Origin of the sequence: Sphingobacterium faecium, assembly GCF_003054045.1 — a bacterium.
Taxonomy (GTDB): Bacteria; Bacteroidota; Bacteroidia; order Sphingobacteriales; family Sphingobacteriaceae; genus Sphingobacterium; species Sphingobacterium faecium.
The window spans coordinates 1-57671 of sequence record NZ_QBKH01000002.1; the positions used below are offsets into that span (position 1 = coordinate 1).

Annotated in this window: 49 protein-coding genes and 2 rRNA genes (1 of these 51 running past the window's edge); 32 read left to right on the plus strand and 19 right to left on the minus strand. The window is 35.3% G+C overall.

Annotated elements, in window-relative coordinates; all coding sequences use genetic code 11:
- The 5 genes from rrf (C8N37_RS04450) to C8N37_RS04470 all read left to right on the plus strand — a co-directional run.
- Window positions 1-87 (plus strand): 5S ribosomal RNA (gene rrf / locus C8N37_RS04450); the annotation flags it as partial.
- An 82-nt stretch (window positions 88-169) separates the two neighbouring features.
- A 5S ribosomal RNA gene (gene rrf, locus C8N37_RS04455) occupies window positions 170-281 on the plus strand.
- Between the two features lie 208 nt (window positions 282-489).
- Complete coding sequence (locus C8N37_RS04460) at window positions 490-1551, plus strand: efflux RND transporter periplasmic adaptor subunit (RefSeq protein WP_108157795.1); 1062 nt, start codon at window positions 490-492, stop codon at window positions 1549-1551.
- Window positions 1552-1560: 9 nt separating this feature from the next.
- A complete protein-coding gene (locus C8N37_RS04465) occupies window positions 1561-4638 on the plus strand; it encodes an efflux RND transporter permease subunit (protein WP_108157796.1) in 3078 nt (1025 codons plus the stop codon).
- Window position 4639: 1 nt separating this feature from the next.
- Complete coding sequence (locus C8N37_RS04470) at window positions 4640-5944, plus strand: TolC family protein (protein ID WP_211322200.1); 1305 nt, start codon at window positions 4640-4642, stop codon at window positions 5942-5944.
- A 37-nt stretch (window positions 5945-5981) separates the two neighbouring features.
- Here C8N37_RS04470 and C8N37_RS04475 read toward each other — a convergent pair whose 3' ends face one another.
- The 4 genes from C8N37_RS04475 to C8N37_RS04490 all read right to left on the minus strand — a co-directional run bounded on the left by C8N37_RS04475 (window position 5982) and on the right by C8N37_RS04490 (window position 9074).
- Window positions 5982-6371: an SRPBCC domain-containing protein gene (locus C8N37_RS04475; RefSeq protein WP_108157797.1), complete on the minus strand. Its 390-nt coding sequence runs from the start codon at window positions 6369-6371 to the stop codon at window positions 5982-5984.
- A gap of 216 nt (window positions 6372-6587) precedes the next feature.
- The gene (gene coaBC / locus C8N37_RS04480) at window positions 6588-7799 is read right to left on the minus strand and encodes a bifunctional phosphopantothenoylcysteine decarboxylase/phosphopantothenate--cysteine ligase CoaBC (RefSeq protein ID WP_108158395.1); all 1212 of its coding nucleotides are present in this window, start codon (window positions 7797-7799) and stop codon (window positions 6588-6590) included.
- A 20-nt stretch (window positions 7800-7819) separates the two neighbouring features.
- Window positions 7820-8149, minus strand: a complete 330-nt coding sequence (locus C8N37_RS04485; RefSeq protein WP_045754029.1) for a DNA-directed RNA polymerase subunit omega — start codon at window positions 8147-8149, stop codon at window positions 7820-7822.
- Window positions 8133-9074 carry an outer membrane protein assembly factor BamD gene (locus C8N37_RS04490; protein ID WP_108157798.1) on the minus strand — a complete coding sequence of 314 codons (942 nt, stop codon included), beginning with the start codon at window positions 9072-9074 and terminating at the stop codon, window positions 8133-8135. Before C8N37_RS04490 ends, C8N37_RS04485 begins: the two co-directional genes overlap by 17 nt.
- Window positions 9075-9301: 227 nt before the next feature.
- Between C8N37_RS04490 and C8N37_RS04495 the strand changes: the two genes are divergently transcribed.
- Complete coding sequence (locus tag C8N37_RS04495; protein ID WP_108157799.1) at window positions 9302-9583, plus strand: NifU family protein; 282 nt, start codon at window positions 9302-9304, stop codon at window positions 9581-9583.
- Window positions 9584-9645: 62 nt separating this feature from the next.
- The gene (locus tag C8N37_RS04500; protein ID WP_108157800.1) at window positions 9646-10293 is read left to right on the plus strand and encodes a hypothetical protein; all 648 of its coding nucleotides are present in this window, start codon (window positions 9646-9648) and stop codon (window positions 10291-10293) included.
- Here the strand turns inward: C8N37_RS04500 and C8N37_RS04505 are convergent.
- The 11 genes from C8N37_RS04505 to polA all read right to left on the minus strand — a co-directional run bounded on the left by C8N37_RS04505 (window position 10290) and on the right by polA (window position 23682).
- Entirely contained in the window at window positions 10290-11519 is a 1230-nt protein-coding gene (locus tag C8N37_RS04505) for an ABC transporter permease (protein WP_108157801.1), read from the minus strand. The two genes, C8N37_RS04500 and C8N37_RS04505, sit on opposite strands and share 4 nt — an antisense overlap.
- Before the next feature lie 5 nt (window positions 11520-11524).
- Window positions 11525-12166, minus strand: coding sequence for an MBL fold metallo-hydrolase (locus tag C8N37_RS04510; RefSeq protein ID WP_108157802.1), 642 nt, complete (start codon window positions 12164-12166; stop codon window positions 11525-11527).
- 71 nt (window positions 12167-12237) lie between these two features.
- Window positions 12238-12984, minus strand: a complete 747-nt coding sequence (locus C8N37_RS04515; protein WP_108157803.1) for a shikimate dehydrogenase family protein — start codon at window positions 12982-12984, stop codon at window positions 12238-12240.
- Window positions 12985-14391, minus strand: coding sequence for a tetratricopeptide repeat protein (locus C8N37_RS04520; protein WP_108158396.1), 1407 nt, complete (start codon window positions 14389-14391; stop codon window positions 12985-12987). It lies immediately after the preceding gene.
- A gap of 179 nt (window positions 14392-14570) precedes the next feature.
- On the minus strand, window positions 14571-15947 hold the full coding sequence (locus C8N37_RS04525) for an OmpA family protein (RefSeq protein WP_108157804.1): 1377 nt from the start codon (window positions 15945-15947) through the stop codon (window positions 14571-14573).
- A gap of 249 nt (window positions 15948-16196) precedes the next feature.
- Window positions 16197-17207, minus strand: coding sequence for an inorganic phosphate transporter (locus C8N37_RS04535; RefSeq protein WP_108157806.1), 1011 nt, complete (start codon window positions 17205-17207; stop codon window positions 16197-16199).
- A 32-nt stretch (window positions 17208-17239) separates the two neighbouring features.
- Window positions 17240-17887: a DUF47 domain-containing protein gene (locus C8N37_RS04540; protein ID WP_021190730.1), complete on the minus strand. Its 648-nt coding sequence runs from the start codon at window positions 17885-17887 to the stop codon at window positions 17240-17242.
- Window positions 17888-17976: 89 nt separating this feature from the next.
- Window positions 17977-19011, minus strand: coding sequence for a sensor histidine kinase (locus tag C8N37_RS04545; protein ID WP_108157807.1), 1035 nt, complete (start codon window positions 19009-19011; stop codon window positions 17977-17979).
- A gap of 69 nt (window positions 19012-19080) precedes the next feature.
- Window positions 19081-19734 (minus strand): phosphatidylserine decarboxylase family protein, encoded by a 654-nt coding sequence (locus tag C8N37_RS04550; RefSeq protein WP_108157808.1) that lies wholly within the window; start codon window positions 19732-19734, stop codon window positions 19081-19083.
- A 37-nt stretch (window positions 19735-19771) separates the two neighbouring features.
- Complete coding sequence (locus tag C8N37_RS04555; protein ID WP_108157809.1) at window positions 19772-20875, minus strand: toxin-antitoxin system YwqK family antitoxin; 1104 nt, start codon at window positions 20873-20875, stop codon at window positions 19772-19774.
- Window positions 20876-20895: 20 nt separating this feature from the next.
- Window positions 20896-23682 carry a DNA polymerase I gene (gene polA, locus C8N37_RS04560; protein WP_108158397.1) on the minus strand — a complete coding sequence of 929 codons (2787 nt, stop codon included), beginning with the start codon at window positions 23680-23682 and terminating at the stop codon, window positions 20896-20898.
- A 109-nt stretch (window positions 23683-23791) separates the two neighbouring features.
- Here polA and rsgA point away from each other — a divergent pair, with 109 nt between their 5' ends.
- Complete coding sequence (gene rsgA, locus C8N37_RS04565) at window positions 23792-24712, plus strand: ribosome small subunit-dependent GTPase A (protein ID WP_108157810.1); 921 nt, start codon at window positions 23792-23794, stop codon at window positions 24710-24712.
- 2 nt (window positions 24713-24714) lie between these two features.
- On the opposite strand, the gene C8N37_RS04570 is transcribed toward rsgA, so the two are convergent.
- Together C8N37_RS04570 and C8N37_RS04575 are read right to left on the minus strand one after the other, a co-directional pair.
- Window positions 24715-27126: a hypothetical protein gene (locus tag C8N37_RS04570; protein ID WP_108157811.1), complete on the minus strand. Its 2412-nt coding sequence runs from the start codon at window positions 27124-27126 to the stop codon at window positions 24715-24717.
- Window positions 27092-28144, minus strand: a complete 1053-nt coding sequence (locus tag C8N37_RS04575; protein WP_244914340.1) for a hypothetical protein — start codon at window positions 28142-28144, stop codon at window positions 27092-27094. Before C8N37_RS04575 ends, C8N37_RS04570 begins: the two co-directional genes overlap by 35 nt.
- Before the next feature lie 114 nt (window positions 28145-28258).
- Between C8N37_RS04575 and C8N37_RS04580 the strand changes: the two genes are divergently transcribed.
- The 4 genes from C8N37_RS04580 to C8N37_RS04595 all read left to right on the plus strand — a co-directional run bounded on the left by C8N37_RS04580 (window position 28259) and on the right by C8N37_RS04595 (window position 35230).
- Window positions 28259-30070 carry a hypothetical protein gene (locus tag C8N37_RS04580; protein WP_108157812.1) on the plus strand — a complete coding sequence of 604 codons (1812 nt, stop codon included), beginning with the start codon at window positions 28259-28261 and terminating at the stop codon, window positions 30068-30070.
- A gap of 152 nt (window positions 30071-30222) precedes the next feature.
- Window positions 30223-31956, plus strand: coding sequence for a TrkH family potassium uptake protein (locus tag C8N37_RS04585; protein WP_244914341.1), 1734 nt, complete (start codon window positions 30223-30225; stop codon window positions 31954-31956).
- Between the two features lie 10 nt (window positions 31957-31966).
- The gene (locus tag C8N37_RS04590; protein WP_108157813.1) at window positions 31967-32653 is read left to right on the plus strand and encodes a potassium channel family protein; all 687 of its coding nucleotides are present in this window, start codon (window positions 31967-31969) and stop codon (window positions 32651-32653) included.
- A gap of 93 nt (window positions 32654-32746) precedes the next feature.
- The gene (locus C8N37_RS04595; RefSeq protein ID WP_108157814.1) at window positions 32747-35230 is read left to right on the plus strand and encodes a YfhO family protein; all 2484 of its coding nucleotides are present in this window, start codon (window positions 32747-32749) and stop codon (window positions 35228-35230) included.
- Between the two features lie 36 nt (window positions 35231-35266).
- Here C8N37_RS04595 and C8N37_RS04600 read toward each other — a convergent pair whose 3' ends face one another.
- Complete coding sequence (locus C8N37_RS04600) at window positions 35267-35863, minus strand: ribonuclease HII (RefSeq protein WP_108157815.1); 597 nt, start codon at window positions 35861-35863, stop codon at window positions 35267-35269.
- Window positions 35864-36343: 480 nt separating this feature from the next.
- Between C8N37_RS04600 and C8N37_RS04605 the strand changes: the two genes are divergently transcribed.
- The 4 genes from C8N37_RS04605 (at window position 36344) to fabD (ending at window position 42161) form a co-directional block, all read left to right on the plus strand.
- On the plus strand, window positions 36344-39208 hold the full coding sequence (locus C8N37_RS04605; protein WP_244914342.1) for an outer membrane beta-barrel protein: 2865 nt from the start codon (window positions 36344-36346) through the stop codon (window positions 39206-39208).
- 163 nt (window positions 39209-39371) lie between these two features.
- A complete protein-coding gene (locus tag C8N37_RS04610) occupies window positions 39372-39824 on the plus strand; it encodes a GNAT family N-acetyltransferase (RefSeq protein WP_108157816.1) in 453 nt (150 codons plus the stop codon).
- Window positions 39825-39846: 22 nt separating this feature from the next.
- Entirely contained in the window at window positions 39847-41076 is a 1230-nt protein-coding gene (locus C8N37_RS04615) for a M16 family metallopeptidase (RefSeq protein ID WP_108157817.1), read from the plus strand.
- Between the two features lie 194 nt (window positions 41077-41270).
- Window positions 41271-42161 carry an ACP S-malonyltransferase gene (gene fabD, locus C8N37_RS04620; RefSeq protein WP_108157818.1) on the plus strand — a complete coding sequence of 297 codons (891 nt, stop codon included), beginning with the start codon at window positions 41271-41273 and terminating at the stop codon, window positions 42159-42161.
- An 80-nt stretch (window positions 42162-42241) separates the two neighbouring features.
- Here fabD and metK read toward each other — a convergent pair whose 3' ends face one another.
- On the minus strand, window positions 42242-43495 hold the full coding sequence (gene metK, locus C8N37_RS04625) for a methionine adenosyltransferase (RefSeq protein ID WP_108157819.1): 1254 nt from the start codon (window positions 43493-43495) through the stop codon (window positions 42242-42244).
- A gap of 309 nt (window positions 43496-43804) precedes the next feature.
- Here metK and C8N37_RS04630 point away from each other — a divergent pair, with 309 nt between their 5' ends.
- From C8N37_RS04630 to nuoH, 16 genes are all read left to right on the plus strand, one after another.
- A complete protein-coding gene (locus tag C8N37_RS04630; RefSeq protein WP_108157820.1) occupies window positions 43805-44683 on the plus strand; it encodes a diacylglycerol/lipid kinase family protein in 879 nt (292 codons plus the stop codon).
- 8 nt (window positions 44684-44691) lie between these two features.
- On the plus strand, window positions 44692-45042 hold the full coding sequence (locus tag C8N37_RS04635) for a translation initiation factor (protein WP_108157821.1): 351 nt from the start codon (window positions 44692-44694) through the stop codon (window positions 45040-45042).
- Window positions 45043-45507: 465 nt separating this feature from the next.
- Entirely contained in the window at window positions 45508-46338 is an 831-nt protein-coding gene (locus C8N37_RS04640) for a MotA/TolQ/ExbB proton channel family protein (RefSeq protein ID WP_094771701.1), read from the plus strand.
- 99 nt (window positions 46339-46437) lie between these two features.
- Window positions 46438-47097: an ExbD/TolR family protein gene (locus tag C8N37_RS04645; protein WP_108157822.1), complete on the plus strand. Its 660-nt coding sequence runs from the start codon at window positions 46438-46440 to the stop codon at window positions 47095-47097.
- 24 nt (window positions 47098-47121) lie between these two features.
- On the plus strand, window positions 47122-47673 hold the full coding sequence (locus tag C8N37_RS04650) for an ExbD/TolR family protein (RefSeq protein ID WP_108157823.1): 552 nt from the start codon (window positions 47122-47124) through the stop codon (window positions 47671-47673).
- A 36-nt stretch (window positions 47674-47709) separates the two neighbouring features.
- Window positions 47710-48597: an energy transducer TonB gene (locus tag C8N37_RS04655; RefSeq protein WP_108157824.1), complete on the plus strand. Its 888-nt coding sequence runs from the start codon at window positions 47710-47712 to the stop codon at window positions 48595-48597.
- A gap of 289 nt (window positions 48598-48886) precedes the next feature.
- A complete protein-coding gene (locus C8N37_RS04665; RefSeq protein WP_108157825.1) occupies window positions 48887-49822 on the plus strand; it encodes a PstS family phosphate ABC transporter substrate-binding protein in 936 nt (311 codons plus the stop codon).
- A gap of 26 nt (window positions 49823-49848) precedes the next feature.
- The gene (locus C8N37_RS04670) at window positions 49849-51567 is read left to right on the plus strand and encodes a tetratricopeptide repeat protein (RefSeq protein ID WP_108157826.1); all 1719 of its coding nucleotides are present in this window, start codon (window positions 49849-49851) and stop codon (window positions 51565-51567) included.
- A gap of 105 nt (window positions 51568-51672) precedes the next feature.
- Window positions 51673-52050 (plus strand): NADH-quinone oxidoreductase subunit A, encoded by a 378-nt coding sequence (locus C8N37_RS04675; protein WP_108157827.1) that lies wholly within the window; start codon window positions 51673-51675, stop codon window positions 52048-52050.
- A gap of 102 nt (window positions 52051-52152) precedes the next feature.
- The gene (locus tag C8N37_RS04680; RefSeq protein WP_108157828.1) at window positions 52153-52704 is read left to right on the plus strand and encodes an NADH-quinone oxidoreductase subunit B; all 552 of its coding nucleotides are present in this window, start codon (window positions 52153-52155) and stop codon (window positions 52702-52704) included.
- Complete coding sequence (locus C8N37_RS04685) at window positions 52697-53200, plus strand: NADH-quinone oxidoreductase subunit C (protein ID WP_108157829.1); 504 nt, start codon at window positions 52697-52699, stop codon at window positions 53198-53200. Before C8N37_RS04680 ends, C8N37_RS04685 begins: the two co-directional genes overlap by 8 nt.
- A 20-nt stretch (window positions 53201-53220) precedes the next feature.
- Window positions 53221-54456: an NADH-quinone oxidoreductase subunit D gene (locus C8N37_RS04690; RefSeq protein WP_186812803.1), complete on the plus strand. Its 1236-nt coding sequence runs from the start codon at window positions 53221-53223 to the stop codon at window positions 54454-54456.
- Complete coding sequence (locus C8N37_RS04695) at window positions 54449-54967, plus strand: NADH-quinone oxidoreductase subunit NuoE family protein (RefSeq protein WP_108157830.1); 519 nt, start codon at window positions 54449-54451, stop codon at window positions 54965-54967. The genes C8N37_RS04690 and C8N37_RS04695 overlap by 8 nt, the downstream gene beginning before the upstream one ends.
- Window position 54968: 1 nt before the next feature.
- Window positions 54969-56324, plus strand: coding sequence for an NADH-quinone oxidoreductase subunit NuoF (gene nuoF / locus C8N37_RS04700; protein ID WP_108157831.1), 1356 nt, complete (start codon window positions 54969-54971; stop codon window positions 56322-56324).
- 25 nt (window positions 56325-56349) lie between these two features.
- Window positions 56350-57363: a 2Fe-2S iron-sulfur cluster-binding protein gene (locus C8N37_RS04705; RefSeq protein ID WP_108157832.1), complete on the plus strand. Its 1014-nt coding sequence runs from the start codon at window positions 56350-56352 to the stop codon at window positions 57361-57363.
- Window position 57364: 1 nt separating this feature from the next.
- A protein-coding gene (gene nuoH, locus C8N37_RS04710; RefSeq protein ID WP_108157833.1) for an NADH-quinone oxidoreductase subunit NuoH crosses the window boundary here: on the plus strand, window positions 57365-57671 show its beginning. 734 nt of this gene lie beyond the right edge of the window; the window shows 307 of its 1041 coding nt (coding positions 1-307); its start codon is at window positions 57365-57367; its stop codon lies off the right edge, out of view.

Here is a 57671-nt window from a genome sequence, read left to right on the forward strand (position 1 = left end):
ACCTCTTCCCATTCCGAACAGAGCAGTCAAGCCCGCCAGAGCCGATGGTATTGCCGTAACAGGTGGGAGAGTAGGTCGGTGCCTTTTTTTATACAAATAGCCTTTATTAAAAGGCTATTTGCTTTTAAAATCTGATTTGTTTATATCAACGTTGTTGATTCAAAATATTTTAGGTGTCTATATCGGCGGTGTCTACCTCTTCCCATTCCGAACAGAGCAGTCAAGCCCGCCAGAGCCGATGGTATTGCCGTAACAGGTGGGAGAGTAGGTCGATGCCTTTTTTTATACAGACCACTAGAATTTATTCTAGTGGTTTTTTGCTTTATAATACTTTTCAAAATTGTAATCTCAACCATATCTTTTATGATAATGATATTTATTCTGCTATTATCATAACAATATTACGAAAATCTACTTTTTTAGTCGTTTAATTTTTATAAACTTGAATATTGAAATGCATTTACGCATTTTGACATGCTATACTCGATTATGAAAATTAAATATATTGTCATTGCGCTATTAGTACTTGTATTTGGATACTTGATTTGGCAAAGGATTGCGGCAAATAAGGAGAAGAATGCTGCTCCTGCTCCTGCTGGAAAAGGAAAGAATGCCGCTATGGCTGTTTATGGAACAGTTATCTTTGCTGAATCGTTTGCTGATAATCTTAATCTTACAGGAACAATAGAACCGGATGAACAGGTTGAGATTCGCTCGGAAGTTTCGGGTTTAATCGATCAATTGAATTTTTCTGAGGGTAGTCGTGTCAATAAGGGTGCTGTGTTGGTCAAGATTGTAGCGGCTGATTTATTGGCACAATTGGACCAAGCTAAAACGAGAACGCAGTTGACATCTGAAAATGAAAGAAGAGCAAAATTGTTATTGCAGAAAGAAGCGATCAGCCAAGAGGAGTATGATATTGCTAGTGCTGACTATCGAACAGCAAAATCTCAAATATCTTTTATTGAAGCTCAATTGTCTAAGACCTATATTCGTGCTCCTTTTTCTGGTACTATCGGTCTTCGATCGGTATCTAAAGGGGCGTATATCACACCAACATCTCCGATTGCAAAATTAGTTAAATCTGATCGTATTAAACTTTCTTTTGCTATTCCAGAGAAGTATGTGAATAGAGTTTCGGTAGGTCAGCGAATTTCTTTTAAAATTCCGGAATCTAAGGAAACTTTTGAGGCGAAGATTTTTGCAATAGATCCAGCGGTTGATTTAACGACTAGAACTTTATTGATTAAGGCTATGGCTGATAATACACATAATAAATTTGTACCTGGTGTATTTGTAAACGTGATATTACCTTTAGAAAGTATTGACGATGCCTTAATGGTTCCATCTGAAGCCTTGATCCCAATACAGAATGGCAAAAAAGTTTTTATAGTAAAGGAAGGAAATGCGAGAGAAGTTATTGTCGAAACAGGAGGAAGAACAAAAGATAAGGTAAATGTATTGTCCGGTTTGACAAATGGTGATACTGTTTTAACAACAGGGGTCATGTCACTGAAGAATGATGTTAAAGTGAAGGTTACATTACGTTAATCGTGTTTTATGAGTTTGTCTACAACAAGTATTAAGCGCCCTGTATTAACAATTGTATTGAATTTGATGTTAATCTTATTTGGTATAATTGGTTATACTTATCTGGGTGTTCGTGAATTTCCTTCTATTGACCCGGCTCAGATATCTGTGAGAACAAGTTATGCAGGAGCAAATGCTGATATTATCGAATCACAGATAACAGAACCATTAGAAAAAGCAATTAATTCTATTGATGGTATTCGAAATATTTCATCTTCGAGTAATCAAGGAACTAGTAATATAACGGTCGAGTTTAATCTAGGTAAAAATTTAGAGGAAGCGGCTAATGATGTGCGCGACAAAGTTTCTCAGGCGGTTAGAAGCTTACCGCAAGATATCGATGCTCCTCCTGTCGTATCAAAGGCTGATGCCGATTCGGAACCCATCATTACGATGACGGTTCAAAGTTCTGAAAAGAATATTTTGGAATTATCGGATTATGCTGAGAATACCATTTCACAGAGGCTTCAAACAATTCCAGGTGTAAGTTCTGTACAGATATGGGGGCAAAAGAAATACGCTATGCGATTATGGTTGGATCCCGTAAAATTAAATTCGTATGGCGTCACCGTATTGGATGTGAGATCTGCTCTAAACCTTCAAAATGTTGAGCTGCCTTCAGGAAAATTGACAGGCTCTAATACGGAATTGACAGTAAAGACTATTGGAAATTTAGCTTCAGAGGATGAATTCAATGATATCATCATAAAATCTACAGGAAATAGTATCATTCGTCTAAGCGATGTCGGAAAGGCTGCTCTGGAAGCTGAAAATTTTGAAACGAAAATGTCGGATTCGGGACTACCCATGTTGAGTATGGCGGTCATTCCACAGCCAGGTACCAATTACTTAGAAATTGCGAAGAATTTCTATAAAGAATTTGATCAATTGAAAAAGGATCTCCCTGAGGATATTGTAATGAAAATAGCACTTGATAATACATTATTTGTCAAGCGTGCTGTTCTGGAAGTGGCTGAAACACTATTGATTTCTGTTGTCTTAGTTGTATTAATTATCTTTTTATTCTTTCGAAATTGGTCTATTGCATTTAGACCACTAATTGATATTCCGGTATCCTTAATTGCGACATTTTTTGTGATGTACCTTTGTGGATTTTCCATCAACGTATTAACATTATTGGCGATTGTACTGGCAACAGGTCTAGTGGTAGATGATGGAATCGTAGTAACAGAGAATATATTTAAAAAGGTAGAAGAGGGAATGTCTCCTATTCAAGCAGCAATAAAAGGATCCAATGAAATTTTCTTTGCTGTTATATCCATTTCAATTACACTTGCAGCTGTGTTTTTACCAGTAGTATTTTTAGAAGGATTTGTAGGACGGCTCTTTCGAGAGTTTGGGATAGTTATTGGTGCTGCAGTACTTATTTCGGCTTTTGTGTCTTTAACATTGACACCGATGTTAAATGCTTATCTGATGAAAGGTGGTGAACAGAAAAAGACTAAGTTTTACGAAAAGACGGAACCTTATTTTGTAGCATTAACGGAGGGGTATGCCAATTCTTTAGTCAAGTTCTTGAAAAAGCAATGGTTAAGTTATCCCATCATATTGGCTTGTTTTGCTCTTATCTATCTGTTTTTTAATTTATTACCTAAGGAGACAGCACCTTATGATGACCGTAGTTACTTAACTATGCGTGTTACTGCTCCAGAAGGTGTATCTTATGATTACATGGACCGTTTTATGACTGAATTAACAATTTTGGTTAATGATTCTGTTCCTGAGAAAGATGTTAGTTTAGTCATTACTTCTCCTGGATTTGGTTCGGCTTCCTCTAACAGTGGTATTATACGTCTTGGTTTAGTGCAGCAAGAAGATCGGAACAGAACTCAAGCTGAAATCGCTCGTGATTTATCCCGACTGACACGCTCTTCTTCGGAAGCTAAAGTGTCGATCATGGAACAACCAACGATTTCAGTAAATAGAAGAGGGGGACTACCTGTACAATATATTATACAGGCGCCAAATTTTCAAAAGTTGGAAGAAAAGATTCCTGAATTTATGGACGCGGTGAATGATGATCCCACTTTTTCAATCACGGATGTCAATTTAAAATTTAATAAACCCGAAGTGTATGTGAATATAGATCGCGAAAAGGCATTGAGTTTAGGTGTTTCTATTTTGGACGTTGCACAGACGCTGCAAATGTCTCTTTCAGGACAACGATTTGGTTATTTTATGATGAATGGGCGACAATATCAAGTGATAGGTCAGTTTGATAAAAAAGATACAAGTACACCGTTAGATCTTGCTTCCATATTTGTTAAGAATAAAGAAGGTCAATTAATTCAGTTGGATAATATTGTAAAGATTGAGGAGCAGAGCAGTCCGCCGCAGTTGTACCATAATAATCGTTATATGTCTGCTACTGTCTCTGCCGGTTTAGCACCAGGAAAGAGTTTAGGTGAGGGAATAGAAGCGATGGATCGTATTAAATCGAAAGTGCTAGATGAAACTTTTACAACAGATTTAGGTGGTGAATCAAGAGATTTTAGGGAGAGTGGCTCTAATACTATGTTTGCTTTTGGTTTAGCCCTTTTATTGATATATTTAATTCTGGCTGCACAATTTGAAAGTTTTATAGATCCTTTTGTTATTATTATTACTGTACCACTTGCTGTTGCTGGCGCACTATTTTCGCTGTGGTTATTTGGACAATCTTGGAATATCTTTAGTCAGATTGGAACAATTATGTTAATTGGATTGGTAACAAAAAATGGTATTTTAATTGTGGAATTTGCAAATCAGTTACGTGAGGAAGGTAAATCTAAATATGAGGCTATTATTGAGGCTTCTGCTGGACGATTGCGTCCGATCTTGATGACTTCATTAGCAATTGCACTTGGGGCCTTACCGATCGCGTTATCTCTTGGTGCGGCTTCTACAAGTCGTATAGGAATGGGAGTTGTGATCGTAGGAGGAACATTGTTTTCGCTTGTATTGACTTTATTTGTTATTCCTGCGATCTATTTAATGTGGTCTAGAATAAAGAAGCATAATCCTGAACTGTCGAATATTGAAGATTAATATGAATAAGATTTATTATTTATTAGCCCTGTTGTTGATCCCAATGAGCACTGCTTTTTCGCAAGATGTACTGACTGCTCAAGAGGCAGTAACTATCGCTATGGAAAATAATTTCGATATATTGCTTACAAAAAAGGATGTAATCATAGCGAAAGAAAATGCGACATATGGAAATGCTGGTATCTTACCCAACCTTACTGCGAATTTTACTCAAAGTAATAGTAACCAAAATTCAAAACAAACACAAATTACGGGTGAAGTTAGAGAATTGGAAAATGCCAAGAACAACAGTATGAATTATGGGGTCAGTCTAGGCTGGACTATTTTTGATGGATTTGGGATGTTTGCGCGATATGAGAAATTAAATCAACTGAAATCAAGGGGTGATCTGGAGTTAAAATCTATTATTTTAACAACGGTCGGTGATGTGTTGAATATGTATTATACAATCGTTTTAGAAGAGAATCTATTGCATACCATAGATTCTTCTATAGCTATTTCTAACGATCGTTTAAAAACAGCTGAAAATCGTTTTCAAATTGGAAAAGCATCTAAATTGGAGGTTTTAAACGTTCAGGTGAACTTGAATGAAGATCAATCTCTGCGATTTAGAAAAATGGAAACAATTGCTAATTTGAAAACAGAATTAAACCGTTTGCTGGCAAGGGACTTAACGATTGATTTTGACGTTGAAGATCAATTTCAATTTAATGAAAATTTGGAAATCAATGCTTTATTAGAAGAGGCTACTAACCAAAATATCGAACTTCAATTGATTAAATTGGATAAACGTTTGGCAGAATTGGAGCAAAAGGATGTACGATCAAAACGATTACCTGTTGTTCGGCTCAATTCTGGATATAATTTTTCTTCATCAGAATCGAGTTTAGGTTTTGTTGCTCAATCTAACGCTAGAGGCTTAACTTATGGTGTAACGGCATCCTTGAATATTTTTGATGGGTTTAATCAGCGAAGGAGTGAACGCGTCGCTAAACAAATGGTGGAAAAAGCTTCTTTACAAATTGAAAGATCGAAAGAACTCATTAATGCCACTATTTTGAAAGCATATCAAAGTTATATGACTAATATCAGTTTGACTAAATTGGAAGAGCGAAATGAGAGAATTGCGAAGCAAAATCTGAATATAACTTTAGATAAATATAAAATAGGTACGATAAGTGCCGTTGAATTTAGAGATGCTCAGGAAAACTATGTCAATGCAGTGAGCAGGCTAAAGGAAGCTAATTACCAAGCTAAGTTGTCTGAAGTAGGTCTTAAAGAACTTGTTGGTAACTTAGACTTCTAAGCTTTTATAAATGAACTAAGAGCCTTAAAAAGGCTGCTTAGCGTCCATCTTCCGTATAGAAGTCTAATAGAGAACTCATATAAGGGTCATCCCAGCCATCAACGATATCGGCATAATCTTCTTCTGGTATGTTGGTATGGTTAATTTCAATCGAAGTACCCTTTTTGTGGTCATGTAGTTTAATCGTCACTATAGATTCAGATTCCTGCTCGCCAAAATACCATTGTTGAACAATTTTCTTATTCGGATCTAATTCGAGAAATTTTCCTGTAATGGCACCATCCCACATGGAGAATTCACCACCAACAACTGGATTGATTTCTACTAAGTCACCTGTCCAAAGGCGTATGGTAATGTCGGTCGTCAAGGCCAGGTAGATCTCTTCTGGCTCTGCAGGTATAATGTAATATTTTTTAAAATCTTTCATATCAACAAAAATACATTTATTATGATGGAGAGTATCAATCTATTTTAATCTTTTCTTTAGTTACTGAGAATGAAAAAATATACAGCGATTTAATACGCTAAGACAATTCTTTGGGTGATCATGTTAAGATTGATAGCAAATAAATCGCATTTGGCTGATTATCAATTTAAGGTAATAGGAGTGATCTACTAGCTGTAATCTCTATGGAGGATAGGATTAATTTAAACTTAAAATGGGATGATCTACGATGAGTTGACAAATATCTTTTGCTACTTCTTCTTTTGATTTTAATGTATATTCTTGAATATGCTCAAAGCGATCGATCACCGTTACTTTATTGGTATCTGTGGCAAAACCTGCTCCTTTATCTTGCATTGAATTGAGAACGATTAGATCTAGGTTTTTACGAATTAATTTGCTTTTTGCGTTTTCAATTTCATGCTCAGTTTCGAGTGCGAAACCAATTAGAAGCTGCTTTTCCGTCTTTTTGTTGCCCACAGTTGCTAAAATATCAGTCGTTTTTTTAAGGGATATAGCAAATTGATCTTCTTTCTTTTTAATCTTTTGAGTTGCGACTTCAATGGGGGTGTAGTCTGCTACTGCAGCACTCATAACAATGATGTCGGACTGAATGAAATATTGTTCAACAGCTTCCAACATTTCTTGAGCTGAGGTGATCGATATGCGATGCACATTTTTTGGTGATTCAAGAGCGGTTGGACCACTTATTAAGGTGACTTGTGCTCCCAATTCTGAAAGTTGCTTTGCTAATGCATATCCCATTTTACCACTGGAATGATTGCCGATAAATCTAACAGGATCAATGGCCTCATGTGTTGGTCCAGCAGTTACTAAAGCCTGTCTTCCAATCAGTGGTAAATCAATGGAAAAGCTTTTTTCAATAAAATGAAGCATTTCTTCGGGCTCTGCAAGCCGTCCTTCTCCAATTAATCCACTCGCTAATTCTCCATTACCGGGGTGAATTATTGTGTTGCCGTAAGATTGGAGTAGTCGGATGTTATTTTGAGTAGAGGGGTGTTTCCACATGTCTAGGTCCATTGCCGGAGCAATAAAAACGGGACATTTGGCTGATAAATAGACAGCAGTTAATAAGCTGTCACAGATACCATTTGCTAATTTTCCAATAGTATTAGCTGTGGCTGGCGCTACAAGTATAAGGTCAGCTTGCAATCCAATATGGACGTGATTATTCCATTCCCCAGTTTTAGGGTCGAAATAATCGATTAAAACGGGGTTATTTGAAAGTGTTGACAACGTCAGCGGGGTGATAAATTCTGCTGCTTCTTTTGTCATAATGATCTGAACAGACGCTTTTTCTTTGACTAATAATCTAGTCAGATGTGCAATTTTGTATGCGGCAATACTGCCGCATACAGCAATTACAATATTTTTATTAGCTAAGCTCATATCCATTCAGATAAGGCAAGTTATTCTTGCTCTTTTGCAGGATTTCTGAAATAAATCTTATCGTGTAAGAATTCGTCAATTGCAATTAGAGTAGCTTTTGGCATACGCTCATAGTGTTTTGAGATTTCAATTTGTTCACGGTTTTCGAATACCTCTTCTAAGTTATCATTGTTAGTAGCAAATTCTGCAAGTTTGCCATTCAATTCTTCTTTGATGTCAACTGAAATTTGATTAGCACGTTTGCTGATCACTACGATTGACTCATAAATATTGTCAGTAACGATGTCTAATTGTCTTAAATCACGTGTTACAGTTGAAGTTGCTACAGTGCTGTTATTTTTTTGACTCATTGTTTTGGGTATTATCTTTATTATCTTTATTTTCTTTTTTCTCTCTCGCGGCTTTTCTTTCTTTTTCTTGCTCTGCGATCGCTTTATTTACTGTTGCCATATAGGCAGTAGCAGCTTTCATTTTCTTTTCAGCATTATCGCGAATGGACTCGGCCTCTTTCAAATATTTACTATTTGGAAATGCCATTGCCAATGAACGATAATAATCAATAACTTCAGCATATCGATCCGCCTGTTTAAAGGGGGTACTTTGATTTGCAAAATTATATTGAGACTTTAAGGTAAGATACTCAATTTCTTCCGCATACTTAGTATCAGGATATTCTTTTAACACATTTTGCAAAGCGATTACTGCTGCTCTATAGTCGTCGTTTAATCCCATGTCATACAGGAGCTTAGCGTTTGCAAAAGCTTTAAGTTCCAATTTGTCGCGAAGCTTTTGAATTAAATCACCAGCTTCTTTTGCTCGTTCTGACTCTGGATACAGGTTAACAAACAGTTGTAATGCATCAATTGCTTTCCTTGTATTCTCTTGATCTAAACTAGATCTAGGAGAATCGAGGTAATAACAATAAGCAGACATAAAACGACATTCTTCAGCTCTAGGACTATTCGGATAAACATCTGCAAAATCTTTAAAATGATAACGAGCTGATGTGTAGTCTTTTAGTCTGTAATTTGCGAAGGCTGTGAAATAATATAAATTTTCTGCTTCTGCCTGCCCTCTAAATTTACTCCTCAAATCTTCAAACAATATTAAAGCTTTGCTATATTTCTTATTTTCGTATAATTTGACCGCCTCTTCGTATTTTTGAGCGATATTATTGCTTGCTCGCAATTTCTCAAATTTACTTTTACAGCTACTGAATGATACCAATAACAAAATTCCGGCACATAAAGCCGCTATACGCCTATTTAAAAACATTTTACAAAGATAAGTGAATTTGTAATACTAATCAATTAAATTTTTATGTTGCAATATAGTGCATTAATGAATGCTAAACAACGAAATACTTTCATATTAACTTTTTTTAACCTCTAGCTAAAGCACAATTATTATTGTCATTTTCATGTTTAAAAACATGATGAATCCATTTATCATGATCTCATTTTGGTAAATTTTGATTATATTTACATTCAAATTGTTAAAGTATGACATTAAAAGAAAGAGTTGAGCAAGCATTGGACACGATTAGACCTTATTTGGAAACTGATGGTGGTGATGTTAGTGTGCAAGAAATCACGGCAGATAATGTTGTTCGTCTAAAATTATTGGGCGCATGTGCTTCATGCTCGATGAGTATTATGACTTTTAAAGCTGGCCTAGAGCAAGCGATTAAGAAAGCTGTTCCTGAAATTACAGCGGTAGAGGCTATCAATATTACCGACATGGATGATCCTAATGCGACCTTACCCACGCCTAAAGCCTTATAATTGACGGCTTTAATTAACACAATTTAACAACAGTATTCCTGTTTAAATCTTAGATTTGTGCTATGAAATTCAACTATCACTTTATTCTTGTTACATTTTTTATTTTTCTGGGGTATTCTTCTTATTCCCAAGAACGTAAAATATTGCAGTTTAGTGGTATTGTGCAAACCGTGAGTTCGGGCCTTCCTGTAGGGTATACGACAATTACGAATGAAAGCTTTCGGAATGAAACCTATATGGCAAATAATGAAGGCTTTTTCTCATTTGTAGCGCATGTAGGTGATACGATCCGCTTTACTTCGGTTGGTTATGAAACATACAAGTATGTTATTCCTAATGTCGAAGGGGATCGATTATCTAGTGCTATCATCATGACCAATCTCATTATTGAGTTACCAATGGTTACGCCGTATCCTTGGGCGAGTATAGAAGAATTCAATATTGCATTTATGAATTTAGAGGTTAATTCAGATAACGTCATTCGTGCAAAACGAAATATGTCTAAAGAATCAATTGATGCCATGGCGGCTGTAATGCCGAGAACTGCTGATGAAATGCACAGCTATAATGTGAATGAAAATCACCGTGGAATGAAAAATAAAGTCATCAATCAACGATACGCAAATCCATTATTAAATCCTTTCGCATGGGGGAGCCTAATCCAACAGATCTCCAAAGGGAAAAAAGGAAGTAAAAGTTCTAATTTCTAATCCGTAGCTTCTAATTTATTTAATTCTGATACGCTTATTTTTGATGAAAAATAAGCGATTAGACCTGCAATACTCGTAATGGTAAAAAATACGATAATAAAATCACTTAAACGTAGTGCAATCGGGTAACTATCGATTAACATATTAGCACCTTCTTCTACTTTTATTATGCCATAATTGATTTGTAAAAAGCAAAAAATATAGCCAATTACTAATCCACTTACGCATCCAATTAAAGAAATCATTAATCCTTCATAAAAAAATATTTTCTGAATCATCGAATTGTCTGCACCAATATTCTTTAAAATATTCATATCTTCTTTTTTGTCGAGTACGAGCATAGTTAAAGATCCTACAATATTGAATAGTGCGATGATGCTAATTAATGTAAGTATAAAATATACCGCCCAACGTTCCACACGTACATTTTTATAAAGAGTTGGATTTTGCTCTTCTCTATTTTTTACAACAAAATTATCTCCGAGTTGTGTTTGAAGATTATTTTTAAATGTTTCCAAGTTTTTTTTGTCTTTCACATAAAATTCAATCGCAGAGATACGATTAAATTCCCCCAATACTTCTTGGGCAAAAGAGATGGGCGTAACGACTAAATTGTCAAAATCTTGCTGATTTTTAAATATTCCAGTTGGTTGAATGGATCTAATATTAAATTCGTCGGCAGGATTTGCACTGTTTTTTACTCCTTTTCGTGGTGAGTATATATCAATTCGACTTAGCCCTGTATGTATTGAAACACCTAAGTTAGCTTGTACTCCTGCTCCTATTACAGCATAGGGAATGCTATCTTGCATCAAGTTATAATCTCCATTACTGATTAGGCTATCCTTTGCCTGATGGTCAATCGAATTGCCTTGGATCCCCTTTATCGTGCCGATATATTGTCTATTTTCATACTGGAGCAAAACTTTTTCTTGCAGTACTTCTGTATAATTGATTACATTTGAATCTTTTTTTAATGCCTGAATCCCAGGATGATTGGGATCGAATAATTTACCTTGTCTTGGTTCTATTTTAATTTCTGGTGCAAATTGACTAGACATGGATAAAATCAAGTTTTCCATGCCATTGAATGACGATAGTAGAATAATTAAAGCTGCGCTGCTTACTAAAACACCTACTATACTAATACCTGATATAATATTTATTGCATTGACAGATTTTTTTGAAAATAAATAGCGCTTTGCAAATAGATAAGGTAAATTCATTATTATTATGCTCTAATATATGGATTGCTCACTTTCTCCGATCCTACTGTTGTGGTTGGTCCATGTCCTGGGTAAACCGTGACTTCATTAGGCAGTGCGTAAATTTTTTCTTTTATATTTTTAAGAAGTAGTTCATGATTACCTCCTGGAAGGTCTGTTCTCCCTATACTGTTTTTAAATAATACATCTCCTCCAATTAGAAATTGTTGTTTTTCATGATAGAAACATAAGTGTGCTGGTGAATGACCGGGAGCAAATATCAATTTTAACTCATCATTTCCGATTTTTATAATTCCTTCTTCGCCAAGAAAAGTATCTCCGATAGGGGAAATTTCGTACCTAAAACCCATTTGTGGCGCATAGTTTTGTACTTCAACTAAAACCGACAGTTCTCCCTCATGAAATTGAGGATAGAGGCCATATTGATCAAAAATAAATCTATTACCCAATACGTGGTCAATATGACAGTGGGTATTTAATAAGATTTGAGGAATTAAATCATGCTGCTCAATGAAGTCTGTTAATAATTTTTCATCCGCAGGACCATACATTCCGGGGTCTATGATGGCACAATTTCGATGCTCATCATAGAGTACATAAGTATTTTCTTGGTATGGATTAAACGTAAAAGTCTTAATTTGTAACATAGTTTTTAAAGTATTTTGATCAAAATAGCATCCTTAGCGGGCAGATTGGAGATATAATAAGTGCTTAAAAATTATGACATTTCATTCCAAATTTCCCAATTTTTTTCAGCTTGTAGTTCTAACATCTGCAATCCATTTTTGATTTTGGCACCGTTATTTTTTCCCTTTTTAAGGAATGCTGTTTCCGCTGGATTATAAACTAAATCATATAGTAAATGCTTATCACCAATATGATTATATGGAATATCTGGAGCATCTTCAATATTTGGAAAAGTTCCTACTGGCGAGCAATTGATAATAATGTGGTATTCATTTAATAATTGAGCATTAAGTTCGCTATAGGTTAGATTTGTGTCTGTTTTCGTCCTGCTCACAAATCGGTAGGAGATATGCAAAGCATTTAACGCATATTCAACAGCTTTGGCGGCACCCCCATTCCCTAAAATTAATGCTTTTTTATGATGCTCTTCTAATAAGGGCTTTAAAGACTCCATAAAGCCAAAAACATCGGTATTAAATCCCTTTAAGAAAGGTCCAGAAGCTTTATGTTTGATTTGTATACAATTTACTGCTTGAATAGCTTCTGCTTCTGGTGATAGTTCTTGAATATATGGAAGCACATTGATTTTATGTGGAATGGTAACATTCACCCCATAAAAGTCCTGATCTTTAAATATTTTTTCAAATTCCTGGATATCTGCTATGCTATATAAATCATAGTTGACACCTGTAATATGTTCTTTATCAAATTTCTCTAAATAGTATTTTTTAGAGAAGGAGTGTCCTAATGGAAAGCCGATGAGTCCTAACTTCTTCATTTACTTCGGAGAATATTTTTTAATGATTTCTGAAATGATATGATTTCCTTGCAATTGAGGCAGATAATCAAAGAGGATATAATGTTTCTCAGGATCTGTGGCAAGACCTAATTCCAAGAAGACGATTGCATCATTGTATTTCCCGTTTGCGAATAAATAAGCTACCATTCTAAAATATAACTCTGCAGCCTCTGGATTGTTAGTGATGGCTTCAGATACAATCTCAATGGCTTCATCCACTTTATCCTGTTCGAAGAAAATAGAAGAATAATCCAACCAGGCATCTACATCTAAAGGGTTCAATTCAACGACTTTGGCATACGCTTCTTCAGCTAGATCGATTTGTTTTAATTTATATCTTGCGTCAGCAATGGCAAACCAGTAATCCGGATTTGAATCATCTAACTCTAGTGCTTTTTTATAAAAGTGTAACGATTCAAAATGACGTTCTTCAAAATCAAGAGTCACACCAATCCCAAACCAGGCATCCGCTAAGTCGCCATCCATTTTAACTGCTTTTTTATAAAAAATACGAGCCTCTTCCATTTGCTCTAATTTTTCTAAGCATTCTCCAATAGCACAATAAGTATCTGCACTTGGTTTTTCATATTCGAATGTTTGTTTATAGACCTCCAATGCTTCTTGATAGCGATCAAGATTGACCAATGCATTTCCTTTGTTAAAATATGCTGATGAAAAATTTTCTTTGATTAAAATGGCGTAGTCATACGCATCTATCGCTTCAGGATATTTGGACAATTTGTGGTAAGCATTGCCTAAATTGTACCATGCATAATAAGAATAGGGTTCTGAATCAATATATTTTTTATAAAATTCGACACTTTCTTCTTGTCGATCTAGAATATCATAACAATAGGCAAGTTCGTACAAAGCTTCTTGATTATCCATATTCAGCTCTAACGTTTTTTTAAGATAATAAATCGCTTTCTCAAAATCGGCTTCACCTTGATAAACCACGCTAATGTGAAAGTAGATCTCATCTTTATTATCGGATAAGCTTAAAGCTTGAAATAACTGTTCCTTAGCTTCTTTAAATTGTCCTTTAGCGCCATAGACACCACCTCGAATGAAGAATATATCTCCTTCAGAAGGTTCTAATAGCTCCGCTTTAGAAAGTGCGTTTAATGCTCTTTCAAATTGTTGAGTGGCAGAATATAATTGTGCTTGTTTTAATAAAAATGTAACATCAAAGGGATGCTGATTAATGGCATAATCTGCAACCTGTAATGCTTTAATAGGATCATTTTTTTCAATGTAATAATCAATAATTCCTTCAAATGCTTTAGAGTCAAAGAAGTATTGATCTTCATTTCTTATCATTTCTTCATAACGATCAACCGAGGTTTTTCTTTCCTCAGGAGATTCAAAATCAAATTCCTCTTCCATCATCCTTGTATAATATATCAGTAACTCAACTTAGTTGAAAGTAGTGATTTTTAATAACTATGTCTAATTAATTTACAAATAAAATTAATTATTACTTAGCAAAGATACGGATTAAAGTGGGCAAAATAAAAAAGCCGATTCTTGCGAATCGGCTTTCTAAAATTATATATTAGATATAATTATTTTTTGATCTCAACACGACGGTTTTGAACACGACCTTCTTCAGTTGCATTAGATGCTACTGGGTTAGCCTCACCGTAACCGTTAGCTGTAATTTTAGAAGAAGCAACACCAGCGTTAACTAAGTATTGTTTTACTGCGTTAGCACGGTCTTTAGATAAAGAAACATTATATGCTTCAGAACCTTCAGCAGATGCATAACCATCTAAAGTAACAGATGAGTTGTTATCACGTACTTCTTTAGCAACTTTGTCTAAAGTAGCGTATGATTGAGTTTTCAATACTGAGCTATCAAATTCGAATTGAATTGGAGCAACATAACCGTTTGAAGAAGTTACGTTGTTAACAACTGGCTCAGGGAATTTGATTTGACGACCAGATCCATCAACTACTGCACCTGCAGGAGAGTTAGGCTCTTTATCGAATTTATCAGAAACACCGTCACCATCAGAGTCAGTATTTAATGCATTAACAGTACCTTCTAAAGTAGATACGCGTTGTTTTAAAGCTTCAACTTCGTTACGTAATGAAGGATCTTTCAATTCATCATACATAGTAGCAACTGGGTTAGCAAAAGTCAAGTTTTGTTTGTCTCTTGAACCTAAAGTGAATTCTAAACCACCGTATACGTTAGAGAATTTACCTTTAACATCAGAACGACCTGGACCGAATAACATGTTGTCATCAGTAAAGTTCATTGTGTAACCTAAGTTTAATGCAACAACTTCAGATAATTTGAATTTCGCACCAACTCCTACTGGAACGTAAGCCGCTAATTTAAAGTCTCTGTCGCCAGTTTTTTCACGGTCTCCGAAGATTTCTTCACCCCAATTACCTTTGTTAGAGAATGAAGCACCTGTGAAATCATTGTTTGCATATTGAACAGGGTTACTTGCGATAACACCTAAACCAACTTTAGCATAGAAATTAACAGAGTTTTCTCTTCTCAAGAAATCGATAGTACCTAATTGGAATACACCATTTAAGCTAGCTGCCCAATTTACTTCTGTTTCTGCAGATTTTGCACCAGCAGCTATCCATTTTCTACTTTCAACAGCATCGTTCTTATTGAAAGTTTTGATTTTACCACGGTTACCTTCTAATTCTAAACCGAATAAGTGAGAGAATTGTTTACGAACTGTTAATCCGTAGTACTCACCAACTTTATTTTGGAAGTAACCAACTTTTTGACCGAAGTTATTAGATCCACCGACCAAAGCGTTAGGTGTTGTGATACCACCTTGAACACCGATTGACCAAGTTCTGTATTGTGATCTTCCACCAAATACAGTTTGAGCTTGTGCTACATCAGCAAAGCCTAAAGCGGCAACTAAGGAAGCAGCAACAGCTGTTTTTTTAATTGTAGAATAGTTCATACTCTTGTTTTTAAGGTTATTATTAAATTTTAATTGTTCTAATTTGTATGTGATCTTTTAAAATGGAATCACGGTTTGGAATAATCAAACACCGTGCCGAAATTAAAAAAGCATCAATTGTTTTAATTCTAACTATAAGAAAAACGTGTTTTTCTTGGTTTTATTGCAAAGCAGTAAAACAAAAATCCGGACGAATGTACCAAATTTTTGTTTTACTTTATATTTTTTTTTGGAAAATAGTGTAAATTATTACAATATGTAGTGTATAATAAACAATGTGATTGCTCCAAGTAATGCAGATACAGGAATAGTTAATACCCAAGCCCATAATAGACTAATCGTAACTCCCCATCTTACTGCTGAAACACGCTTAACAATACCTACACCTATAATAGAACCTGTAATGGTATGTGTCGTAGAAGCCGGAATACCAAAATGCTCTGTTAGACCTAAAGTTAGTGCACCAGCTGTTTCTGCAGCAACACCTTCCAAAGGAGTAACTTTAGTAATTTTGGTACCCATTGTTTTTACAATTTTCCATCCTCCACTCATTGTGCCTAATGAGATCGCCAGATAACAAGTTAATGGAATCCATTCTGGCATATGTTCAGTATTGGGTAAATACCCTCCTGCTACCATCGCTACTAGAATAATACCCATCACTTTTTGCGCATCATTACCTCCATGGGCAAAACTTAATGCTGCAGAAGAAACTAATTGTAATACTTTAAACCACTTCTCTGCGACTGCAGGTCGGGAGTTTTTAGCAATATTAATAATAATGAGGGTGATAATAATGGATATGATCATCCCAATAATGGGGGCGAGTACAATAAATGCAATTATTTTTAGTGTTGCATCAATATTGATCGCATGGATTGGGTCTCCGCCTATTATGAAAGCATAAGCCATTCCTGATCCGGCAAATCCACCGATAAGTGTGTGTGAAGAACTTGATGGTACACCATAGTACCATGTGAATAGGTTCCAGCCAATTGCAGCCAATAAACCTGCAAAAATAACTTCTAATGTAATATATTCTTCTAATACAGTTTTTGCAACTGTATTGGCCACTTTATGGTCTGTAAAGTAAAAGTAAGCAGCGAAATTGAATATCGCAGCCCACAGAACGGCCATAAAAGGAGTTAATACTTTTGTTGAAACGACAGTAGCAATTGAATTGGCGGCATCATGAAAACCATTAATGTAGTCAAAAGCGATCGCTAGTATAATTACAACAATTAATAATGTTGACATCATAATATGAATGTGTTAATGTGTTAAAATCGCAATTATGCGTTTTTAACCAATATGCTTTCTAATACGTTTGCTACGTCTTCACATTTGTCTGTAGCGTCTTCCATTGCTGATAATACTTCTTTATGTTTGATCAAAGTAATGGCATCTTTTTCGAATTCGAATAAATCAGCTACAGCTTTGTCAAAAATATAATCGGCTTTGTTTTCCACACTATTGATGCGAACACATGAATCTGTAATATTACGAATGTTTTTAAGATCTTTTAATTCGAAAATTGCTTTTGCTACATGATCTGTTGCCTCAACGATTAAATCAGCCATTTCAATCATAGGTTCTGTCGCCTTTTGTACTTTATAAAGATCCATTTTGTTGGAGGCACCATTTATAAAATCTGCCACATCGTCCAATGAACTTGCTAATGCGTGAATATCTTCACGATCAAATGGAGTAATGAAATTTTTACCAAGCTCGAGGTGAATTTGGTGTGTAATATTGTCTCCTTTATGTTCTAGATCTTCGATTTTACGAACGATTTCTTTACGTTTTTCCGCGTCACTAGCGTTAACGGCTTCTTTTAATAATTTAGACATTTCTATCAAATTACTACCTGCTTGTTCAAATAAAGGGAAAAACTTTTTATCCTTAGGAACGAAATACTGAAAAATGCTATTTAAAGACATATCATTATTAATTATTTTTTGCGAAATTACTAAGTTAATGTTAAGTTAATGTTAAGTTTTGTGGGATGTTAAGTGATGCTTGCTTAATATTATGTTTGAGAAACTTTTTCCAGTGTAAATCCAAATGTGGTACCAATACCCTCTGTGCTTCTTACATTTACATTTTGTTGGTGTGCTTCGATAATGTGTTTTACGATAGATAATCCAAGTCCAGAACCTCCAATGCCCCTTGATCTACTTTTGTCGATCCTATAAAAACGTTCAAATACACGACTTAAATTTTTCTCTTCAATACCATATCCATCATCCGTTATTTCCACTAATACCTGTTCGAATAATGGAAAAATGCGTATTTGACTTTTTCCACCGTTCTTACCATACTTGATCGAGTTTTCAATTAAATTGACAAGAACTTGACTGATTTTATGTTTATCAGCCTTTACCCAATAGGGTGTGCCTGATTTTGTTTTTAATTGAATTTCAATATTATGCGCTTTTGCTTTATCATCTAGGGATTCTTTGGTTTCTTTAATTAATTCTACAATATCGAATTTTTCAATATTTAAAACCATTTTGCCAGACTCTAGTTTTGATATTTCATCTAAATCTTGGATGAGATAATTTAAGCGATCGACATTTTTAGAGGCTTTATTGAGAAATGTTTTAGCCATCTCCAGATCTTCTTCAATGAGGCCATCCTGTAGGGTTTCTATATAACCCTGTATAGAAAAAAGTGGGGTCTTGAATTCATGCGAAACATTGGATAGAAATTCTCTTCGAAATTTTTCCTGTGATTTTAATTGTTCTATTTCTATTTTTTTTGCTTTTGCCCAAGCTTTTACTTCGTTTTCAGCATCTGCTATAGGATCCGCGGTAACATGCTCACCTAAGGCATCTTTCAGATCTTTTCCTAATTTTAGGTTATGTATCAGCTTATACATCGTATTTATTCTCTTATAGATATAGCGCTCAAATACGAAGTTGAACATCAGAAAACTGATCAGCGTAGAGATCGTAAAAATAATCAGGAACGATTTCCAATCTGAATGGTAGTAAAAACTAACGGCAGAAATAGCCAAACCTACGGCTAATGAACAATTTAAAACGAGTTGTCTAAAATTCATGTATGTAATAAAAAAGGCTTTAGTAAAAATACCAAAGCCTAAGTTAGTTATTCCGTTGTTAATAAATTATTAAAATTTTCCGATGATTGTTTTACCCCCAACTACTTTATCTCCTATATTAACCTTAATCTCTGTTCCTAATGGTAAGAATAAGTCCACGCGAGATCCGAATTTAATAAAACCAAATTCTGCCCCCTGTGTAACATGATCTTGTTCTTTAATATACCATACAATGCGACGTGCTAATGCGCCCGCGATTTGTCTAAAAAGTACTTCAACACCAGCCGCATTTTTTACAACAACAGTCGTTCTTTCATTATCTGTGGATGATTTTGGGTGCCATGCAACCAAAAATTTTCCGGGATGATATTTGAAATAGCTGACAACCCCACTAATTGGATTACGGTTTACGTGTACATTGATCGGAGACATGAATATGGAAACTTGTAATCTTCGATCATGGAAATATTCATTTTCATCCGTTTCTTCTATTACCACCACTTTTCCGTCAGCAGGACATAAAATTGTTCCTTCGTCGATAACAATTTGTTTTGTTGGACTACGGAAAAATTGAACGATTGTGATAAAAAGAAATGCTGAAAGGATGTAAATAATCCATTTAATAACTTCAGGAGCATCATAATAGTCAGCTATTGCATTTGTAATAAATATTACTAAAATCGTAATAGCCAAACTTGTATATCCTTCTTTGTGAAATTTCATGCCTATAATTTTTTTTTGCAAATATAATCAAATAGTCTTATTGTCCTTTTTCTCGACGAATTATTATTGGTAACACGGTAAGTTTGCCCTCTGAATTTGTATATATTTTACCAGTTACGGTCAGGGTATCAGCTACTGGTACACCGTTTTCTAATGACGGATAATAAAAACTAATGTTACTCAGTAATGGCTTAATGACATTATTAATATAGTCTGATGATGTCAATTTGATGAAATTTATTTTTGAGGGGGTTCCTGATTTATTCAGCTTGAACTGATACTCAAAACGATCTTCCGTAAATCCTTCTGGATCCATCCGGCTTAATGCGTTTGTTAATTCTACACTTGTAAACATGTTAAAATTAGAAAAATCATCAAAGTTACAGGCTTTAAAGGTAAGTGATTCTGCTCTGAAAAAAGTGTCATACGGAATTATTCCAAATTTTGTTCTCCGGTAGGAATTGTCAAAATAGTAATCATTTCCGATGAGTAAATTTCCGTCCTGATATTTTTCTAATGCAATTAATGTTTCTTTGCTTCCTTTGTTATACCCTAGTATTTGCCAATTGCCATCTTGTTTGCCATTGCGTATTTTTCCTTTTGCCATATAAAAATCAAAACCATATTGGTTATAACCTTCAAATGGAATTGAAAATGAATAGGTTCCTTCGCCATCCTTTATTTTCTGAGTACCATTAGGTAACCAAAAGTCTTTGATATAGATGATGCTATCGGTGTACAATAGTGTCATAGCTAATTGATTACTTGGGTAGCGATGGTTAAGTTCTCCTTTTGGAATATCTGCTACAAAATTAGCTTCCCACTTTAATGTGCCATTAGGATGATAGGCTTTGAACGGTCCTTCTTTTATCCCATTTATATAAACTCCTTCTAAAATTAAACGCCCATTATTGTTGAAGTCTTTAAAAATTCCATCGAATTTTTGTGTTTTTGGATTTAAAGGGACCACACGTTCAATCGATTTGAATTCACAAAATTTGTCAGAAAGAAAATAGTTCTTATCAAAGAAAAAACGAAAAGTGTTATTCTCGACTTTTTCATAGTAAGTTGCTTTTTCTTGTCCTATAACAATGTTAACGATCTGAAAGTAAGCTATTAATATAAACAGAAGTTTTCTCATAATTTTCCTTGATAAAGTTATTAATGTGCCTCTAACCAATTTTTACCTTGTCCTATTTCTACGACTAATGGAATCTCCGTTTTTATAGCGCCAGTCATTTTTGTTTGGATGATCTCTTTGAAAATGGATACTTCATTTTCAGGGACATCAAAAACAAGCTCATCATGCACTTGCATAATCATTTTACCTAATAGTCCTTGCTCTTCAATTTCTTTTTGAATGCCGAGCATGGCAATTTTGATCAAATCTGCCGCCGAACCTTGAATAGGAGCATTAATGGCATTTCGCTCTGCAAACCCCCTTACGGTCATATTTGCTGAATTGATATCTCTTAGATAACGTCTTCTTTTGAGGATTGTTTCGACATAACCGTTTTCTTTTGCAAACTCTAAAACTTCACTCATGTATTTTTTGATCCCTGCATATTGAATAAAATATTGATCAATAATTTCTGCGGCTTCTTTGCGTGGAATAGCAAGACTCTGCGATAGACCAAATGCCGACTGCCCGTAGATTATACCAAAATTTACTGCTTTTGCATTTCGACGCTGGTCTGATGTTACTTCTTCTAGCTCGAGGCCATAAACTCTGGCAGCTGTGGCACGGTGAATATCATGCCCAGAAGTAAATGCTTCCATCATATTGGGATCTTTACTCAATTCGGCAATCAGGCGTAACTCGATCTGAGAATAATCTGCAGAGAGGATAACATTGTTTTCATGACGAGGGATGAATGCTTTTCTTACTTCTCGACCTCTTTCTGTTCGAATCGGTATATTTTGTAAATTAGGATTTGTTGAACTTAAACGTCCTGTGGCTGCTACAGCTTGATTGTATGAGGTATGAATGAGTCCTGTGCCGGGATTGATCAACTCTGGAAGCGCATCTACGTAAGTTGATTTTAATTTCTGAAGCTGTCTAAAACTCAATATATCTTGGACAATATCTGATTTATAGGCTAATGCTAATAAAACATCTTCTCCTGTTTTGTATTGGCCAGTTTTTGTCTTTTTTGCTTTAGGATCTAGTTTTAATTTATCAAAAAGTACTTCTCCCAACTGTTTAGGCGATGCGATATTAAAATTAACTCCCGCTTTTTCGTAAATGGTCTGTTCTAATAATCGGATGTCTGTTTCCAGGTTTTTAGAGAATTGTTGTAATGCTTCAATATCAATTCGGACTCCATTTCTTTCTATTTCTGATAAAACGTAGACTAATGGAAACTCCACTTCATGAGCAAGGCGGAGTGTATTTGTTTCTTCCAGTAGGGGTTTAAAGATCTCTTTAAGTTGCAAGGTAATATCTGCATCTTCGGAAGCATATTCTTTAATTAAATCAAGCTCAACATCTCGCATGTTTCCTTGTTTTTTTCCTTTGCTACCTATTAATTCGGTGATGGATAGTGGTTTGTAATTCAGGTAATTTTCCGCCAATACATCCATGCCATGTCTTGTATCTGGATCGATTAAATAATGCGCAAGCATGGTATCAAAAATAGGACCTTTGACAGCAACTTCGTATCGAGCTAATAACAAAATATCATATTTTATATTTTGACCAACTTTTTCAATTTGATCATTTTCCAATACTGGTTTAAAAATATTGATAACTTCTTGTGCCTGTTGTCTATCTTCAGGTGTGGGGATATAATAGGCTTTTCCTTTTTCAAAAGAAAAAGATAAGCCTACAATATCTGCAAGGTTGGCATCTAAACCTGTTGATTCTGTATCAAAGCAGAAACTTGTAAGGGAGGATAATTGTTTTGCTAGTGCTTCTTGTTCAACTTTTGTGTTGACTAAAATATATTCATGTGTTGTATTTTCGAGGTTGTTGACAGGACCGGCATAGGTATCTTCTTCTAAAATTTCAGCATCTTGTGGTAATGAAAATAAATCCATTTGACCAGATGTATTCTTTGAACTTTCTGTACCATTGTTTAGTTCTCCAAATACCCGTTTACCAAGAGTTCTGAATTCCAATTCAATAAATAGCGGTTCCAGTATATCTCTATTTGGTTCTTCCAATAATAATTTTTCTTCTTCGAGTTCTACTGGAACATCCAATAAGATCGTGGCCAATTTTTTTGAGATTAAGCCTTGTTCAGCATAATTTTCAACATTTTCTCGCTGTTTACCTTTTAATTTGTCGGCATTGGCTATAATATTCTCTATTGAACCAAATTCCTGAATTAGTTTTTTTGCGGTTTTTTCACCAATTCCAGGTATTCCTGGAATATTATCCACAGCATCCCCCCAAAGGCCTAAAATATCGATGACTTGCTTGACATCTGAAACTTCCCATTTTTCAAGAATTTCTTTTACACCTTGTATTTCGGCACCATTTCCCATCCTGGCGGGCTTGTATATAAAAATATTTTCCGAAACGAGCTGACCAAAATCTTTATCCGGAGTCATACAATATACGGTAAAGCCATTGTTTTCAGCTTTTTTAGCAAGTGTTCCGATGATATCGTCTGCTTCGTAACCATCTTTAGTAATGATAGGAATATTGAAACCTGTGATTAATTTGAATATATAAGGTATAGATGCTGAAAGATCTTCTGGCATTTTCTCGCGATGTGCCTTGTATGCTTCAAATTCAATATGCCGAGCTGTTGGTGCTTCGGTATCAAAAACTACGGCTAAATGTGATGGTTTTTGATTTTTTAATATTTCCAATAATGTGTTAGTAAATCCCATTATTGCACCTGTATTTAAACCATTTGAGGTAATACGAGGTGTTTTGCTTAATGCAAAATAGGCTCTATAAATAAGGGCCATTCCATCTAGAAGAAATAGTTTTTTCACGAATTCTAATTTTAAGGTGTCTCTTACAAAGGTAATAAAAACGATAAACCTTAAGTTTAATAAATTTTTCCGATTTTTGTCGGATGATATATGCACAAAAGGAACTTTTATGAGAGGGTTAGTAACAAAATCTACGGGTAGTTGGTATCAGGTATTGGGTGAAGATGAACAACGCTATGACTGTCGTATAAAAGGAAAATTTCGTACAAAAGGAATTAAAAGTACTAATCCTGTTGCTGTTGGAGATTGGGTACATTTTGAAGTGGAGCCCGATCTTGAAAGTGCTGTTATCAATGAATTAGAGCCTAGACGTAATTATATCATTCGCAAATCTGTCAATTTATCAAAACAAACACAGATCATTGGAGCTAATCTTGATCAAGCTTTTTTGGTTGTAACATTAGCATCTCCACCAACATCACTTGGTTTTATCGATCGTTTTTTGGTTACCACAGAAGCATATAGCATTCCTGCAGTTTTGATTTTTAATAAATTGGATTTATTTAGTGAGGATGGCTTAGCTATCCTACAAGATTATAAAAGTATCTATGAGCATATTGGTTATCCATGCTATGAAGTGTCGGCATTGAATGGGATGAACATCGATCAATTAAAAGACCTCCTAAAAGATAAGACGACACTAATTTCAGGACACTCTGGTGTGGGTAAATCAACTTTAATTAATGCAATTGTTCCTGAATATGCTGTTAAGACAGGAGATATTTCGGATTGGTCTGATAAAGGAAAACATACAACCACATTTGCTGAAATGTATGATTTACCTTTTGGTGGAAAACTTATTGATACTCCTGGCATTCGTGAACTGGGAATTGTTGATATTGAAAAGCAAGAGTTATCTCACTTTTTCCCTGAAATGCGTGAGCTGATGAATCAATGCCGATTTGACAATTGTAGACATGTAAATGAGCCTGGATGTGTAGTTTTAGAGGCCGTTGAAGCAGGGGAGATCGAATCATCCCGTTATGATAGCTATCTAAGTATCTATCATAACGAGAATAATCGGATGTAATATTAATTTTTTGAAATAAAATCTTGTAAGTAAGTACATTCGCGGACTGCTGTTTGAAAAAAGGCAGTCTGCTGATATTGTTTTTTTAATTGATGAAAGTATTTGTTATGAATTGCAAATTGATAAAAGGGATTTTCATTACTGCTTTCGTAATATGTCCATCGCATATCATCTTTTAATTCAAACTCTTTTTGCTCACATTTCGCTAACATAAAGGTACACTTAGCTTTGAATTCGGGAGTAGTACCTAATTCTCGCGCTTTTAAATACCACTCTTTAGCAGTTTTTGCCTGGGTGTAGTTCCTTTCCCAATATTTGCTTGGTCGTGCGTTGTTGTCATAGGATGACCATTGGTAAGATACGAGAGACCAGGCATTTCCATAGGTACTTGTTTGGTAAATACCATTCGCCATATGAAAGTAGTAATCCGCTTTTTTACCATTATTTTTTTCTTCTTTTATTAACGATTGGAACTTCAACATACGTGCTGCGTATTCAAGTTTAGTCATGCCTGAAGTGCCAATCCTTTTTGGATAGTCATTGATGGTTACAATGAATGGATCTGGCGCTACTGTTTGTTCGGTATACCAATTGCTATATTCTTTGGATTTATATGTTCCAGGTAATTTTTTCAATATTTTTACAGCATTCTTAAAATCTAATTCTCTGAGGTAGGCTGTACCAATCAATTCCGTTAAATAATTCTTGTTTACTTTCTTGATATCCTCTAGTAAAAACTGAACCATTTTTGTTTGTTTTTCAGGAGTCAAAATATATTCTTGAATTTTTAAAAGTGTTTGTGGAGTTAAATTTTCTTGCCAAAATTGGACAGTACCATATTGCATATTATTTTCTAAGGTATCATTAACATGACCGTAGTTGTAAAAAATATCACTTTTTACTGATGCAAGGCTGGCTAGCGCAGTATCTCCTTTAATTAGGTATTGATGGACAACGATATTTTGTATAATATTTTTAGCAATGAGACTGTAAGAGCTATGTTCAAATGCATTCCAATAATTTTCATTTTCAGATTTATCGTCTTTGCGTGCCTTTTCTTGTAACCATTTTAAGGTTGCGATCAATTGATTTTCATTTAATGATTTATTAGCTTTCCAATCTGTTAGTTGAGTTAACATTTCTGTTATTCGTAATTGATCTTTAAGATTTTCACTTAGAGATTTAGCATCGACCATTTTGAGATATTTCTTTGCTAAATCATTCTCTGCATTAAGCCAACTTAAATAAGCCGCTGTAATTAACCCTAACTGTGGTTGACTGTATTTCTTATCTTTATAAAGTAAGAGGGAAAGCGCTCTGACGTCTTGGAGATGTTTTTGAATTTCTTGTTTATGTTCATCATCGTACGCATTTGTAATGCGGTAACCGATCGTATGGGGCTTAATATAATCGTTTTCAATTTTATTGACCTCGCGGGTTAGGAGTACAGCATTAATCGTATTTGCAGGGTCCAATTGATAGCAGTTTTCAAGATATGTTAATGTGATATTGCTGTTATTAAAGCCAATAATTGCATTGATATTGAACTTATCCGCCTTAGTTTTTGCATGCGCTAATATTTCGGAGTCAGTTGTCTGAATATAATGGAAATTGTTATAAGCTAATATTCTTCTTTCGGGTGATTGTGTAAAGACTTTAGAAAATAAGAAAGCTGCTTTTGCTGGATCACCATTTTTTCTAGTAGCGCCGGCATAGTTGGAGAGTGCCCAACCTATAACTGGAGATTTTAACTTTGACCGTGCTATGTATTTATCATAAATGGAGATACTTTTCTCATATTCTTTTGCAAAAAGAAATAGTCTTGCGGCCTGATATACATAGCGTAATGTAATAAAGTGATTGTCTTTGTGGGTAGAAATTTTGCTTTCAGCTTCTTTTGCAAATTGTTTAATTTTATCAAAATTACGCTCATCAGGGCTCCATGGGTCTTGAGCAATGTTTGTAATGGGCTCTTGATCTTTTGTAAAGATGAAATAATGGAGTTCAGGCTTGTTTTTTGGAAGTAATAAGCTCTGAACAAAGCTGTTATTTTGTAAAGAATCAGGTAGATTTTTTAAAACATTGTTGTTTTTGAGGATGTGTACTGTTTCTAGATTGGACTGATACATAAGAGCGTAGACATCATCAGTTTTTACCTGGTTACCTAGGTGATCTACCCAGTCTGCCACGTTGACCATCGCTTCAGAAACAGGTTCTTGTTCTGTATAGAGAAATTGATAGGGAATGAACTGAAAGGCAGAATAGCTATTGTCTTCCAAATTAGGTAGAAAATAGGTTTGTTGATTATCATATGGATCCATCTCTGGCCCACAAGCGATATTAATCGCAATCTCACTGAAATAAAGGAAAAGTGTTGTGCTAAAAAGTAGCAATGACTTCTTGTAAATCTGCATAACTGTAATTGGATATAACTTCTGGTGCTAAATGATAAAATATAATTCTATTTTCTTTTCCTTGAAGTTCTTTATTTAAAAATTTTGCTGTTGCTATCAATTGATCTTTAGAAACAAATTCATGGCGGATCACATCTCCTTTTTTAAGATTGGCTTTTTGCAAATCTTGGTTTAGAATATATAATTCAGTTTTTGGATTTCTTGTAAAAAGTGATTTGTCTGCGAAATCCGCTTGGTCAATATACTTGGATATTCCAATGTATTGATGATCACGAAATGCGACATACCAATCAAAAAGTGGTAAAGCGATGTCCAGTTGTAAGGGATAATTTTTTAATGTTCCACTCAGGTATGTTGTTAAATCTTGCTGATTTAAAATAGAATTATGATCACCAAACTGTCTCAAGTTGCCCATATTATAGCACATAAGTGTCGCTTTTTTAATAGGAGGTATACCATTAGTTTGAATATTTTTCACTTGGTGAAGTCGCAAAGTTGATGTTACTGTTACGTCATTTAACTCAGGAATAGTTTGTAAGAATTCGAGTAGATAGAAATATTTATCTCTTGAACTTTTTGTCCAATCGCAGTCTATTTGGAGTTCTTTAAAAGAGTCTTTTCCTCCTTGCTTTACTTTTGAAGATATAAAAGGTATCATTTTATGAGCAAGACCTCTTATTTCTAGACTATCCAGCTCTGTAAATATTCTTTGGTTGATGAATACTACTGGAATAAGCTCTTGATTTTGATCCACAGTTTGTTCAAAAGATATGGGTGATATGGGTGTGGGCTCAATTCCACCATCTGTAAAATCAATATCCATAACACGTATGAACAAGGCATCGGATTTTAACTCCTGTACTATTTTTTGTGATATGGTGTCAGGTTTATAAATTGTTTTCCAGTAATAAAATCCAACAGAATGCTCTTTTTTTTGACAGGAAATGAGTAATATTATGCTAAGTGCAGCACATAAGAATGTATTTATTTTGGGGGATACCATGGATTTTTTCTTCATGAATGAATCGTTGTGAATATGATTTTATTGCAAATCAAACAAAAGTATCAATAAGTTGTTTTGTTTAAGTTTAAAATAACCAAATAATTTACACTAAATAAGGAGAATAGTTTAATGAAGACAGTTTGGAAATGGGTTATCGGCATCGTGGTGACGCTGTTAATTATGCTTGGCGGTATCGTTTGGTATTTTAGTGTACATTGGAAACCTCTCCTTGACCAAAAATTTAAAGAACTTGTCATCGCTTCTACCGACAGCTTGTATACTGTCGATTATGATGATTTGGATATTAATCTGGCTTTAGGGAATGTTACGGTTAGTAATCTTGTTCTTCGGTCAGATAGTAATGTTTATCGACAACTAGAAGAAATTAAAAAGGCGCCGGATAATCGCTTCCAAATCGAAGTGAGTAAATTGAAATTTCGGAATTTCTCGATTAAAGATATGCTCATGAATAAGGAACTTTATCTCAAGAATGTTGTATTGGATACGCCTATTATTCATATGATAAATGAATATCACTCGTACAATGATACGGCATCTACCGAGGTGAAAAAACCTTTATATGATAAAATTAAAAATACATTAAAAAGAATTCAAATATCTGGAATAGCATTAAATGGGGTGAATTTTAAATATTCTCAACTCCAAAAAAATATCTATCAAGATTTTGAGCTAAAAAAAGTCAATATCAAGATCCAAGATGTTTTAGTAGACTCCACATCAATCTTGGATGCGAGTCGATTTTACCACACGAAAATGGTTGACATAGAGGTTCCTGGTTTTACTTATAAAACTTCAGATGGCTTTTATAAAATAGACTTTGAAAAGTTAAAGATCAATACTAAAAAACGTAATATTTTATTGACTAAGGTCGCCTATCAACCACTTTTGAATAAAGCAGCCTTTTATAAAGCAAAAGGAAAGGGGGGAAGTTATGTTGTCATGAAGTTTGATACCGTGCGTTTTGAATCTTTCGATTTTAATGATTTGATCCGTAATAAGAAAGTATATGCCGCAAAAGCGCAATTAAAAAATGGTCGACTGGATATTTACTCTGATAAGCATTATAAATCTACTCCATTAAATAAAATTGGAAGATCTCCTCATCAAGCTCTATTGCATATGAAGACTCATCTGGCAATAGATACGGTATTAGTTCAAAATGCAGATATTAGTTATTCAGAACTTAGTGACAAATACAATCAAGTCGGAAAGATCACATTTGATAACAGCTATGCAACCATTACTAATATGACAAATGATGCTGTGAATTTAGCCAAAAATAAATGGATGCGCGTTGATGTTATTACAAAAGTGATGAATAGTGGGCGTTTACATGTTTTGTTTGGATTTGATATGACATCTAAGGCAGGTTTTCATACTTATAAAGGAACTGTAGGTTCTATGCAAGCTCCTGCTTTTAACCAAATTTTACGACCGCTACTGAATGTTGAAATTACTTCTGGTAATATAAAAAAAATAGCTTTTGATATGGAGGCAAATGATCACAGAAATTGGGGAAAATTTAACTTTGATTATGATGATCTGAAAGTTGCTATTTTAGAAAAGAAAGAAGATGGAACACATAAAAGAAAAGGTCTGGTTTCTTTATTGGTTAATGAGCTTCTAGTAAATGGAAGTAACCCTAATCTTTCTGGGGAATACATTATTGGAAAAGTAAACTGGCAAAGACATCCTGATCATACATTTTTCAAGACTTTGTGGCAAAGTCTATTAGATGGGATCAAACAATGTGTTGGATTGAGCAAGCAAAGAGAAGCGAAATTAATGCGTTCTGCAGACCGAGCACAGCACACGATTGAAAAGGCAAATACTGTTGTCGGTAAAACAAAAAGTTTTGTTTCCAAGATTTTCAAAAAAGATAAGGACAAAGAAGATAAAGAAGATCAAAAAGAGAAATAGTAAGAAAATCTAACTGGATTACAAATGAGTTTCACGTGAAATGTCCCTGTAGTTGGCTGTCTTCTATTTTTCCTAAGTTATGAGTATGTTTGTGACAGATGGGGTCAATATTGAGTTTTTTAAAGTTCGTCTTTAAATATAAAAACGGCGTTGTGGATCAAATCATGTTTTATGTCAGCATGATTTGTGCCTTTGCTGTTATTTTTAATGTGGGATATGTGAGAGATCCTGAGTTAGCGACTCTATTGGATCATATTATCCATGCGATGTTCTACGCCTTGTTTATTATGACGGGACTTCGTACCGCTTCTTCTATTTTTGCTTTAAAAAAAATTGCAGTAGAGCATTATTCGGGTTTGGTGATATTGACTTATTTCACTGTGATCATCATAGCGCGATTTGCAAGTATCCCTGCTGTAGATTTATTTGGAAAAGATCAGTGGATTTATTTGGGCATATATCTTATATTTATCACGGAATTGTCCAAAAGCACTTTATTTTTTGATAATTTTTATTTTAACCCTACGATTTTATTTGTTATCAGTTTCTTTGCACTGATATTAATTGGTACCGTATTGTTAATGCTGCCCAGAACAACATTGCAAGCTCCTTTAAGTTTTATTGATGCCTTATTCATGGCCACTAGTGCGGTATGTATTACGGGATTATCGGTAACAGATATTTCGACCAACTTTTCTCTTTTCGGACAAACTATTATTCTCGTTTTAATACAGATTGGTGGATTAGGAATCATGACATTTACGGGATTTTTCGGTTATTTTTTTTCAGGAGGATTTTCTTTTAAGAATCAATTGATGTTTGGAGAAATCCTTGGTGAAAATAAAGTGGGCTCTGTTGTCAAAACACTTTTAACCATTATTTTTATAACGTTATTATTTGAACTTCTTGGTGCACTATTAATTTTTAGCACATTAGACGCAGCTCTTTTTCCTTCTCTTGGAAATCAAGTGTTTTTTGCTATCTTTCATTCGATATCTTCTTTTTGTAATGCTGGATTTTCCATATTAACCAACGGAATAACAAATGATGGCTACAAATTCAATTATAATTTTCAGTTAGCTTTATCGGTTTTATTTATACTTGGAGGATTGGGCTTTGGAATTGTATTGAATATATATTCTTATGTTAAGGATTCTACCGTGTACTGGTACCATCGACTCATTACAAAGAGAAATTATAAGCATAAGGCCTGGAATTTTAGTTTCAATTCTAAGTTAGTCCTACTGTGTAATGCTATTATTATTGTCGTTGCGACGGTATTCTTCTTTTTTTTAGAAGAAAATAAAACACTTTCTTTGGAACAGGGACAAGTTGGGGAATGGATAACCTCATTTTTTATGGCGAATGCTTCTCGTTCAGCTGGGTATAACAGTGTCGATTTATCATTTATATCTATGCCTACAGTTTTACTGATCATTCTGCTGATGTGGGTTGGAGCGTCACCAGGTTCTACAGGTGGAGGTGTCAAAGTAACGACTATTGCCGTTTCCATTATGAATATCATAGCCCTAGCTAGAGGGAAGGAACATATTGAGCTTTTTAAAAGACGTATAGCGAGTGAATCGGTTCACAAGGCTTTTGCCATTATTTTGTTGTCTTTATTTACGATAGGTATTAGCTTTATGCTCCTGGTATTTTCGGATCCGGATAAGAGTTTTAAAGCATTATTGTTTGAATCGGTATCGGCATATACGACTTGTGGGCTTAGTTTGGGAATTACGCCATCTTTGAGTGTTGCGGGAAAATTTATTGTGATGGTGACCATGTTTGTTGGACGGGTGGGAACGTTGACTTTATTGGTTGCTTTTATTAAGAATATAACACGAAGAAACTATACTTTCCCTGAAGAAAAGATACTCTATTAATCAGATTTATATGAAATATATAGTTTTAGGACTTGGGCATTTTGGCCGGTCACTTGCCGTACATTTGACAGAATTGGGACATGAAGTGATTGGAGCGGATAAGAGTCTAATTATTGTAGAACAATTGAAGGATAAAGTGACACATACGGTCTGCTTAGACACAACGGATCGAGAAGCGGTTTCTTCTTTGCCATTGAAAGATTGCCATGCGGTGATTGTGGCAATAGGTGAGGATGAAGGAGCATCCTTATTAACTGTTGCTTTAATGAAGCAACTAAAAGTAAAACGGATTATTGGACGTATTGTATCGGATCTGCAGAGAACTGTACTTGAGGCGATGGAAATAGGTGAGTATATTATGCCAGAAGAGGAAGCTGCAGAAAGACTGGCTATGCGCTTGGATAATATTGATATCGTGGATTCGTTTAAGGTATCGGATAAATATAGTATTATTGAAACTAAGGTTCCTGCAAAATATATTGGAATGACCCTTCGTGAGGCTAACCTTACTAATCTTTTTAAGGTTATCGTTATGACAACGTTAAAGATAACGGAGACCAAAGATGATGTGAAAAAGAAAGAAGTGAAAGAGGCCTCTGGTATTGCAACTTCAGAAACGTTGCTAGAAGAAGGCGATATATTGGTTCTTTTTGGCGAATTGTCCAATATTAATAAGCTTATTCAAAAAGGTGAATAGGTGAAATAAGTGCTGGGTTTATAAAATAATATAAATTGTAAAATCAAATGTATATTTTTGGTTTTCGTAAGTTTTAATAACCTAATAATATAGATGAAAAATTGGTTTAAAGAAAATTCAGCACATCTGATCGTTATCGCGATTTTTGTAGCGCTTGTATTCTTTTATTTTACTCCAGTGTGGCAGGGACAGACCTTGGCGCAAAGTGATGTCGTGCAAGCTCAAGGTGCACAGAAAGAAATGTTCGACTATAAAGCACAGGATGGCAAAGCACCTTTGTGGACAAATTCGATGTTTGGAGGTATGCCGACCTATCAGATTTGGTCTGCAAGTGAGAATAATATAGGAACTTATATTCTAGCGGCTGTTAAAACCGTTTTTCCTCAACCTATAGATATCGTTCTGTTTTATCTTTTGGGAGGTTATTTCCTATTGAGTGTCTTACGTATTCGCCCTTGGCTAGCAGCATTGGGTGCTATTGCTATTGCATTCACTTCTTATAATTTTATTTATATCGAAGCGGGACACGTTACTAAAGCTTATGCTATCGCTTTTATTCCTCCGGTTATTGGAGCTGTTATCATGTGTTTTAGAGGAAGTCGATTATGGGGACCCGTATTATTAGCCTTATTTATGGCTCTGGAGATTCGTGTCAATCACTTACAAATGACCTATTACATGCTTATTGCATTAATGGTGTATGTCATTTTTGCTTTAATATATGCGATTCGTGATAAAAAAGTCAAAGAGTTTTTTATAGCTTCAGGTTTACAGTTGGCCGCAGTGATCGTTGCGGTTATGGTGAATGCTTCTATTTTAATTCCAACCTATGAATATAGTAAATTAAGTACGCGTGGTCATGCCAATATTACGAAAGTAGATGCTTCGAAAGAAAAGGGATTAGATAAACAATATGCTTACGAATGGAGCCAAGGTGTAGGAGAGACATTGACATTTTTAATTCCTAATGCCTATGGTGGCGGATCTAGTGGCGTTTTGGATGAGAAATCAAATGTCGCTAAATTTTTGATGTCTACTTTTGGAGCACAGGGAATGAGCAACGTCCAAGCTGCCGAGATTGCGAGCCGAATGCCTGTATATTGGGGAGACAAACCTTTTACATCTGGTCCTTGGTATTTTGGTGCAGGAGTATTGTTTTTATTTATTTTGGGTTTAGTCATTGTCAATAATAGATTAAAGTGGTGGATTTTGACAACAACAATATTGATTTTATTGCTATCGTTTGGAAAGAACTTTACTTTAATTTCAGACTTATTCTTTGACTACTTCCCCATGTACAATAAGTTCAGGGCAGTGGAATCGATTTTGGTTATTGCAGCTATCTTGATTCCGCTAATGGCCGTGTTAACGTTGAATGAGCTAATTACTAAGGCAGATAAAATTGAAAAATTGGATAAGAAAGTATTATATACTTTTATCGGTGTCGGCGGGGTTTGTTTACTGATCGCCTTTGTCCCTGATTTATTTTTGAGTTTTAAAAATAAAGACCATGCGCAATTGGTCGAGAGTTTGACACAGCAAGTGGGTGATCAAAATGCTGCAAACCAATGGGTAAACAGTTTAATAAAGGATCGCTCAACAGTTGCTACTACGGATGCATACCGTTCTTTTGCAATAGTTCTGATCACTTTTTTAGCCGTTTGGTTTTTTATTAAAAAGAAGCTTTCTGCAAATATATTAATCATTGGATTAGCTGTTATTTTTCTCTTTGATCTATGGAGTGTCGATAAGCGTTTTTTAAACGATAAATCTTTTATGGAGAAACGTTTGGTTACAAGCCAAGCATTTCAAGAACGAGAAGTAGATCAATTGATCCGTATGGATAAAGATTTGAGCTATCGGGTGATTGACCTAACAACCAATCCATTTTCAGATGCGCGAGCGTCTTATTATCATAAATCTTTAGGAGGGTATCATGCGGCAAAATTGATGCGTTTTCAGGAGATTTTAGAAAATCAATTTAATGGAGCAGTCAATGAAGATGTATTGGATATGTTTAATGTTCGTTATGTCATTACTGGTGATGAACAAAAAGGCCAACGTATTCAACGTAGGAGCTCGGCCGCTGGCAATGCATGGTTTGTAGATCAGGTAACCTTCGTTAAGGATAATGCTCAGGAAATGCAAGCAATCAGTAGCTTTAATCCTTCAAAAGAAGCTTTTGTTAATGAAGAGTTTAAGGATAAATTCAATGGTCAACGCTTGGGCGTCCCTGTAAATGCATCAATCAAGTTGACATCTTATCATCCCGATAAAATGGTGTATGAGTATTCTACTCCTACTGAAGCATTTGCTGTATTCTCGGAAGTATATTATGAAAAAGGCTGGAAAGCTTTTGTTGATGGTAAAGAAATTCCAATTATACGTGCCGATTATATTTTGAGAGCTTTACAACTACCAGGTGGAAATCATAAAGTAGAATTTATTTTTGATCCTGAATCACATAAGCTTGGAGGTATGTTGACTTTAATTGCGTCAATAATCTTAGGCTTAGGTTTAGTTGCCGCAGTTTATTATTCTGTAAAAAACGATAAAACGAAAAAAGCAATAACCTAATTGGTTATTGCCTTCGATATATTTTGTGTCAAACCTTTAGAATAGCTTGAGCTGCGGATCCGTTATTCTAAAGGTTTTTCTATGATGCGGTGTTATTCCTCTTAATAATACGGCGGTTCTGTGTTTGACTGTAGGATAACCCTTATTGTTTAACCAATCATATTCTGGATAATCCTGTGCAATATGATCCATATAATCGTCACGATAGGTTTTGGCTAATATGGATGCTGCTGCAATAGATAAATATTTTCCGTCGCCTTTGACAATACAATTATGAGGAATTTCCTGATAAGGGATGAACTTATTGCCATCAACTAAGATGTACTCGGCTTTTAATTTTAATTGATCCAATGCGCGATGCATCGCGACATAGGATGCATTGTGAATATTAATTCGATCAATTTCTTCAGCAGACACACTTGCTACTGCATATGCAATTGCTTCTTGTTCAATAATGCTGCGCAATTGCATTCTTTTTTTTGCACTGAGTTGCTTAGAATCATTTAACAGCTCATGATGATAGTCTTTAGGGAAAATAACGGCTGCAGCAAAAACGGGCCCTGCTAGACAACCTCTTCCTGCTTCATCACAACCAGCTTCTATAAGTTGATCTTGAAAGTACGATAATAGCATCTTTTGTATTTTTAAGAAACAAAAATACAATATATTATCAAATAGCGATAGTATGATATTTTTTGATGGACAGTATTTCGAATATAGAATTTTATTGTAGGGAAATCATTGTTGTTTGATTTTCTGCGGATGATGCAGAAAAATGAAGAACTGTTTTGCTATTAAATAATGGAATTGTTTGTTGAGGTCTATTTTGCTTGTTATCAATTGTTTAATTGAATTTATTTTGATTTAGGATTAAATAGATTTTATTGTAACTATTGTGTTAAAATTCGGGATTTACATTTATTAACAATACTATTCTCGTCATTTGTATAATTATTTTAATACATACTTCCTCAAAACAATTTATATAAATTATTTTGAGGAATAGCTCGTTTTAAAAGTTAATTGGAAAAGAAAAAATGAAAGTCTTTTATCAAAGAAATTTGAAAACGTGTTTTATGATTTAAATAATTGGCTTTTGCCATTAAAGTATATATGATGATCACAAAAAAAATGAATATGATGAGGGTTACTTTCCTATTATTTTGGAGTATGTTATTGAGCTGGGGAGTTCATGCGCAAACGAAGACTGTGCAGGGTATGTTGAAAGATGACAAGATCCGTGTTGTCGCTGGCGCTTCAGTAAAATTGATTTCCGATCAGGACTCGCTGATTACAAGTTCTTCGATCGCAGGAATATTTATTTTTACTAATGTAAAAGCAGATAAATTTAAAATATCGGTTTCAAATTTGGGATTTCAACGGTTTGAGCAAGAGTTTACATTTCCTTCGGGAGAAACTAAATATATCATTCCAAGTTTCACTTTACAACAGTCTTCAGAGTTGTTACAAGAAGTTGTTATTGATGGTGTCCCCACTGTTGTCGTCAAAGGGGATACTTTAGAGTATACCATGAAAGACTTAAAGTTGCGTGATGGCTCTGTTGCTGAAGATGCTTTAAAGAAATTGCAAGGAGTCGAGGTGGATAAAGATGGCAATGTGACTGCGCAAGGGGAGTCTGTAAAACGTGTTCGTATTAATGGCAAAGATTTTTTTGGAGGAGATGTGAAAACAGCTACTCAAAACTTACCTGCAAATATCATTGAAAAAATGCAAATTGTCGATGATTATGGTGATATGGCGAATATAACAGGTAATAAAAATGGTGATTCGGAAAAAGTGCTGAATATTCAAATTGATCCCAAATATAATAAAGGTCAAATGGCAACATTACGTGCTGGATATGGTACGGAAGATCGCTATCAAGCTACGGGTATGTGGATGGGCATGAGGGAAGGGGAGCAGATTTCCGTCTTGGGTAATCTAAATAACACAAACGCGCCATTATTTGATTTTAGCACCACTGGTGGTGGCGCTCGTCGTCAGCAAGGTGGCGGAGGACGTCGTGGTGGAGGTATGTTTGGTGGATCTGATGGTCTGACAAAATTGGGATCAATTGGAGTGAATGCGAGAAAAGATTTTTCAGATAAACTAACTGTATACGGTAGCTATAGTTATAGTCATAGCAATAATGTCACTTTGTCCGAACAGTTCCAAGAAAATACCCTAAGAGGAATAATTCAAGATGATAGTATAAAATCGAATGCTAATACGATCGGTGGAAGTCATCGTTTTGAAGCGAATCTAGAATGGAAACCTTCTGATAAAGATTATATCAAGATCTCTCCTCAATTTGGATTTGACGAGGGAGATGCAAGTTCTTTGACGAATTCCATTACTTTTAGAAATGGGGAATTTAATAATTCACAAGATCAAAATATTTTCACTCAATCAACTGCCCCAAGATATGGCATTAGTGGTTTGTATAATAGGAAGCTAAATGATCGTGGTCGAAATATCTTCTTGAACATGAACTATAATAATGCTAAAACTGATAAAGATCAAAATGCAATATTACAGCGTTTATTGGAAGATCCAAATAATGCCGATGCCTCTTTAAATTCAATTTACGAGAAAACAATTCAGGAAGCAAGTAATAAAAGTTGGAATGCTGGTGGCTCATTAAATTACACGGAACCTTTATCTGAGAAAGGAAGGTTGGAATTTACATATGATTTTAATAAAAATAAATATGATAATTCAAATTTGCAACAGGGATTTGATCGTGATGAAAACCCAATTGTTAATGATCCGAAGTTAAACTTTGATTATAATTATGATTATTCTTTCACCACACATAAGGTAGGAGCTAATTACTTATATAATGGTGACAAGGTAACTTATTCAATTGGTGCTGCTGCACAACCTTCCCAATTGCGTGGGAATGCATTGAGTTCTGATCTTTCGGTACCCATTCATCGTAACAATTTGAATTGGATGCCTATCGCGAGATTTGAATACAAATTTTCACGTCAATCAAATATTTCCTTAAATTATAGCGGTTCAACAACAGAACCATCTGTTACCCAAATATTGCCATTTGATATGAGTACTAATCGTACGAGTATTGTGATGGGAAACGCAGACTTAAGTCCGGAATTTAATCATCAATTGAATATTAGATTTCGCAAAAATGATTTTCAGAAGGGAAATAACTTCTTTGCTTTTTTAAATGCAAATTTGGCCAATAATAAAATCGTGAGCCTTAATAAATCGTATTTAGGTCGCTTACAAAATAATAATACGGGCGGTGTTGATACGACTTTAATATCCGAAACACGTTATTTAAATGAAACAAATGATCATCCTTTTGGCATTAGTTCTTTTTATCATTATGGTAAATCTTTGAAAGAAAAGACTTATAATATCATGTTGATGGGAGGTGTTTCTTACAATAAAAGGATAGGATATTCTTCAACGGATAGTTTGGATAATATCGGCTTGAAAAATATATCTAATAATATTGTATTCAATCAAGGTTTAATGTTCAGATATAACCCTTCCGAAAATTTCGAACTTAATCCTGGAGTGAGATATCAGTATAATCATACTAAAAATTCTTTAACCAATAGAACGACAAATATTTCATCTTGGACACCTACTTTAATCGGATCCGTTAATATCACTCCTACCACCATTTTTGGAGCCGATCTATCGAAACAGTTTAATCAGGGTTATGGTGATGGAATTAATGCCAATCCATTTATTATCAATACTTATGTTGAACAAAAATTTTTAAAAGGGCAACGTGGAACTTTACGCTTACAAGCATTTGATCTGTTAAATGAGCAAACTAATATTTCTAGAACGGTAAGCGAGTCGATGGTTATCGATAGTCGTACCAATCGTTTGGGACGGTATTTTATGCTACTATTTACCTATAAATTTCAAAAATTTGCATTAGGCTCCCCAACAGGAGATGGCGGTGGCCCTGGTGGAATGCGTCCGCCTCGCATGTAATCTTACCACCTATCTACCGAAAAACTAGTGGATTAAATGGTTCTGATAGCAATGTCAGGACCATTTTTTTTATTTGATTCTATATCCCATGTACGTCATTTTTCGATTGTTATAGAATGCGACTGTTTTTATTTAGTTATTTTTGCCTCTAAACGAATGCACTATGCTCACATTTGAAAAATTAACTTTTGAAAACATTGATACTATTGTCGCCATGATGCAAGATTTCTATGCCATTGATGGATATGATATTGATGCTCAGGTAAGCCAGGAAAATTTTAAAACTTTTCTTGATGATGAACGATTAGGTCAGTCTTGGTTAATCAAAGAAAATGATTTAGTGCTTGGTTATATTATTGTTGTTTATTTCTTTAGCTTTGAGTTTAAGGGAAGGGTAGCTTTGTTGGACGAGTTATATCTCAATGCTGATGCAAGAGGTAAAGGCGTAGGAAGAAAGGCTGTTGAATTTGTGAAAGAATATGTTCAAAACCAAAGCTGTAAATTGGTCTTGTTGGAGGTCGAGCCACATAATATTCCTGCACAAAAATTGTATGAAAGTCAAGGGTTTGATTTTCATCCTAGAAATATAATGCGATACAGCATTAAAAATAATTAAAATAGAATCTCCAAATTAATATATGGAATACGAAATAATACGCTTATCCAATGGTATTCGTGTGGTTTTTCAACCACAAAATTTACCGATTACACATGCCTGCATGTTGATCAATGCCGGTTCAAGAGATGAAAAAGAAGGTAAATTTGGTGTTGCACACTTCATTGAGCATCTCCTTTTTAAAAGAACGGAACGCAGAAGTACAAACCAAATTTTGAATCACTTGGAAGCTGTTGGTGGAGATCTAAATGCTTATACAACTAAAGAATATACTTGTGTTCATGCTTCTTTTTTGACGCCCTATTTGGATAAAGCATTAGACTTGTTTGAAGATATATTTTTTCATTCGACTTTTCCAGAGGAGGAATTAGAGAAAGAGAAGTCAGTTATTGTAGATGAAATGGCTTCTTACTTGGATAGTCCTGAAGAATCGATCGTAGATGATTTTGAGGATCTTTTATTCGAGAAATCGGGTTTGGGACACAATATACTAGGACTTGAAGAGCAATTGTTAGCCCTTACGAAAAATGATATTCATGATTTTATTCAATCCAATTACGACACAAACGAGATCGTAATCTCGATTACGGGAGATTATACGCTAAAACAGGTGGAGCGATTGGCTAATAAAATATTTGCGCCAGTTGCTGAGAATAAAATTCAAAGAGAGCGAAATGACGTGGTTCCTGTCTTAGTCAGTCATGTGGAGTCTCCAAAACCAATCAATCAGGTACATTATATGTTGGGGGCTCATGCCTATAGTTTCCGTGATGATCGTAAGACAGGCTTATTACTGCTTAATAATATGTTAGGGGGAATGGGAATGAGTTCGATATTGAATCTTTCTATTCGTGAAAAACATGGTATCGCCTATACTATTGAATCGAACTATACGATGTTTTCTGACTCAGGCCTATTCAGTATATATCTTGGAACGGATGAAGAGAAAATAGAAAAGGCTAAAAAATTAGTTTTTAAAGAACTCAATAAATTATGCGACAGAGAGATGACATCTGGACAGCTCCAAAAAGCCAAACGTAAATTTATCGGTCAAATCGCACTATCTGAAGAGAATAGAATGAGTATGATTATTGCGGCTGCAAAAAATGTGATGGATTATAATCGTATCATAGAATTGGATGTTATCATTGAAAAGATAAAAACAATCACAGCTGTAGAATTACTGGAAATATCGAGAGATATTTTGGATCCTACGAAGATGACATCGCTAAGTTTTGTACCTGAAGATTAGTTTTTCATGTATTATGGATGTTGCTTTTTTAAGAATTTAAAGATAAAAGATGATTTGTTATTGCTTGTAAATCATTTGTTTAAATATTTTTAAATGGCCAGGTGGTTTATATTGTATTTGACATTCAATTCAATTTCATTGTATATAAAATACAATTTCTCTAAGTTTGTTTATTAGAATAGATAATTTTAAATATGAAAACAGCATATGTATTTCCTGGTCAAGGAGCTCAATTCGTAGGAATGGGCCAAGACTTGTATAACTTAAATGATGAAACGAAAGCTTTATTTGAAAAAGCAAATGATATCTTGGGGTTTCGCATTACAGATATCATGTTTACAGGAACTGATGATCAATTAAAACAAACAAATGTAACACAACCAGCTATTTTTTTACATTCTGTAATTTTAGCTAAAGCTTTAGGAGATCAATTTAAACCAGATATGGTTGCTGGACACTCTTTAGGAGAGTTCTCCGCATTAGTTTCTGCAGGGGCACTGTCTTTTGAAGATGGTTTAAAATTAGTTGCACAACGCGCAAATGCGATGCAGCGGGCATGTGAAATTGAGCCTTCCACTATGGCTGCCATTTTAGGTCTTGAAGATGCTGTTGTAGAAGAGATTTGTTCAAAAGTGGATGATGTCGTTGTTGCTGCAAATTATAATTGTCCAGGTCAATTGGTGATTTCTGGATCAATTTCTGGAGTGGATAAGGCGTGTGCTTTATTGACAGAAGCTGGTGCCAAGCGAGCATTGAAATTAAATGTTGGTGGAGCCTTTCATTCGCCATTGATGGAACCTGCTAAAGTTGAATTGCAGGCGGCTATTGAAGCAGTGGAGATAAAAACTCCTATTTGTCCAATTTATCAAAATGTAGATGCAACTTCCTATACAGATGCTGAAACAATAAAGAAAAATCTGATTGCACAATTGACGGGTGCTGTACGTTGGACGCAAACTGTTCAAAATATGCTCCTTGATGGTGCAGAGGCTTTTGTAGAAGTTGGTCCTGGTAATGTATTACAGGGATTAGTAAAAAAGGTGAATCGTCAAGTTCAAACATCGGCAGCAAGTATTGCCGAATAGCAGTACTTATAATATTCGTTATTAACTATCATAAAAAAAGGAAGTCATTTTGACTTCCTTTTTTTATGATATGATTTAAATTATAGGCCAAATGAAGCCTTCACTTGATCAACATAATCTAGTTTTTCCCAAGTAAATAGTTCTACTTCGATTATTTTTTTATCTCCATTTGAGTTTTCAAATTCTTTAGTAACTTTTTTAGGAGTTCTACCCATGTGTCCGTAAGCAGCCGTCTCCGAATAAATCGGATTTCTTAAACCTAAACGAGTTTCAATTCCGTAAGGTGTCATGTCAAAGATCTCCGTTATTTTTGATGCAATTTGACTATCATTTAAATTCACTTTACCTGTGCCGTAGGTATTCACGTAAATACCCATAGGGTCTTTTACACCAATAGCGTATGAAATTTGAACTAAAATTTCATCGGCAATACCTGCTGCGACTAAATTTTTAGCAATATGACGAGTTGCATATGCAGCAGAGCGGTCAACTTTGGAAGGATCTTTTCCTGAGAAAGCTCCTCCACCATGAGCACCTTTACCTCCATACGTATCTACAATAATTTTACGACCTGTTAAGCCCGTATCTCCATGAGGACCACCAATTACAAATTTTCCTGTAGGATTAATGTGAAATTTGATTTCATCATTAAATAGACTTTGCAACTCCGGCTTTAACTGTGCTTTGACTCGTGGTATTAAGATATTTTTAATATCAGCTGTGATTTGGTCACGCATCTCTTCTTCAGTTGAAAAATCATCATGTTGTGTTGAGATTACGATCGTATCAATTCGAGCAGGTTTGTGATCTTCTGTATATTCTAAGGTTACTTGTGACTTTGCATCTGGACGTAGGTAGGTAATCTCTTTATTTTCACGACGCAGTACCGCTAATTCATAAAGTAAGCGATGTGACAGATCTAAAGCTAGTGGCATATAGTTATCCGTTTCATTGCTTGCATATCCAAACATGATGCCTTGGTCACCCGCGCCTTGATCCTGTTTTGCTTTACGATCTACACCTTGATTGATATCTGCAGATTGTTCATGGATGGCTGATAACACACCACAAGAATTTGCTTCAAACATATATTCAGATTTCGTATAACCAATGCGTTCGATTACTGAACGGGTTATTTTTTGAACGTCTAAATATATTTTTGATTTCACTTCCCCAGCAAGAACAACTTGCCCAGTTGTTACTAAAGTTTCGATTGCAACGCGTGCATCTTCGTCCCAAGCTAAAAAATTGTCAATCAGTGCATCTGAAATTTGATCAGCAATTTTGTCTGGATGTCCTTCTGAAACAGATTCGGACGTAAATAAGTAAGCCATATTACCTTTTTTATTTATATAATAAGGATTTGCGTTGGAGAGGTTTTCAATAGAAAAGTGCTAAATAGCCTTGCTACATGATGGTTTTAGCACTTTTTTACTGTGGTTGCAATCTCCTGTTATATTCTCATTAAGAATAAACTACGCAAATCAATCCACATTTTTTTATTGTCGACACAAAACTACAATACTTTCTGTTAAGATTAAAGATTTCTTGTATAATAGTTTGAAATTGATGGATCAAATGGATGGTAATTAAGAATTTTGACATTGTTTTAAGAAATTAGTGAATAACTGTATATTTGATTTATGGGAGAACGTAAACAGATACTGTTTGTTATCAATCCGATTTCGGGAGGGAAGCATAAGACATCATTTAAGAAGCAGGTGTTGGATGTGCTTGATTTACAGAGGTTTGACCCTACATTTCAGGAGACTTCTTATGCAAATCATGCCTATGAAATTGGTTTGCGCGCTATTGAAGAACAGTATGATGCGGTGATCGCAGTAGGGGGAGATGGAACAATTAATGAATTGGGGTCTGCTCTAGCAGAGAGTGGCATCCCGCTGGGCATTGTACCTGAGGGATCGGGAAATGGTCTTGCTTTATATTTAGGTATACCTTTAAATGAAACAGCTGCAATTCGACGTATTAATAGATTTGAGTTTGTCGAAGTCGATTGTGGAACAATAAACGATAGAAAATTCTTTAATATAGCTGGATTGGGGTTTGATGCGTCCGTAAGTGAAAATTTTGCGAATGAGAATATTCGTGGTCCTTTGGGCTATCTGAAATCTGCCATCAATGTGCTCAGTAAATATAAACCATGTGAGTATCGATTGAGCATTGATGGTAAGGAATATGAGCGTAAAGCTTTTATGATTTCTGTAGCTAATTCGCCACAATATGGTAATAATGCTTACATCGCACCCCAAGCTTCAGTTAATGATGGTATATTAGATGTGTGTATTGTACATCAATTTCCTATGTATATATTACCAAAGATGTTATTTCACTTATTTAATAAATCTGCTGATCAGTCAGATTATGTAGAAATAATACCTGGGAAAAATATTAAAATTGAGACGACTGATAAATCAGTTGTACATATTGACGGTGAGCCAGTTGACTTAGGGAATTGCCTAAATATTGGAATTATTTCTAAGGCTTTAAAAGTAATTTGTTAAATAAAGTTATGAGTAAAAATAAGAAACAACCGTATGAAGGCGTTGTATATTCAACAGACAACAGTTTTGAATATCAATTTTCTGAATTATTAGATGATCTGGAAACACTTCCTAATCAGCAACAACAGCTTAAAGTTCAATTGGATCGCAAAATGCGAAAAGGTAAGGTGGTGACTTTGATCACGGGTTTTAGAGGTAAGCAAGAAGATCTGGAGATATTAGCTAAATTTTTGAAGCAGAAATGTGGAGTTGGCGGAAGTGCCAAGGATGCTGAAATTGTTGTTCAGGGTGATTTTAAACAGAAAATTGCAGAGTTGTTACTTTCTGAAGGATACAAAGTGAAATTGGTAGGAGGTTAATGGGATATTATTTGAACCTAAAATCGGCACTTTTCATGCATAATCTTCCTTGTAAACGTCTGTAAATTAATTAATAATAATCGTTTTAGCATTGTTTAAAGAGGATTGATCGGCTAGAATGTGGTGAGTGAGCGGTTACTTGAATTTGAAATTAAATCGTTTGTTTTCTTGCATATCAAAAAAAAAATGATTTTCATTGTAAAAAATTTATTGCTTTCTCTTGATAAACGATGAGAAGTACATGAATTAAAGTCGGAACCGCTGAGGTGATAACTGAATATTAAGAAATTGTAAAGAGAAATTAAAGTCTCTTTTATATTTCTAATTTAATTCGCTTTAAGATTTTAAATATGGCATAAAAGACTATATTTGCTTGATAAATTTTAAAACGAATACTTAGAAAAGCATATAATTAAAAAAAACATATTATATTTAACAACAGTAAAAAACTAAAAAATTAGAAAAATGGCAAACGCACCTAAAACAAGTCCTGCTGCAAAACAAGAGAGCAATAATTCAGGTTCTTTCTTTGCACAAGCTGCAATTATCATTTGTTTCATTCTCGGTTACCTTTTATGGAAATTTGTGATGGGTAGTCCTTCAAACTTTATTGATAATAATCCAGAAAACCAACCTTTACCAGGTAACTATTTAGGAATGGTTTATCACGCAGGTGCTGTAGTACCAGTTTTATTAGGTTTATTCTTTATGGTATGGGTATTCTCTATTGAGCGTTTCATCGTAATTGGTAAAGCTTCTGGAACAGGAAATGTTGGTAATTTCGTAAGAAAAGTACAAGTATTAATTAACGGTGGTAACTTAGATTCAGCTATTGCTGAGTGTGACAAACAAAAAGGTTCTGTTGCAAATGTAATCAAAGCTGGTTTAGTAAAATACAAAGCAGTTTCAGCTGATACTGCAGTAGATACGGAAAAAGCTACTATTGCAATTCAAAAAGAAATCGAAGAAACTACAGCATTAGAAATGCCGATGTTAGAGAAAAACTTAAACGTAATCGCTACATTAGTTTCTATCGGTACATTAACAGGTTTATTAGGTACAGTAACAGGTATGATCAAGGCCTTCAGTGCATTAGCAACTGGTGGTACTCCTGACTCTGCTAAATTAGCAAATGGTATTTCTGAGGCCTTAATCAATACAGCAACAGGTATCGGTACTTCTACAATTGCGATTGTAATGTACAATATCTTGACTGCTAAAATTGATAAATTAACTTATTCAATCGACGAGGCTGGATTCTCAATCGTACAAACGTACGCTGCGAACCACAAATAGTAAAATATATGATTTTTGAAATTTTATTTTATGGAATATGAATTTCAAATGCATCATATAGTAAGAGATTGAATAATTAATTTATAAAGAAGTTTAAAAATGGGTAAAGCAAAAGTAAAAAGAGCCAGTACATCCATTGATATGACCGCAATGTGTGACGTATCATTCTTGCTTCTTTCATTCTTCGTAATGACATCAACGGCAAAACAACCGGAAGCATTTCCGGTAGATACGCCAGCGTCGACGACGAAAGATAAATTACCAGACTCTAATGTTGGTATCATTACCATCGGAGATAAAGGTAAAGTATTCTTTGGCGCTACAGATCGTGATGTTAGGGTTAAAACTTTAGAGAAAATGTCTTCTAGATATGGAGTTCAATTTTCTCAACAGGATTATGACCAATTTGCGTTGATGGAAAATGTTGGTACTCCAATGAAGGCGATTAAGCAAGTGTTGGCAATGGAGCCAAGCAAACGTCTTGAACCTGGTGTTCAGAATGGTATACCAGTTGATAGTACAGAAGCATTATCAAACGAATTATATCAGTGGGTACAAACGGCACGTTTAGCTGCAGCAGAATTGAATAAGGAAAAGGAAAGCAATAGAGATTTTGTCGATCCAGGACCATTGAAAATTGCTATTAAAGCAGATGGAGCAGAAAAGTATCCTTCAATTAATGCGGTAATCGAAACATTACGTAACCAAAAGCAAAATAAATTCAGTTTCATCACTGGTTTACGAGCGGAAGATAAATAATGTTGATTTAATAAAAAGACATAAATGGCAGAATTAAATCAAGACAGTGGTAAGGGTGGCAAAGGCGGAAAAGTAAGATCAAAGAAAAACGGTGGTAAAGTCGATTTGACAGCCATGGTGGATTTAGCATTCTTATTGATTACCTTCTTCATGTTGACTACGTCTTTAAATAAACCACAAGCAATGGATGTTGCGATGCCTGATAAAGATAAAACAGAAAAGAAGGAAGAAGTTTTAACAGCTGACAACCGTTCCGTTACAGTTTTATTAGGATCTGACAATAAAGTTTCTTGGTACTATGGACAAATTAATGCACCAATTGAAGGTCCTACGGTTGCAGGCTTTGGCGCTGATGGAATACGTAAAGTTTTAATTGAGAAAAAAGCTTACGTTCCTCGTGTTTCAGGCGGAAAAGATGTAATCGTTATTATCAGACCTAGTGATATGTCTACACAAAAAGATCTTGTTGACATCCTTGATGAGATGAAGATCGTAGATATTAAGCGTTATATGATTGCGAAAATTAGTCCTGAAGAAATAGATGTTTTAAAACGTGATAATATTTATAATGACTAAGTTAGTCATTATAAAAATCACGAAAACTATATAAATATGATTGGGTCAAAATTAGATATTTTTAAAAAGGAATGGCTTGATGTCGTATTTCAAGGCAGAAATAAGGAGTATGGAGCTTACGAGCTTCGTAAACTAGCTCCTAAAGCTACCAACGTTGGTTTGTTGGCAGTTGTAATTGCCGTAGTACTATTAAGTCTTCTTAAATTATTCGGAGGTAGCTTATTTCCTGATAAACCTATTGAAGCCGCTCCAGTTGTTACAGAGGTGACTTTAGAGGATTTGGAGGAAATTAAACCACCAGAGCCGGAAGAAGAGGAGCCACTTCCTATCGAAGAAGAAAAACCTCAACAAATAGCGATGGATATACCAAAAGAAGATTTGGTACGTTTTCCAGAACCAAAGGTAGCTCCGGCTGCTCAGGTGAAAGAAGAAGTTGCTGCTCAAGAAGAGTTCAAAGATGATAAAAAATCACCAGCACGTATTACTTTGAAAGGTAGTGCAGCAGGTTCTTCAGTAGCAAGAGGTGAATTTGGAACGAAGAAACAAGATGGTGGAATTACCGGTGTTTCTAAAGGAGATCCGAATGGAGATCCAAATGGTGACCAGATCTTTAATGCGGTAGAGGTTCAACCTCAACCTCCTGGGGGTATGGCTGCATTTATGAAATGGGTAGGAGATACTTACGAATATCCTTCTGGAGCTTTGGAAAATGGAATTAACGGCGTAGTAGAGGTTTCCTTTGTCGTTGAAAAGGATGGTAGTTTAACAGATATTTCTGTAAAACGAGATCTTAAATATGGTACAGGAGAAGCCGCAGTTAGGTTATTGAAAAAAGCAAAAAAATGGAGAGCAGGTATTCAAAATGGTCGACCAGTACGTGTCGCTTATACATTACCTATCCGTCTAAATACAATTAATCAGTAATTAGTGGCGAATTTTAATTCAAATAATACAAATTACAGACAGAAATCGCCTATAAAGCGATTTCTGTCTATTTTAGGACTATTTATGTTCGGCCTATATTTTGGTTTAGGCCTCTTGGTTATTTTTTGGAAGGATTTACCTTTAGATATCAATCCAACTTATAAAACTTTATTTGGTATTGTACTTATTGTTTATTCTTTTCTACGTTTTGTGAGGCTGTGGCAAAGTAATTTTAATTAAGCCCTTCTTATGAATCTGAAATTTTCATTATTTATTAAATGATTGCCATATGAAAAACAGCTTAAAGATAGTTTTACCATTGCTATTCGCAATCTTAATTTTGGGAAGTTGTAATCGCTCCAAGAAACAAGAAGCAACGGCACCGAGTCAGGATATTTTGAGAGGTAAGGTCAATGTTCTTGTCGATGAGACGTTATATCCAATTCTTAAAGAACAAGTTGACGTTTTCCAAAGTTCTTATTCAGATGCGACGATTCAGTTACTCGCTAAGCCGGAAATTAAAGCAGTGAATGCCTTATTAGCAGATTCCTCTAGTGTTATTATTTTAACCCGGAAGTTGACGGAAGCTGAAGGTAAGAATTTTAAAGATCGAAAAATTATACCAAAAGAGTATCAGATAGGAAGTGATGCTGTGGTATTGATAAATAATATTGCGGATACAGATACTACAATTACTCTTTCAGACGTTAAATCATTGTTAAGTGGTGAGCTTAAAGGTAAGTACAGGGTGGTTTTTGATAATGCTAACTCAAGTACTTTGAGATTTTTAAAGGACTACCTATCCATAAATAAAATAGATCCAGCATCGATTTCTGCATTGGATAAAAATGAAGATGTTATTAAATATGTTAGTGAAAATAGGGGCAGTATCGGTATCGTAGGTTACAATTGGATATTAGAAATGGCTCAAAAAAAATCTGATTTATTGAATAAAATTCGTACATTGAGCGTTGAGAATGCAATAGGTGCTCAGAAAGATGGTTTGTTTTATAAACCTTCGCAATCCAATATGTCTTTGGGATTGTATCCTTTTACGAGACCTATTTATGTCTTGAATTATCAACCGAATATGGGGTTGGGTTTAGGGTTTAGTGCATTCTTAACAGGTGACAGAGGACAGCGCATTATGTTAAAAGCAGGTTTGCTTCCAGTAACTATGCCAGGTAGAGAGATTATCATAAGAGAAGAAAATAGTTTAAATTAGAATATAAAATAGTACAACAATAGATTATGACAAACAGTAAATTATTATTTAGTCTGTTATTAGCAGGTTCTGTTGGCACAGCAAGTGCACAAAGTTTAAAGGATGCTAGAGCGGCTATTGAAACAGAAAACTACGGTAAGGCAAAAACAATTTTGCAACAATTAGTAAGTAAACAAGCTAAAGTTGGGGATAATTACTTCTATTTAGGTCAGATTTATTTAGTAAATGATAAGCCTGATTCAGCAGCAATTATGTTTAATCAAGGCTTAGCAGCGGATCCAAAATCATTGATTAACAATGTTGGTTTGGGTTATATTGATTTATTGAAAAAGGACAAGGCATCTGCTGAGTCTAAATTTTCTGCTGCAAGTGCTAATTTAAAGAAAAAGGATTACGAAGAATTGTTGGAGATTGGACGTGCCTATATTAAAGCACCAGAGCCTGATTATGCAAAAGCTTTAGATTTCTTGACTCAAGCGAAAGCAAAGAATGCAAAAGATGCAGCGATTCCATTGGCATTGGGTGATGCTTATAGAGGATTAAAAGAAGCAAGTAGTGCTTATACGAGCTATAGTGATGCTGCTGAATTAGATCCTGCATCAGTTCGTGCAAAAATTGGTCTAGCGGTTATCGTTCGTGGTGCACAGGCTTATGATGAGGCAATTGCTCAATTAACGACAATTACAGAAGAAAATCCTACATATGCTCCAACTTATCGTGAGTTAGCAGAGACTTACAATATGTGGTCAAAAGCTCCAGGTACATCTGATGAGAAATATGTAGAATTAAATAAAAAAGGGGTTGAGCAGTATAAAAAATATTTAGAAGTCAATGGAGATAATTCTTTGGAAGCAAAGATTCGTTACGCCGATTTCTTGGTATATGCTAGACAATATGATGAGTTAGGAACTGTATCAGAAGAATTAGCTAAAAATCCTGATGTAGATCCAAAGATCTATCGTTATTTAGCGTATAATGCTTTCAGAAACAAAGAATACGCTAAAGCATCGGAGAATTTAGAAAAAATGTTCGCGAAAATGGATCCATTACGAGTTATCCCATTGGATAATATGTATGCAGGTCTATCTGATGTAGCAAATAATAAAGTAGAGTCTGGTATTGTTCATATTCAGAAAGCTATTGATGCCGACAAAGAATTGTTAGCTGAAGTTGCTGAAACAGCTTTTGCTAAATATCAAGATCAAGAAACTGCAACTGCAGTATCTTTGTTTGAGATCATAGCAAAATATCCTGATACAGATTATTACTACGATTCAAATTATTATGCAGGTGAGGGTAACTACTTAATCGGATTCAAAAAAGATCAAGAAAGTAAAGATGAGGAAGGAAAAGTTATCAATCAAGCTTTAAGAGATGAAGCAATTGCTGCATTCGTAAAATCTCAAGCTCAATTGGCTCTAGTAGAAAAGGCGACTAAGCCAGAAGTATTAGAAAAATACTTAATTACGTCTTTATATTACAGAGCTTTTTCAGCATTGGGGGCAGATAATTTAGAAGCGCCTAAGGGAGATTTCGTAGCTCCTTTTGAGAAATTGATCCAAGTGGTTAATGAAAAAGGAACACAAGAAAAGAACAAAGCATATTTAATAGATGCGCATACTTATATTGGTTTCTATCAATATAACAAAAATGAAATTGCAAAAGCAAAAGCTAGTTTTCAAGAGGTTCTAAAATTAGATCCTGAAAATGAAAGTGCTAAATCTTATTTAGAAGGTTTAAAATAAGCTGATCAATATTTCGAGAAAAAGGGGGAAACAAATGTTTCCCCCTTTTTTGATTTCCCCTATTTTTTTCTTAAATTTAGGTTTTACCAATATAAACATTTTGATATGGAACAAGTTAGTGCAAATGCACCAATTGATTATTTACCAATTTTATTCCAACTTATTGTTGCAGCAGGATTTGGTATAGGAACCATTATAATCACACACTTAATCGGACCAAAAGTTCGTACGGCGAATAAATTGTCATCTTTTGAATCTGGTGTAGAAGTCATTGGTAATGCAAGACAACCTTTTTCTATCAAATATTTTTTAGTAGCCATCTTGTTCGTCATTTTTGATGTTGAAGTTATCTTTATGTATCCTTGGGCAGTTAATTTTCGAGATTTTGGTTTCGAGGGTTTGATTCAGATGTTTGTCTTTATGGGTATGTTGCTTTTGGGCTTCATTTACGTGATCAAAAAGAAGGCTTTGAGTTGGGATTAGAATAGTTCTAAATTGCCCTAATCACTTGATTTTTATCAAGAAAATGTTAGTTTTGATATGTGCGAAGGCACGCAACTGTAAACCACTTTAAATTATATTTCCATGAGCGATATTAAGTTGGCCAAAGCACCTCCGGGAGTTGAGGGCGCTGGTTTTTTTGCCACTAGTTTGGAAAAAGCGATTGGTTTGGCGCGTTCAAATTCTTTATGGCCTTTGCCATTTGCAACTTCTTGTTGTGGGATTGAGTTTATGGCAACAATGGGGTCAACTTATGACCTCGCACGCTTTGGAGCAGAAAGACCAAGTTTTTCTCCCCGTCAAGCGGATATGCTATTGGTAATGGGGACTATTGCCAAAAAGATGGCTCCAGTTTTAAGGCAGGTGTATACACAAATGGCAGAGCCACGTTGGGTGATTGCTGTCGGTGCTTGTGCTTCCAGTGGTGGTATATTTGATACCTATTCCGTTTTGCAGGGTATTGATGAAATCATCCCAGTCGATGTGTATGTGCCAGGATGCCCACCAAGACCTGAAGCTATTTTAGATGGGGTACTTCGTTTGCAGGATATTGTGAAAAGTGAGACTTTAAATAGAAGAAATACTCCTGAATATAGAGCTTTATTAGAAAAATATGGAATAGAAACTTATGGATAAAATCGATAACGCCTATTTATGGGATAAGTTAACATCTAAATTTGGTCAAGATATTGTGCAACTCCATGATGGATTTGATCTGTTGACTGTGGATGTGCATGTTGATGCTATTATTCCTGTTTTAACTTTTCTAAAACAGGATGAAGAATTGCAGTTTATTCATCTGACAGATATTACAGCCGTTCACTATCCGCTTCAAAAAAAAGCTTTTGAAATTGTATATCATGTCAATAGTTTAATTAATAATATTCGTATTCGTGTTAAAGTGCAACTAGATGGTATTCATCCGGAAATTCCAACAGCAACTACCATTTGGAAAGGGGCAAATTGGATGGAGCGCGAAACATATGATTTTTATGGAATTCAATTTTTGGGACATCCCGATTTAAGGCGGATCCTAAATGTAGATGATATGGAAGTCTTTCCAATGCGAAAAGAATATCCATTAGAAGATCCAAACCGAGTCGATAAGAAAGATCTTTATTTCGGCCGTTAAAGTTAAAAAGCAGACCAGTTATGAGCGATTTTATTACCAAGATATCCCCCAATAAACCTGTATATGAAGATAACGATCCTCAGGATGAGTTAATCACTTTAAATATTGGTCCGACGCATCCTGCTACACATGGCGTGTTTCAAAATGTTGTTCAGATTGATGGAGAACGGATCGTAAGTGGTGTGTCAACAATCGGTTATATTCATCGTGCTTTTGAGAAGATCGCTGAACATAGGCCTTTTTATCAAATAACACCCTTAACAGATAGGTTGAATTATTGTTCAGCTCCTATTAATAATATGGGCTGGCATATGACCGTTGAGAAATTATTAAAAATAGAAATTCCCAAACGCGTACAATATATGCGCGTTATTGTAATGGAGTTGGCTCGTATAGCAGATCATATCATTTGTAATGGAATTCTTGGTGTGGACACCGGTGCTTTCTCCGGATTTTTATATGTCATGCAAGAACGAGAGTTTATTTATGAGATTTTTGAAGAGATTTGTGGCGCTCGATTAACCACTAATATTGGAAGAATTGGAGGTTTCGAAAGAGATTTCAATGATATTGCATTTGCAAAAATCGAAGAATTTTTAAAACGATTTCCACCAGTTTTGACTGAGTTTATGGAGTTGTTTGATCGTAATCGTATTTTTATTGAACGCACTTCCGGTATTGCTTCCGTCACCGCTGAAGAGGCTTTGGATTATAGTTGGTCAGGACCTATATTACGGGCTACGGGTGTAGATTATGATATTAGAGTCCAAAATCCGTACTGTTCATATGAAGAGTTTGATTTCGATGTTCCTGTTGGTACAAAAGGAGACGTCTACGATCGTTATATGGTCCGTAATGAAGAAATGCGGCAATCTATGCGCATTATCGAACAGGCGCTTTCTAAGATAGCAAATGAGCCCAAGGGAGTTTTTCATGCTGATGTTCCTGAGTTTTATTTACCTCCAAAAGAACAGGTGTATACCAACATGGAAGCACTGATTTATCATTTCAAAATTGTTATGGGTGAGGTGGAAACTCCGAAGGCCGAAGTCTACCATGCGGTAGAAGGGGCTAATGGGGAATTGGGTTTTTATTTAGTACACGATGGAGGACGTACCCCGTATCGATTACATTTCAGACGACCTTCTTTTGTTAATTATCAAATGTTTGCTCCTATGAGTGCAGGTATGCTACTTTCGGATGCAATTCTTAATATGAGTAGTCTTAACGTTATTGCAGGAGAATTAGATGCTTAGTGTCAAACATAATGAGATTGTTGAATTTTCTTCAACATTGCTAGATCAATTTGCTGAAGTAGTGGCCCGTTTCCCAGAGGGAAGGCAAAAATCAGCGTTACTTCCTATTTTACATTTAGTACAAGCTGAATTTGGATGGTTAAGTCCTGATGCTATGAATAAAGTTGCGGGCTATTTAGGTATTGAACCTATAGAGGTATATGAGGTTGCTACTTTTTATACGATGTACTTATTGCAGCCACAAGGAAAATATGTTTTGGAAGTCTGCCGTACCGGACCATGTTGTTTGGTTGGTGCCGAACGTATCATGACGCACCTGGAGAATAAATTGGGTGTGAAAGAAGGTGAAGTGACGGCTGATGGCTTATTTTCTTGGCGGGGAGTTGAATGTCTTGCCGCATGCGGTTATGGACCTGTCTTGCAGATAGGCCCTGAATATACGTTTTATGAAAACTTGACAGAAGCTAGTGTCGATCAATTAATAGATGATTTAAGCTCAAAAACGAATTAAAATGGCACGTAAACTTTTGCTAACACATATTGATGTTCCAGGAATCCAAACTTTCGAAGTATATCGTCAACAGGGCGGCTATCGTGCTGTAGAAAAGGTGCTTAAGACGATGTCTCCTGATGATGTTGTTGAAGAAGTTAAGAAATCAGGTCTTCGTGGAAGAGGCGGGGCTGGATTTCCGACCGGAATGAAGTGGAGCTTCTTGGCAAAACCAGAAGGGGTGCCTCGTTATTTAGTCTGTAATGGTGATGAATCTGAACCTGGAACTTTTAAAGATCGCTTTTTAATGACCCACATTCCACATGCGCTATTGGAAGGAATGATTGTTTCCAGTTATGCCTTGGGTGCCCATACTTCTTATATCTACGTCAGAGGTGAGATGATGCCTCAAATCCGTATTCTAGAACGGGCTATACAAGAAGCAAAGGCTGCAGGTTTTCTAGGTAATAATATATTGGGGTCTGGTTATGATTTAGAAATCTATGTACAACCGGGGGCTGGAGCTTATATATGTGGTGAGGAAACTGCTTTATTGGAATCTTTAGAGGGTAAAAGAGGCAACCCACGTATAAAACCACCATTTCCTGCTATTGCAGGCCTATATGGGTGTCCTACTGTTGTCAACAATGTTGAATCTATTGCAGCAACTGTCCCCATTATCAATGATGGTGGTGAAGAATATGCTAAAATTGGTATAGAACGAAGTACCGGTACTAAATTAATTTCAGCGAGTGGAAATTTAGTAAAACCAGGTGTATATGAGATCGATTTGGGCCTATCTGTAGAAGAATTTATTTATTCGGATGAGTATTGTGGCGGTATTGCCAATGGAAAAAGATTAAAGGCCGTTGTCCCTGGAGGTTCATCCGTTCCAATATTACCGACTAATTTAATTCTAAAAACTGCAAACGGGAACAGCCGTTTAATGACCTATGAATCCTTGGCTGATGGAGGCTTCCAAACAGGAAGTTCAATGGGATCTGGAGGATTTATTGCTTTTGATGAGGATCAATGCATTGTCCGTAATACTTGGAATTTCAGTCGTTTTTATCATCATGAAAGCTGTGGGCAATGTTCTCCTTGTAGAGAGGGCACTGGTTGGATGGAAAAAGTATTGCATAAAATTGAAACGGGGCATGGTGATTTGTCTGATATTGAATTGCTTTGGGATATCCAAAGGCGTATTGAAGGAAATACCATTTGTCCTTTAGGGGATGCGGCAGCATGGCCTGTTGCAGCAGCTATTCGCCACTTTAGAGATGAGTTTGAATGGCATATCAATCATCCAGAGGATGCATTGACAAGAAATTATGGATTAGCACATTATGCAGATCCTTTAGCACCGATTGTTTCTTAATTAGATTGATAAACGAGATACGAAGATGGCAGAAGAGATAAAATTGAAAGTTAGTATAGATGGTATCCCTATAGAAGTAGCGTCAGGCACTACAATTTTGAATGCGGCACGTCAAATCGGCGGAGATATTGTTCCTCCTGCGATGTGTTATTACTCTAAATTGGAAGGTACTGGAGGTAAATGTCGTACCTGTCTGGTTAAGGTATCAAAAGGATCCGATAAAGATCCTCGTCCGATGCCTAAACTGGTTGCTTCTTGTCGAACAACAGTTATGGATGGTATGGAAGTTGAAAATATCACTTCACCAGATGTGGTAGATGCACGTAAGGCTATCGTCGAAATGTTACTTATAAATCATCCATTAGACTGCCCTATTTGTGATCAGGCTGGAGAATGTAAGTTGCAAGATTTAGGTTTTGAGCATGGTTCTGCACAGACTCGCTATGAGTTTGATCGACGTACCTTTGAACGTATTGATATTGGAGAGAAAATACAATTGCACATGAATCGATGCATTTTATGCTATCGTTGTGTTTTTGTTGCGGATCAGATAACAGATAAACGCGTCCATGGTATTATAGGACGTGGAGATCATGCCGAGATTTCGACTTATATTCAAAATGTCGTTGATAATGATTTTTCAGGAAATGTCATTGATGTATGTCCGGTAGGTGCTTTGACAGATCGAACTTTCCGCTTTAAGAACCGTGTTTGGTTTACAAAGCCTGTAGATGCGCATCGTGATTGTCCTACTTGCTCAGGTAAGGTGACTTTATGGTATAAAGGGGCTGATGTTATACGTGTGACCGCAAGGAAAGATGAATTTGGTGAAGTAGAAGAATTTATCTGTAATACCTGTCGCTATGATAAAAAAGAAACTCGCGATTGGAAATTAGAGGAACCAACGCCAATTAGCGATCAATCTGTGATTGCTTCTAATCATTACACGCGTTTTAATCCACCAGCAGTTATTGAAAATGATCCTGTACTACAGGAACAAAATTTAGAACAACTGGCTAGAACTGAAAAATTGAAATAATATGGAGTGGTCATTTGTCATCGAAAAATTTGCCCTTGTCACAATTGTATTTGTTGTCACACTTGTGATCGCGATGTACTCGACATTGGCGGAGCGTAAGATTGCTGGATTTATGCAGGATCGCTACGGTCCAGATCGAGCAGGAATTTTTGGCTTATTGCAACCATTCTGTGATGGTGGAAAATTCTTTTTTAAAGAAGAAATCATTCCTGCCGGAGCACATAAGACTTTATTTATCATGGGTCCCACTATTGCTATCATTACAGCATGCATCAGCTCTGCTGTTATTCCATGGGGGCAATCGTTAA

Bases quoted from the DNA above. Each gene is read 5' to 3' on its own strand.
- C8N37_RS04460 (WP_108157795.1), top strand. From the start codon at position 490: ATGAAAATTAAATATATTGTCATTGCGCTATTAGTACTTGTATTTGGA.
- C8N37_RS04465 (WP_108157796.1), top strand. From the start codon at position 1,561: ATGAGTTTGTCTACAACAAGTATTAAGCGCCCTGTATTAACAATTGTA.
- C8N37_RS04470 (WP_211322200.1), top strand. From the start codon at position 4,640: ATGAATAAGATTTATTATTTATTAGCCCTGTTGTTGATCCCAATGAGC.
- C8N37_RS04475 (WP_108157797.1), bottom strand. From the start codon at position 6,371: ATGAAAGATTTTAAAAAATATTACATTATACCTGCAGAGCCAGAAGAG.
- coaBC (WP_108158395.1), bottom strand. From the start codon at position 7,799: ATGAGCTTAGCTAATAAAAATATTGTAATTGCTGTATGCGGCAGTATT.
- C8N37_RS04485 (WP_045754029.1), bottom strand. From the start codon at position 8,149: ATGAGTCAAAAAAATAACAGCACTGTAGCAACTTCAACTGTAACACGT.
- C8N37_RS04490 (WP_108157798.1), bottom strand. From the start codon at position 9,074: ATGTTTTTAAATAGGCGTATAGCGGCTTTATGTGCCGGAATTTTGTTA.
- C8N37_RS04495 (WP_108157799.1), top strand. From the start codon at position 9,302: ATGACATTAAAAGAAAGAGTTGAGCAAGCATTGGACACGATTAGACCT.
- C8N37_RS04500 (WP_108157800.1), top strand. From the start codon at position 9,646: ATGAAATTCAACTATCACTTTATTCTTGTTACATTTTTTATTTTTCTG.
- C8N37_RS04505 (WP_108157801.1), bottom strand. From the start codon at position 11,519: ATGAATTTACCTTATCTATTTGCAAAGCGCTATTTATTTTCAAAAAAA.
- C8N37_RS04510 (WP_108157802.1), bottom strand. From the start codon at position 12,166: ATGTTACAAATTAAGACTTTTACGTTTAATCCATACCAAGAAAATACT.
- C8N37_RS04515 (WP_108157803.1), bottom strand. From the start codon at position 12,984: ATGAAGAAGTTAGGACTCATCGGCTTTCCATTAGGACACTCCTTCTCT.
- C8N37_RS04520 (WP_108158396.1), bottom strand. From the start codon at position 14,391: ATGGAAGAGGAATTTGATTTTGAATCTCCTGAGGAAAGAAAAACCTCG.
- C8N37_RS04525 (WP_108157804.1), bottom strand. From the start codon at position 15,947: ATGAACTATTCTACAATTAAAAAAACAGCTGTTGCTGCTTCCTTAGTT.
- C8N37_RS04535 (WP_108157806.1), bottom strand. From the start codon at position 17,207: ATGATGTCAACATTATTAATTGTTGTAATTATACTAGCGATCGCTTTT.
- C8N37_RS04540 (WP_021190730.1), bottom strand. From the start codon at position 17,887: ATGTCTTTAAATAGCATTTTTCAGTATTTCGTTCCTAAGGATAAAAAG.
- C8N37_RS04545 (WP_108157807.1), bottom strand. From the start codon at position 19,011: ATGAATTTTAGACAACTCGTTTTAAATTGTTCATTAGCCGTAGGTTTG.
- C8N37_RS04550 (WP_108157808.1), bottom strand. From the start codon at position 19,734: ATGAAATTTCACAAAGAAGGATATACAAGTTTGGCTATTACGATTTTA.
- C8N37_RS04555 (WP_108157809.1), bottom strand. From the start codon at position 20,875: ATGAGAAAACTTCTGTTTATATTAATAGCTTACTTTCAGATCGTTAAC.
- rsgA (WP_108157810.1), top strand. From the start codon at position 23,792: ATGAGAGGGTTAGTAACAAAATCTACGGGTAGTTGGTATCAGGTATTG.
- C8N37_RS04570 (WP_108157811.1), bottom strand. From the start codon at position 27,126: ATGCAGATTTACAAGAAGTCATTGCTACTTTTTAGCACAACACTTTTC.
- C8N37_RS04575 (WP_244914340.1), bottom strand. From the start codon at position 28,144: ATGAAGAAAAAATCCATGGTATCCCCCAAAATAAATACATTCTTATGT.
- C8N37_RS04580 (WP_108157812.1), top strand. From the start codon at position 28,259: ATGAAGACAGTTTGGAAATGGGTTATCGGCATCGTGGTGACGCTGTTA.
- C8N37_RS04590 (WP_108157813.1), top strand. From the start codon at position 31,967: ATGAAATATATAGTTTTAGGACTTGGGCATTTTGGCCGGTCACTTGCC.
- C8N37_RS04595 (WP_108157814.1), top strand. From the start codon at position 32,747: ATGAAAAATTGGTTTAAAGAAAATTCAGCACATCTGATCGTTATCGCG.
- C8N37_RS04600 (WP_108157815.1), bottom strand. From the start codon at position 35,863: ATGCTATTATCGTACTTTCAAGATCAACTTATAGAAGCTGGTTGTGAT.
- C8N37_RS04605 (WP_244914342.1), top strand. From the start codon at position 36,344: ATGATGATCACAAAAAAAATGAATATGATGAGGGTTACTTTCCTATTA.
- C8N37_RS04610 (WP_108157816.1), top strand. From the start codon at position 39,372: ATGCTCACATTTGAAAAATTAACTTTTGAAAACATTGATACTATTGTC.
- C8N37_RS04615 (WP_108157817.1), top strand. From the start codon at position 39,847: ATGGAATACGAAATAATACGCTTATCCAATGGTATTCGTGTGGTTTTT.
- fabD (WP_108157818.1), top strand. From the start codon at position 41,271: ATGAAAACAGCATATGTATTTCCTGGTCAAGGAGCTCAATTCGTAGGA.
- metK (WP_108157819.1), bottom strand. From the start codon at position 43,495: ATGGCTTACTTATTTACGTCCGAATCTGTTTCAGAAGGACATCCAGAC.
- C8N37_RS04630 (WP_108157820.1), top strand. From the start codon at position 43,805: ATGGGAGAACGTAAACAGATACTGTTTGTTATCAATCCGATTTCGGGA.
- C8N37_RS04635 (WP_108157821.1), top strand. From the start codon at position 44,692: ATGAGTAAAAATAAGAAACAACCGTATGAAGGCGTTGTATATTCAACA.
- C8N37_RS04640 (WP_094771701.1), top strand. From the start codon at position 45,508: ATGGCAAACGCACCTAAAACAAGTCCTGCTGCAAAACAAGAGAGCAAT.
- C8N37_RS04645 (WP_108157822.1), top strand. From the start codon at position 46,438: ATGGGTAAAGCAAAAGTAAAAAGAGCCAGTACATCCATTGATATGACC.
- C8N37_RS04650 (WP_108157823.1), top strand. From the start codon at position 47,122: ATGGCAGAATTAAATCAAGACAGTGGTAAGGGTGGCAAAGGCGGAAAA.
- C8N37_RS04655 (WP_108157824.1), top strand. From the start codon at position 47,710: ATGATTGGGTCAAAATTAGATATTTTTAAAAAGGAATGGCTTGATGTC.
- C8N37_RS04665 (WP_108157825.1), top strand. From the start codon at position 48,887: ATGAAAAACAGCTTAAAGATAGTTTTACCATTGCTATTCGCAATCTTA.
- C8N37_RS04670 (WP_108157826.1), top strand. From the start codon at position 49,849: ATGACAAACAGTAAATTATTATTTAGTCTGTTATTAGCAGGTTCTGTT.
- C8N37_RS04675 (WP_108157827.1), top strand. From the start codon at position 51,673: ATGGAACAAGTTAGTGCAAATGCACCAATTGATTATTTACCAATTTTA.
- C8N37_RS04680 (WP_108157828.1), top strand. From the start codon at position 52,153: ATGAGCGATATTAAGTTGGCCAAAGCACCTCCGGGAGTTGAGGGCGCT.
- C8N37_RS04685 (WP_108157829.1), top strand. From the start codon at position 52,697: ATGGATAAAATCGATAACGCCTATTTATGGGATAAGTTAACATCTAAA.
- C8N37_RS04690 (WP_186812803.1), top strand. From the start codon at position 53,221: ATGAGCGATTTTATTACCAAGATATCCCCCAATAAACCTGTATATGAA.
- C8N37_RS04695 (WP_108157830.1), top strand. From the start codon at position 54,449: ATGCTTAGTGTCAAACATAATGAGATTGTTGAATTTTCTTCAACATTG.
- nuoF (WP_108157831.1), top strand. From the start codon at position 54,969: ATGGCACGTAAACTTTTGCTAACACATATTGATGTTCCAGGAATCCAA.
- C8N37_RS04705 (WP_108157832.1), top strand. From the start codon at position 56,350: ATGGCAGAAGAGATAAAATTGAAAGTTAGTATAGATGGTATCCCTATA.